The sequence below is a fragment of the Kaistella chaponensis genome, assembly GCF_900156725.1.
GTDB lineage: Bacteria > Bacteroidota > Bacteroidia > Flavobacteriales > Weeksellaceae > Kaistella > Kaistella chaponensis.
Genome location: NZ_FTOI01000005.1, coordinates 1 through 57,671, shown reverse-complemented (window position 1 = coordinate 57,671; position 57,671 = coordinate 1). Strand labels below are relative to the sequence as shown.

The 57,671-nt window shown below is 36.1% G+C and carries 56 protein-coding genes (1 of these 56 running past the window's edge); 32 read left to right on the top strand and 24 right to left on the bottom strand.

Annotated features, from left to right (window positions below; translation table 11 throughout):
• A protein-coding gene (uvrB, locus tag BW932_RS06620) for an excinuclease ABC subunit UvrB (RefSeq protein ID WP_076386657.1) crosses the window boundary here: on the top strand, positions 1 to 721 show its 3' end. The gene continues 1,271 nt to the left of window position 1, outside the view; 721 of the gene's 1,992 nt are visible here — the last part of the coding sequence; its start codon lies beyond the left edge, outside the window; it ends in the stop codon at positions 719 to 721.
• 10 nt (positions 722 to 731) lie between these two features.
• On the opposite strand, the gene BW932_RS06615 is transcribed toward uvrB, so the two are convergent.
• The 4 genes from BW932_RS06615 to BW932_RS06600 all read right to left on the bottom strand — a co-directional run bounded on the left by BW932_RS06615 (position 732) and on the right by BW932_RS06600 (position 3,734).
• Positions 732 to 995, bottom strand: a complete 264-nt coding sequence (locus BW932_RS06615; RefSeq protein WP_076386655.1) for a DUF3820 family protein — start codon at positions 993 to 995, stop codon at positions 732 to 734.
• A gap of 15 nt (positions 996 to 1,010) precedes the next feature.
• Positions 1,011 to 2,093, bottom strand: coding sequence for an AI-2E family transporter (locus BW932_RS06610; RefSeq protein ID WP_076386856.1), 1,083 nt, complete (start codon positions 2,091 to 2,093; stop codon positions 1,011 to 1,013).
• Positions 2,094 to 2,178: 85 nt separating this feature from the next.
• Positions 2,179 to 2,943 carry a hypothetical protein gene (locus BW932_RS06605; RefSeq protein WP_076386653.1) on the bottom strand — a complete coding sequence of 255 codons (765 nt, stop codon included), beginning with the start codon at positions 2,941 to 2,943 and terminating at the stop codon, positions 2,179 to 2,181.
• Between the two features lie 68 nt (positions 2,944 to 3,011).
• The gene (locus BW932_RS06600) at positions 3,012 to 3,734 is read right to left on the bottom strand and encodes a hypothetical protein (RefSeq protein WP_076386651.1); all 723 of its coding nucleotides are present in this window, start codon (positions 3,732 to 3,734) and stop codon (positions 3,012 to 3,014) included.
• A 77-nt stretch (positions 3,735 to 3,811) separates the two neighbouring features.
• Here BW932_RS06600 and BW932_RS06595 point away from each other — a divergent pair, with 77 nt between their 5' ends.
• The 3 genes from BW932_RS06595 (at position 3,812) to BW932_RS06585 (ending at position 8,024) form a co-directional block, all read left to right on the top strand.
• The gene (locus tag BW932_RS06595) at positions 3,812 to 4,789 is read left to right on the top strand and encodes an aminodeoxychorismate synthase component I (RefSeq protein WP_076386649.1); all 978 of its coding nucleotides are present in this window, start codon (positions 3,812 to 3,814) and stop codon (positions 4,787 to 4,789) included.
• Positions 4,773 to 5,399: an aminotransferase class IV gene (locus BW932_RS06590; RefSeq protein ID WP_076386647.1), complete on the top strand. Its 627-nt coding sequence runs from the start codon at positions 4,773 to 4,775 to the stop codon at positions 5,397 to 5,399. Before BW932_RS06595 ends, BW932_RS06590 begins: the two co-directional genes overlap by 17 nt.
• Before the next feature lie 78 nt (positions 5,400 to 5,477).
• Positions 5,478 to 8,024 carry a DUF5686 family protein gene (locus BW932_RS06585; RefSeq protein WP_221404509.1) on the top strand — a complete coding sequence of 849 codons (2,547 nt, stop codon included), beginning with the start codon at positions 5,478 to 5,480 and terminating at the stop codon, positions 8,022 to 8,024.
• Here BW932_RS06585 and menD read toward each other — a convergent pair whose 3' ends face one another.
• Positions 8,025 to 9,689 (bottom strand): 2-succinyl-5-enolpyruvyl-6-hydroxy-3-cyclohexene-1-carboxylic-acid synthase, encoded by a 1,665-nt coding sequence (gene menD / locus BW932_RS06580; RefSeq protein ID WP_076386645.1) that lies wholly within the window; start codon positions 9,687 to 9,689, stop codon positions 8,025 to 8,027.
• 271 nt (positions 9,690 to 9,960) lie between these two features.
• Here menD and BW932_RS06575 point away from each other — a divergent pair, with 271 nt between their 5' ends.
• The gene (locus tag BW932_RS06575) at positions 9,961 to 10,911 is read left to right on the top strand and encodes an isopenicillin N synthase family dioxygenase (RefSeq protein ID WP_076386643.1); all 951 of its coding nucleotides are present in this window, start codon (positions 9,961 to 9,963) and stop codon (positions 10,909 to 10,911) included.
• 210 nt (positions 10,912 to 11,121) lie between these two features.
• Positions 11,122 to 13,248, top strand: a complete 2,127-nt coding sequence (locus tag BW932_RS06570; protein WP_245820678.1) for an elongation factor G — start codon at positions 11,122 to 11,124, stop codon at positions 13,246 to 13,248.
• Positions 13,249 to 13,417: 169 nt separating this feature from the next.
• Here the strand turns inward: BW932_RS06570 and BW932_RS06565 are convergent, their stop codons facing one another.
• From BW932_RS06565 to miaE, 5 genes are all read right to left on the bottom strand, one after another.
• A complete protein-coding gene (locus BW932_RS06565) occupies positions 13,418 to 13,720 on the bottom strand; it encodes a type II toxin-antitoxin system RelE/ParE family toxin (RefSeq protein ID WP_076386641.1) in 303 nt (100 codons plus the stop codon).
• Positions 13,708 to 13,935 (bottom strand): hypothetical protein, encoded by a 228-nt coding sequence (locus tag BW932_RS06560; RefSeq protein ID WP_143745517.1) that lies wholly within the window; start codon positions 13,933 to 13,935, stop codon positions 13,708 to 13,710. The genes BW932_RS06565 and BW932_RS06560 overlap by 13 nt, the downstream gene beginning before the upstream one ends.
• Positions 13,936 to 14,021: 86 nt before the next feature.
• Positions 14,022 to 15,398, bottom strand: coding sequence for a tryptophanase (locus tag BW932_RS06555; RefSeq protein ID WP_076386637.1), 1,377 nt, complete (start codon positions 15,396 to 15,398; stop codon positions 14,022 to 14,024).
• Positions 15,399 to 15,506: 108 nt separating this feature from the next.
• The gene (locus BW932_RS06550; protein ID WP_076386635.1) at positions 15,507 to 16,127 is read right to left on the bottom strand and encodes a DUF502 domain-containing protein; all 621 of its coding nucleotides are present in this window, start codon (positions 16,125 to 16,127) and stop codon (positions 15,507 to 15,509) included.
• 74 nt (positions 16,128 to 16,201) lie between these two features.
• Positions 16,202 to 16,780 carry a tRNA-(ms[2]io[6]A)-hydroxylase gene (miaE, locus tag BW932_RS06545; protein WP_076386633.1) on the bottom strand — a complete coding sequence of 193 codons (579 nt, stop codon included), beginning with the start codon at positions 16,778 to 16,780 and terminating at the stop codon, positions 16,202 to 16,204.
• Positions 16,781 to 16,922: 142 nt separating this feature from the next.
• Here miaE and BW932_RS06540 point away from each other — a divergent pair, with 142 nt between their 5' ends.
• Positions 16,923 to 17,165 (top strand): hypothetical protein, encoded by a 243-nt coding sequence (locus tag BW932_RS06540; RefSeq protein ID WP_076386631.1) that lies wholly within the window; start codon positions 16,923 to 16,925, stop codon positions 17,163 to 17,165.
• 36 nt (positions 17,166 to 17,201) lie between these two features.
• Here the strand turns inward: BW932_RS06540 and BW932_RS06535 are convergent, their stop codons facing one another.
• Entirely contained in the window at positions 17,202 to 18,296 is a 1,095-nt protein-coding gene (locus tag BW932_RS06535) for an acyltransferase family protein (protein ID WP_076386629.1), read from the bottom strand.
• Positions 18,297 to 18,421: 125 nt separating this feature from the next.
• Here BW932_RS06535 and rplU point away from each other — a divergent pair, with 125 nt between their 5' ends.
• The 3 genes from rplU to BW932_RS06520 all read left to right on the top strand — a co-directional run bounded on the left by rplU (position 18,422) and on the right by BW932_RS06520 (position 21,174).
• On the top strand, positions 18,422 to 19,078 hold the full coding sequence (gene rplU / locus BW932_RS06530) for a 50S ribosomal protein L21 (protein ID WP_076386627.1): 657 nt from the start codon (positions 18,422 to 18,424) through the stop codon (positions 19,076 to 19,078).
• A gap of 29 nt (positions 19,079 to 19,107) precedes the next feature.
• The gene (gene rpmA, locus BW932_RS06525) at positions 19,108 to 19,365 is read left to right on the top strand and encodes a 50S ribosomal protein L27 (protein WP_076386625.1); all 258 of its coding nucleotides are present in this window, start codon (positions 19,108 to 19,110) and stop codon (positions 19,363 to 19,365) included.
• Positions 19,366 to 19,626: 261 nt separating this feature from the next.
• Positions 19,627 to 21,174 (top strand): M20/M25/M40 family metallo-hydrolase, encoded by a 1,548-nt coding sequence (locus tag BW932_RS06520; protein WP_076386623.1) that lies wholly within the window; start codon positions 19,627 to 19,629, stop codon positions 21,172 to 21,174.
• Between the two features lie 551 nt (positions 21,175 to 21,725).
• Here BW932_RS06520 and thiL read toward each other — a convergent pair.
• Both thiL and BW932_RS06510 read right to left on the bottom strand, forming a co-directional pair.
• Positions 21,726 to 22,781: a thiamine-phosphate kinase gene (thiL, locus tag BW932_RS06515; RefSeq protein ID WP_076386621.1), complete on the bottom strand. Its 1,056-nt coding sequence runs from the start codon at positions 22,779 to 22,781 to the stop codon at positions 21,726 to 21,728.
• A gap of 51 nt (positions 22,782 to 22,832) precedes the next feature.
• Positions 22,833 to 23,372: an acyl-CoA thioesterase gene (locus BW932_RS06510; RefSeq protein ID WP_076386619.1), complete on the bottom strand. Its 540-nt coding sequence runs from the start codon at positions 23,370 to 23,372 to the stop codon at positions 22,833 to 22,835.
• A 249-nt stretch (positions 23,373 to 23,621) separates the two neighbouring features.
• Between BW932_RS06510 and BW932_RS06505 the strand changes: the two genes are divergently transcribed.
• Entirely contained in the window at positions 23,622 to 24,830 is a 1,209-nt protein-coding gene (locus tag BW932_RS06505) for a BaiN/RdsA family NAD(P)/FAD-dependent oxidoreductase (RefSeq protein WP_076386617.1), read from the top strand.
• A 59-nt stretch (positions 24,831 to 24,889) separates the two neighbouring features.
• Complete coding sequence (locus tag BW932_RS06500; protein WP_076386615.1) at positions 24,890 to 25,213, top strand: bacteriophage spanin2 family protein; 324 nt, start codon at positions 24,890 to 24,892, stop codon at positions 25,211 to 25,213.
• 137 nt (positions 25,214 to 25,350) lie between these two features.
• Here the strand turns inward: BW932_RS06500 and BW932_RS06495 are convergent, their stop codons facing one another.
• The 5 genes from BW932_RS06495 to rsfS form a co-directional block, all read right to left on the bottom strand.
• On the bottom strand, positions 25,351 to 26,004 hold the full coding sequence (locus BW932_RS06495) for a phosphatidylserine decarboxylase family protein (RefSeq protein WP_076386613.1): 654 nt from the start codon (positions 26,002 to 26,004) through the stop codon (positions 25,351 to 25,353).
• A gap of 7 nt (positions 26,005 to 26,011) precedes the next feature.
• Entirely contained in the window at positions 26,012 to 26,887 is an 876-nt protein-coding gene (locus tag BW932_RS06490) for a phosphatidate cytidylyltransferase (protein WP_076386853.1), read from the bottom strand.
• A gap of 59 nt (positions 26,888 to 26,946) precedes the next feature.
• Complete coding sequence (locus BW932_RS06485; RefSeq protein ID WP_076386611.1) at positions 26,947 to 27,528, bottom strand: LUD domain-containing protein; 582 nt, start codon at positions 27,526 to 27,528, stop codon at positions 26,947 to 26,949.
• A 115-nt stretch (positions 27,529 to 27,643) separates the two neighbouring features.
• On the bottom strand, positions 27,644 to 29,641 hold the full coding sequence (gene ftsH, locus BW932_RS06480) for an ATP-dependent zinc metalloprotease FtsH (RefSeq protein WP_076386609.1): 1,998 nt from the start codon (positions 29,639 to 29,641) through the stop codon (positions 27,644 to 27,646).
• Positions 29,642 to 29,689: 48 nt separating this feature from the next.
• The gene (rsfS, locus tag BW932_RS06475) at positions 29,690 to 30,058 is read right to left on the bottom strand and encodes a ribosome silencing factor (protein ID WP_076386607.1); all 369 of its coding nucleotides are present in this window, start codon (positions 30,056 to 30,058) and stop codon (positions 29,690 to 29,692) included.
• An 86-nt stretch (positions 30,059 to 30,144) separates the two neighbouring features.
• Between rsfS and BW932_RS06470 the strand changes: the two genes are divergently transcribed.
• Entirely contained in the window at positions 30,145 to 30,861 is a 717-nt protein-coding gene (locus tag BW932_RS06470; RefSeq protein ID WP_076386605.1) for a biotin--[acetyl-CoA-carboxylase] ligase, read from the top strand.
• Here BW932_RS06470 and BW932_RS06465 read toward each other — a convergent pair.
• The 4 genes from BW932_RS06465 to BW932_RS06450 are packed head-to-tail and all read right to left on the bottom strand — an operon-like array spanning position 30,855 to position 34,182.
• A complete protein-coding gene (locus tag BW932_RS06465) occupies positions 30,855 to 31,949 on the bottom strand; it encodes an LptF/LptG family permease (RefSeq protein ID WP_076386603.1) in 1,095 nt (364 codons plus the stop codon). The two genes, BW932_RS06470 and BW932_RS06465, sit on opposite strands and share 7 nt — an antisense overlap.
• Before the next feature lie 16 nt (positions 31,950 to 31,965).
• Entirely contained in the window at positions 31,966 to 33,099 is a 1,134-nt protein-coding gene (gene tgt, locus BW932_RS06460) for a tRNA guanosine(34) transglycosylase Tgt (protein WP_076386601.1), read from the bottom strand.
• Between the two features lie 4 nt (positions 33,100 to 33,103).
• Positions 33,104 to 33,433, bottom strand: a complete 330-nt coding sequence (locus BW932_RS06455; protein WP_159436422.1) for a DUF4296 domain-containing protein — start codon at positions 33,431 to 33,433, stop codon at positions 33,104 to 33,106.
• Between the two features lie 32 nt (positions 33,434 to 33,465).
• Positions 33,466 to 34,182, bottom strand: a complete 717-nt coding sequence (locus BW932_RS06450) for a polyprenol monophosphomannose synthase (protein ID WP_076386597.1) — start codon at positions 34,180 to 34,182, stop codon at positions 33,466 to 33,468.
• A 139-nt stretch (positions 34,183 to 34,321) separates the two neighbouring features.
• Between BW932_RS06450 and BW932_RS14225 the strand changes: the two genes are divergently transcribed.
• The 4 genes from BW932_RS14225 (at position 34,322) to BW932_RS06435 (ending at position 38,233) form a co-directional block, all read left to right on the top strand.
• Positions 34,322 to 34,963, top strand: a complete 642-nt coding sequence (locus BW932_RS14225) for a DUF4271 domain-containing protein (protein ID WP_245820676.1) — start codon at positions 34,322 to 34,324, stop codon at positions 34,961 to 34,963.
• A gap of 9 nt (positions 34,964 to 34,972) precedes the next feature.
• On the top strand, positions 34,973 to 35,713 hold the full coding sequence (locus BW932_RS14220) for a uroporphyrinogen-III synthase (protein ID WP_143745524.1): 741 nt from the start codon (positions 34,973 to 34,975) through the stop codon (positions 35,711 to 35,713).
• A gap of 125 nt (positions 35,714 to 35,838) precedes the next feature.
• Entirely contained in the window at positions 35,839 to 37,893 is a 2,055-nt protein-coding gene (locus BW932_RS06440; RefSeq protein WP_076386595.1) for a S9 family peptidase, read from the top strand.
• Entirely contained in the window at positions 37,883 to 38,233 is a 351-nt protein-coding gene (locus tag BW932_RS06435; RefSeq protein ID WP_076386593.1) for a hypothetical protein, read from the top strand. The genes BW932_RS06440 and BW932_RS06435 overlap by 11 nt, the downstream gene beginning before the upstream one ends.
• 175 nt (positions 38,234 to 38,408) lie before the next feature.
• Here BW932_RS06435 and BW932_RS06430 read toward each other — a convergent pair whose 3' ends face one another.
• A complete protein-coding gene (locus tag BW932_RS06430; RefSeq protein ID WP_076386591.1) occupies positions 38,409 to 38,894 on the bottom strand; it encodes an SRPBCC family protein in 486 nt (161 codons plus the stop codon).
• A gap of 359 nt (positions 38,895 to 39,253) precedes the next feature.
• Between BW932_RS06430 and BW932_RS06425 the strand changes: the two genes are divergently transcribed.
• Positions 39,254 to 40,819: a sensor histidine kinase gene (locus tag BW932_RS06425; protein WP_076386589.1), complete on the top strand. Its 1,566-nt coding sequence runs from the start codon at positions 39,254 to 39,256 to the stop codon at positions 40,817 to 40,819.
• A 69-nt stretch (positions 40,820 to 40,888) separates the two neighbouring features.
• The gene (locus BW932_RS06420; protein WP_076386587.1) at positions 40,889 to 41,575 is read left to right on the top strand and encodes a response regulator transcription factor; all 687 of its coding nucleotides are present in this window, start codon (positions 40,889 to 40,891) and stop codon (positions 41,573 to 41,575) included.
• Between the two features lie 109 nt (positions 41,576 to 41,684).
• Here the strand turns inward: BW932_RS06420 and BW932_RS06415 are convergent, their stop codons facing one another.
• The gene (locus BW932_RS06415; RefSeq protein WP_076386585.1) at positions 41,685 to 42,233 is read right to left on the bottom strand and encodes a sporulation protein; all 549 of its coding nucleotides are present in this window, start codon (positions 42,231 to 42,233) and stop codon (positions 41,685 to 41,687) included.
• A gap of 183 nt (positions 42,234 to 42,416) precedes the next feature.
• On the opposite strand from BW932_RS06415, the gene BW932_RS06410 reads away from it, so the two are divergent.
• The 13 genes from BW932_RS06410 to ypfJ all read left to right on the top strand — a co-directional run bounded on the left by BW932_RS06410 (position 42,417) and on the right by ypfJ (position 57,542).
• Positions 42,417 to 43,778 (top strand): c-type cytochrome, encoded by a 1,362-nt coding sequence (locus BW932_RS06410; protein ID WP_076386583.1) that lies wholly within the window; start codon positions 42,417 to 42,419, stop codon positions 43,776 to 43,778.
• A 22-nt stretch (positions 43,779 to 43,800) separates the two neighbouring features.
• A complete protein-coding gene (locus BW932_RS06405) occupies positions 43,801 to 46,896 on the top strand; it encodes a TAT-variant-translocated molybdopterin oxidoreductase (RefSeq protein ID WP_076386852.1) in 3,096 nt (1,031 codons plus the stop codon).
• An 18-nt stretch (positions 46,897 to 46,914) separates the two neighbouring features.
• A complete protein-coding gene (gene nrfD / locus BW932_RS06400; RefSeq protein ID WP_076386581.1) occupies positions 46,915 to 48,315 on the top strand; it encodes an NrfD/PsrC family molybdoenzyme membrane anchor subunit in 1,401 nt (466 codons plus the stop codon).
• Positions 48,302 to 48,823 (top strand): DUF3341 domain-containing protein, encoded by a 522-nt coding sequence (locus BW932_RS06395; protein WP_076386579.1) that lies wholly within the window; start codon positions 48,302 to 48,304, stop codon positions 48,821 to 48,823. Before nrfD ends, BW932_RS06395 begins: the two co-directional genes overlap by 14 nt.
• Complete coding sequence (locus BW932_RS06390) at positions 48,816 to 49,547, top strand: c-type cytochrome (RefSeq protein WP_084566461.1); 732 nt, start codon at positions 48,816 to 48,818, stop codon at positions 49,545 to 49,547. Before BW932_RS06395 ends, BW932_RS06390 begins: the two co-directional genes overlap by 8 nt.
• Before the next feature lie 13 nt (positions 49,548 to 49,560).
• On the top strand, positions 49,561 to 50,892 hold the full coding sequence (locus BW932_RS06385; protein ID WP_076386577.1) for a quinol:cytochrome C oxidoreductase: 1,332 nt from the start codon (positions 49,561 to 49,563) through the stop codon (positions 50,890 to 50,892).
• 78 nt (positions 50,893 to 50,970) lie between these two features.
• Positions 50,971 to 52,125 (top strand): NTF2-like N-terminal transpeptidase, encoded by a 1,155-nt coding sequence (locus BW932_RS06380; protein WP_076386850.1) that lies wholly within the window; start codon positions 50,971 to 50,973, stop codon positions 52,123 to 52,125.
• Between the two features lies 1 nt (position 52,126).
• Complete coding sequence (locus tag BW932_RS06375) at positions 52,127 to 52,663, top strand: adenine phosphoribosyltransferase (protein ID WP_076386575.1); 537 nt, start codon at positions 52,127 to 52,129, stop codon at positions 52,661 to 52,663.
• Between the two features lie 128 nt (positions 52,664 to 52,791).
• Positions 52,792 to 53,505, top strand: coding sequence for a YfgM family protein (locus tag BW932_RS06370; protein WP_076386573.1), 714 nt, complete (start codon positions 52,792 to 52,794; stop codon positions 53,503 to 53,505).
• 11 nt (positions 53,506 to 53,516) lie between these two features.
• Positions 53,517 to 54,026: a 6,7-dimethyl-8-ribityllumazine synthase gene (gene ribH, locus BW932_RS06365; RefSeq protein ID WP_076386571.1), complete on the top strand. Its 510-nt coding sequence runs from the start codon at positions 53,517 to 53,519 to the stop codon at positions 54,024 to 54,026.
• Between the two features lie 170 nt (positions 54,027 to 54,196).
• The gene (locus BW932_RS06360) at positions 54,197 to 55,027 is read left to right on the top strand and encodes a phosphatase PAP2 family protein (protein ID WP_076386569.1); all 831 of its coding nucleotides are present in this window, start codon (positions 54,197 to 54,199) and stop codon (positions 55,025 to 55,027) included.
• Positions 55,014 to 56,537 (top strand): phosphoethanolamine--lipid A transferase EptA, encoded by a 1,524-nt coding sequence (gene eptA, locus BW932_RS06355; protein WP_076386567.1) that lies wholly within the window; start codon positions 55,014 to 55,016, stop codon positions 56,535 to 56,537. Before BW932_RS06360 ends, eptA begins: the two co-directional genes overlap by 14 nt.
• A 153-nt stretch (positions 56,538 to 56,690) precedes the next feature.
• The gene (gene ypfJ / locus BW932_RS06350) at positions 56,691 to 57,542 is read left to right on the top strand and encodes a KPN_02809 family neutral zinc metallopeptidase (protein ID WP_076386565.1); all 852 of its coding nucleotides are present in this window, start codon (positions 56,691 to 56,693) and stop codon (positions 57,540 to 57,542) included.
• The last annotated feature ends 129 nt before the right edge of the window (positions 57,543 to 57,671 follow it).

The window sequence follows — 57,671 nt, the reverse complement described above, 5'->3', positions numbered from 1 at the left end:
TCCTTCCATCAACCAAATCGATGATCTCATTGAAGAAATTCACAAACGAACAGAAGTTGATGAGCGCGTTTTGGTGACGACTTTAACCAAAAAAATGGCAGAAGAACTCACGAAATATTTCACAAAATTTGGAATCAGAACCCGATATATTCACTCCGATGTAGAAACTTTGGACCGAATTCAGATCATGCAAGATTTACGACTTGGTATTTTTGATGTTCTTGTTGGTGTTAATTTATTGCGAGAAGGATTGGATTTACCGGAGGTTTCTTTAGTGGCTATTTTGGATGCAGATAAAGAGGGAATGTTGAGATCAAGAAGATCGATGACACAAACGGTGGGTCGTGCTGCGAGAAATCTCAACGGAAAAGCGATTATGTATGCCGATAAAATGACCAAATCAATGAAGGCAACGATTGATGAAACCATTTATCGCCGACAAAAACAAATGGAATATAATGAGAAGCATGGCCAAGTTCCAATGGCTTTGAATAAAAAAATATCAGAAGTTTTGGTGGGACGTGCAAAAGATTTCCCGGATGAAAAATATACCCAAAAAGAAATTCTAAAACAGGTTGCGGAACAAAGAAGTACTTATGCAACTGAAGATATCACGAAACTCATTGCTGAAAAACAAAAAGCGATGGAAGCTGCCGCGAAAAATCTTGATTTCATCAAAGCTGCTAAATTGCGCGATGAACTTGCAGTTTTAAAAGCGTAGAGGAATTATTCTAAAACCTAAAAATTTTCTTTTTAGGTTTTTCATTTGAAATTGGTCCCCGAAGTGGGGTTAAAAGATCCATCAAACCATTCATTTTGATTTCATAAATGGTAGAAAGTTGCATTCCTAATTTTCCAGGTGGCATTCCTTCTCGCTGAAACCATTCTAAATAATTAATGGGAAGATCTGCCAAAACAGTTCCTTTATATTTCCCGAAAGGCATCTCGACTTTGCAGATTTCCTGCAGTATATCTGGGTTTAAACCTTCTATCATTATTTCTGTTTTCTCTTAAATGGATAAATCTATTTTCTTTTCGATTTCTTTGGGTTCGGGAAGAATCAACTCGTTTTCATCATCTGCAAACTCATCTCTGTACACCTGAATCAACATGATGGTGATCGAAATAAGTATCGGTCCAAAAATCAATCCCATAAATCCAAATATATTTAATCCGAGAATAATTCCGAAAACGGTATTTAGGGGATGAATGTTTTCTAATTTTTTCAACAGCGTAAAACGCAATAAATTATCGGTGAGTCCCACTACAACTACACAATAGACCGCTAATCCTAAACCTGTTCCTGTATTTCCTGATGCAATCATAAAAATACAAACCGGAAGATAAACAATTGCAGCTCCTACAATTGGAATCATCGAAGCAATGACCGTTAAAGCAAACAGTAATATTGCACTTGGTGCATCAAAAATAAGATAACCAATCAGCGCAATAATTCCTTGTCCAATCGCTACTACAGGAATTCCAATTGCATTGGCAATAACCATTTTCTGAATTTTTTCTCCCAATAAATTTACATTCGATTTTTTCAAAGGTGCCGAACTTTTAACAAGTCTTTCAAAAAGTCGAGGTTTTTCCAACATAAAATAAAGGATAAAATACATGGAAGCGATGATGGTAAGTGTATTAAAAGTAGAACTCAAAGCATTGGTGGAGAATTTTCCAGCGGTAGTTTTTAATTGAGTGATGTTTTCTTTGCTTAGAATATCAATTTTTACTTTTTGGTACACGAAATCGTGGATTTTATCAATGAAAATATTGAATTTTCCCATGTACGCATTTGCGTTTCCCAGTTTTTCAACCAGTAAATCTGCGATAAAATAAATAGGCAAAATCAAGACAATCAAAGTTCCAACAATGATAACAAGAGAAGAAACCCAAGGTTTCCAGTTTTTTATTTCCTGCAGATATAGATTGTATTTTCTGGTAATGATATACAACGTAATTGCGCCCAAAATGGAAGGAATAAATAGAGCCAAATTAAAACAAATTAAGCCTCCAAGAATGATAATTACCAACAGCAAAAAAATCTGTTTGATGGTGACCTCACTGATCTGATCTTTAATAGTAGACATATTTTTGATTTTAAAAAAAACAACAGAAATTTCTGTTGTTTTCAAATGTACATATATTTAAATAAGGAGCTCTTTGCCGCGAAATTTATTTATTTAATTCATAAGGTGTTCCACAAAAAGCAGAATACAATGAATATTTTACAGACATGTTAAAGCCCATTGTCAATAAAATTCCGACGCAACAAAGAATAATTCCTGACACCGAAATTAGCCAAGACAAAAGAATCGCACCTAAAAAAATGCCAAAGTTGGAATTGGTAATAGAAAATGATTTTTTTAAGGCATCAATCGCTGTTTTATTTTCAAAAAAGATGATCGGCAAACCAATGAAAGAAGCGATATAAATATAAATTCCGGGTAAAACACACAGATATAATCCGATGGTTGCAAGCAAAGTTACCATTGCGCCATATAGAATCAAATTCATGGTGTTTTGTCTAAATCCGATAAATAAATCTGAAATATCAATCTGTTTTCTGAAATTGTATTTGTGCGCGATATACATTAATCCCGCATTCAAAGGATACAAAAGCGCTCCGAAAACGACGCCCAATAATCCTGTTAAAACGCGACTGCCAATCCCCATATTAGATTGCATTTCCGAAATGGTTTCCATATCAATCGATTCGCCATTTTTTACACTTTCGATAATTTCTTTATAAGCATCTACATTTTCAGAAGATCCTGGCAAAAAAATGGAAAGAATACCATAAGCAATTGCGCCAATCAAAGCATAAAGTAACGTGTAGCCAAATATTCCTTTGTAATTTTCCCACGCATGAGAAATAATCGATCCGACCTCGGTTATTGGAGCTTGACCTTGTCGATCAAATTCACTGAAATTTTCCATAGTTTTAATTTTTAATGTTTCCCAAATTTAAAATTTAAATACGAAAATCATTACAATTAAAATGATATTTAGCCGATTTCTTTATAAATATGTTGGTAAAGTGCATAAACCATTGCATTCCAAAACGGAAAAGTGAGCAGGAAACCGATCCCAAAAAGCAGCAATCCACTTAAGCCGAAAATCAAAGCAACAACACAACCTATTGCGATCATTCCGAAATTTTTCTTCAACGCTTTTATCGTTAAACCGATTCCTTCAAAGGTCTTCACATCCATGAAAAACATAAGTGGAATAGAAAATAGTGTAATCAAAAGCCAGAATATACCGAGTAATAAAAAGGCATTTGCATACGTGAAAATGATGATCCAGAACAGATAGAAACCAAAAAATTTGAAAAAATCAAATCCCAAATAACCCGCAAAAAGATCATTCGTAGAAATAGGTTCCTTCAAATCTATTTTTCTAAAGATTTTGTAAAGCCCCACATTTAGAGGGTTAATCAGAGCTAAAAGGAAAAAGAAAGCCAAACTGAAATTTCTTGCTTGAGGCAATCTCGCAATTTCCTCCATTTTTTTATTGAAGGCAGGAAGATCGGTTCTTACCAAATCGCTGTATTTCGAAAACTCGTCCCAAAGTCCAAAATATTTGAAGAGATAAAAATATCCGATAAAAAATAATGAAAAATAGAGCAAACTGTAGAACAGTTGATAAATTAAAGTTTTATTCCAGTACCAAAACGCGGTTTTCAGAATTTGTTCAATGCCAGATTTTCGTGGATCGTTGTTTTCCATGGCGCAAAAATAATCTTTTAAGTTTAAAAGCTCTTCTTTTTTGATTTTAGTTCCCTCTTTTCCTTATTTTTGTGCTCATGTTTCCTACTTATCACCCAAATTTTGATCTTATGGATGAACTTTCGCTGAAGAAAGTTCCGTTCTTTTTTATGGTCGATTTTTTACTCGAAAAAGTAGAGGTTTTTCTAGAAAATGAGATTGAGGAAGAAAGCTTATTGATTGATTTTCAGAATTTTAAAAATATCAAAACCACGGAAGCGGAAAATGCTGAAATTGAGCTAAAAATACTTTCAGAAAGTGCCGAAATTTATCGCAAAGGGTTTGATTTTGTACAGGAAAACTTACGGCAAGGAAATTCGTATCTTACCAACTACACGGTGAAAACCGAAATCGCCATTAATTTAACTTTGAAAGAAATTTTCTACCATTCCAAAGCGAAATATAAAGTTTGGTACAATGATGAATTTGTTTTCTTCTCGCCGGAAACTTTTGTGGAAATTATCGATGATCAAATTTATACGCATCCAATGAAAGGCACGATCGAGGCTTCTATAGAAAATGCGGTAGAGATTTTGAAAAATGATGTGAAAGAAAAAGCCGAACATTTCACGGTCGTCGATTTGCTCAGAAATGATTTGAGTATGGTTGCAGATGAAGTGCAAGTTGACGAATTTCAAAGAATTGACTTTATAAAAACGCAGCAAAAGGATTTGTATGCGATGAGTTCAAAAATTTCAGGTAAATTGAAACCTGAATTTCAAAATAAAATTGGCACGGTTATGAAAACTTTGCTTCCTGCAGGATCTATTCTCGGTGCGCCAAAACCTAAAACGCTGGAGATAATTGTAGAAGCTGAAAATTACGACAGAGGTTTTTACACCGGAGTTTGTGGTTGGTTTGATGGTGAAAACCTCGATTCCTGCGTCATGATACGATTTATCGAAAAAGAAAACGGAAAATTATTTTTTAAAAGTGGTGGTGGAATCACGCATTTGAGTAAATTTGCCGACGAATACCAAGAAATGAAAAACAAAATTTATGTCCCAATTCATTGAAAGCATTAAAATAGAAGACCAGAAAATATTTCTTGCGGATCTTCATCAAAGCAGGGTCAATAAGACTTTTGAACATTTTGGTAAAGAAGGCTCGGTGAACATTGAGGAGATTTACAAAAACCTGCAACATGACGAAGATGGTCTGTATAAATTGAGAATTACGTACGATTTAGACAGAAAATTTCGCACGCAGATGATTCCTTACGCAATCTCGGAGATCGATAACTTTCTTTTGGTAGAAAATAATAGTTACGACTATTCCTTTAAATTTGAAGACAGAAAAGAGCTGGAGAAAATGAAAACTTTGTCCAAAGCGGACGAAATTATTATTGTGAAAAATAATCACATCACCTGTACCTCTTTTTCCAATCTTTTATTCAAAAAAGGAAAAGACTGGTTTACGCCAACTACTTATTTGTTAAATGGTGTTCAGCGCCAACATTTGTTGAAAAACAAGAAAATTAAAGAAGCAGAGATCACGCCACAAAATTTGAAAGAATACTCTCATTTTCAGATCATTAATTCGATGAATGACTTTGATGATATGTTTATTTACCCGATATCTAAAATTAAAAATTTACCCGAAGATTCAGATTATTTGCATATTTAATAGAGATTAATTCTCGTTAATTTCCTGCCTTCATTTTACCCTTGAAATGCCGATTTTGTAATTACTGAAAAGCCTGAAATGAAAAAAAATAGACTCTCTTTTTCTGTTATTCGACCTTTGAAAATTCTATTTTTTCTGTTAGTTGGAACGCTCCTATTTTCTCAAAATAAAATTTCGGGAACCATTGTCGATGCCAAAACCCAGAAACCAATTAATGGGGTAGAGATTTTCATCAATAACCGTGAAAGTGCAGAACTGACCGCTAAGAATTCAAAGTTTTTAGTTTCTGCAGATTCAGAAATCGCAACCGTTACTTTTATCAAAAAAAACTACAAAACGGTAGTTCTTACCTTCTCCAATGGTCAATATGAAAATTTGGTGATCAAAATGCAGTCCGAAAGAGTCGAACACATTCAGGAAGTGATGATTTCAGGACGGTCTAAGAAAAAATATAAAAATAAAAAAGAAAATCCTGCCTATGCAATTATGCAGGAAGTTTGGAAAAGAAAAAGAACCAACGGACTTGCGAACTATGATGATTATCAGTTCAAAGAATATGAGAAAATTGAGATCGGTCTGAATAACATCGACAGTACTTTCAAACAAAAAAAAATCTTCAATAAGCTAGAGTTCATCTTTGATTATGCAGATTCTGCAAATTTCGACAAGAAACTCAGCCTTCCTGTTTTCTTTAATGAAACTATTTTCCAAACCTACGGCAGAAATAAACCAGATAAGCAGGAAAATAAAATTATTGTAGCCAATAAATTTTCGGGCTTTAATAATAATGAGCGAATGGCTGCCTCCGCAAAAAACCAGTTCAGAGACATCAATCTCTACGATAATACTTTGAATTTTTTTAATATCGGCTTTCCAAGTCCGGTCGGTACAGATGGTTTCAGCAGTTATGATTACGAACTTACCGATTCGCTTTCTGTGAACGGCACAGATTGCTTCAAAATCAAATATTTTCCGCGGAGAAAAGAATTAATCGCTTTCCAAGGGGATTTATTCATATCAAGAGATACGTATAATATTGTGAGAGCCACGCTGAAATCTCCCAATAAACTCAACGTAAATTTTGTCAATGGAATTTATATGGAAATCGAATACGACTCTCCGAACGAGACCGTTTTCCTTCCGAAAAAAACCTACACCGAACTTGAGATGTCTGTTTTTTCGAAGAAAAAAGATTCGAAAAGTATTCTCTTTAAAAGAACAGATCAATACAGCGATTACCTCTTTAACCAAAATTTCTCCGACCAATTATTAAAAGACCGACGACAATCATTAAGCGATGAAGATCTTGTCAAATCCAATGAATTCTGGGAACAAAACAGAGTTGAGCCATTGCAGGAATCGGAGAAGAATGTTTATACCATGGTTGAAGAACTTCATAAGGTTCCGAAATTTGAAAGAATTGTGAAAATCGTCGAAATTGTACAATCCGGATATTTCAATGCTTGGAATGCCATTGATTTTGGGAGCATTTATGCACTGTATGGCTATAATGAAGTAGAAGGTGACCGTGTTCGCGTAGGAGCCAGAACGTATTTCTCGCCAAATGATATGTGGCGAATTGCAGGCTATACTGCGTACGGTTTTAGAGACCGAAAATTCAAATACGGTGTTGAAGGGAAATACATGTTCAATCGGGAAAATCGTGCTACAATCGGTTTCGGGAGCAAATTTGATGTCATGCAACTCGGGGCAAGTTTAATGTACGATGAGGGAATTATGACGCCATCCTACGGATCTTCAGGAATTTTGACATCGGGAAGCAATGCATCTCTGAGTTTTGTAAAGCAAAACAATCTTTTCTTTTCCATGGAGCCGATCAGAAATTTTACCGTGCGTTTGGATGCTTCTTTACAAAATATAATATCAGCAAATCCGGAAAAATTTAATCTCGATTTTTATAAAGATAATACCTTGAAGTCGGGCCTTACTGATTTTCACACGACCTTTAGTTTGGTCTTACAACCGGGCGCAAAATATGTGCAGTATGGTGTTGATCGAACCACGCTGCGAACGCTTGCTCCTACTTTTATCCTCAAATACACGCATGGTTTCGCAAACGTTTTGGAGGGAGATTTTGATTATAACAAATTGCAGTTTCTCTATGCCCAGAAAATTTTGTTAGGAAATTTGGGCAAAACGAATGTCAATTTCGAGGCGGGAAAAAATTTCGATGCAGTTCCACTTGCCATTCAGACCATCATTCCGGGAAACCAGTCTTACTTCTTGGCTTTTAATACTTTTTCATTGTTGAAGTATTACGAATTCGTTGCAGATACGTACACCACGATGAATGTTGAACATCATTTTAATGGAAAACTGATTTCTTACGTTCCTTTGATTAAGAAACTTAAACTTCGCGAACTTATCTTTTTCCGCGGTGCTTACGGAACTTTAAGCGATGCGGCAAAAAATATAAATTTTGATAACAAACGCTACTCCGCTCCTGATCAACAGGTTTATTACGAATATGGTTTCGGCCTAGAAAATATTGGTTTGGGTAATTTTAAAATTTTACGCGTCGATTTCAACTGGCGCGGAAATTATCTCGATCGACCGGAAGTCAGAAAATTCGCGGTTAAATTTGGTATTCAGGTTGTTTTCTAATTACTTTATAAATTCGAAATACCCTTTTAAAACTTCCGCATTTTCGATGGCTGCAGTGTCAATTTCTAGAATTTTTGCTTTTGGCTCTGGTTTGAAGAAATTATCGAGAACCCGCGAAAGCGTATCTTCATCCTCCACTTTGGTATAGGAAAAGCCAAAATGTTTTGCAAGATGTTCCGCGTTTTTATGATGTTTGGTCAGGATAAATTCCTCTAAAGCATTGGTAGAACTTGGTCCCGGAATAATTTTGAAAATGTCTCCACCGCCGTTATTAAATACGATAATTCGCGTGTAAGGTGGTATATAATTATTCCACAAACCGTTAATGTCATAGAAAAAACTCAAATCACCGGTAACCAAAACCGTTTGCTTTGCACTCTTCATGGCGAAACCCATTGCTGTAGAAGTTGAACCATCAATTCCGCTCGTTCCACGGTTGCAATAGGCGGTATGTTTCTGAAAATCAAAAAGCTGTGCATATCGAATTGCAGAGGAATTGCTAAAATGCAAATTAATGTTTTCGGGTAATTTGTAAGAAAGTACTTCGAAAAATTTAAAATCGGAAAAATTTGTTCTCAGGCAATATTCGCTATGTTTAAGATCTCTTTTGTCGCGCAAAACATCCCATAAATTATAATACGGACTTGGCTCCAACGACACAAATTTCAATAATTTTGAAAAGAATTTTTCCGGCGAATTTTTTATTTTTTCGGTGAGCGCAAAGTAGGTATCGGGATGCCAAAATTCATCCACATGCCAATGTTTTTTCGGTTTTGCTTTGCGCAGAAATTGTTTTACTTTTTTTGAAACCACGTTTTGCCCAATGGTAATCAGCAAATCTGGTGCATAAGTCTTGAAATCCTCTTCGGTGAAATTAAAAATATACCGATCGATATGGGCGAAAAATTTATCATGCCTCAAATTGGAAGTCACTTCCTTTAAAACCACTACACTATGATTTTTAACGAGTTGAGACAACTGCATTTCCAGTTCCTCGCTATAATCACGCGTTCCGACTAAAACCAATATTCTTTTCGATGTATTCCATTCTGCAGCAAGGTTGGGCGCAAATTCATCAGATTTTTGCTGAATGGTTTTTTCCACTGCCGGAAAATGCGGAATCTCCGATACCAATTCATACAAAGGTTCTTCTAAAGGAATGTTGATGTGAACCGGACCTTGCTTTTCAAAACAAAGTTCGAGGGCTTTTTTAATTAAAGAGAAATTTTCTTCCTCCGCATTTTCTTCGCCATCTTCCAATAACTGAAAATCTCCGTAAGAATGTTGCTGATACAAATCTTTTTGACGGATCGTTTGACCATCAAAAATATCCACAAAATCAACAGGTCGATCTGCAGTTAAGATTAAAAGCGGCGTATTCGAGTAGAATGCTTCGGTAACTGCGGGATAATAATTGGCAGCAGCAGAACCACTTGTGCAGGTGATTGCTACAGGTTTTTTTGAGCTTTTTGCCATTCCCATTGCAACAAAAGCAGCGCTTCTTTCATCTACAATGCTGTAACAGTTCAATTCCTCCATTTCAGAAAAGTGAACTGCCAATGGCGCATTCCGGGAACCTGGAGAAATTATGATATCGAAAATTCCGTATTCTTTTAAAAGATAGGCTAAAATCTGTATGCTTCGTTTGGAAGAGAATTGTTTCATGTAATAAATTGAGGTACAAATTTACTGATAATTAAAATTTTAACGAATAAATATTTAATGCTGATTCAATAGACCTTATAAAATTTAATGTAAATCAGAATCGCTTTCAAGATAAATACCAAGCTAACGAAATTGCTTTTCTAGCGAGGACGTTCCATTTTGGAATTGATTCCTTTTTGGTTTGGTAATAGAGGTTTTCAGAAACATTCACAAAAAATAGGGGGTTAAGCAAAAAATCTTAATTTAGCAACTCAATTTTAAATCTAACAAAATGAAACAGATCCCAAGTGTGGATTTGCGTGATTTCCTTTCGGGTGACCCGGAACGCAAACAAAAATTTGTAAATGAAATCGGAAAAGCATACGAAGAAATCGGCTTCGTAGCGCTAAAAGGACATTTTCTGGATGAAAAACTGGTCGAGGAATTGTATGAAGAAGTAAAGCAATTCTTTGAACTTCCTGTCGCAACAAAACAGAAATACGAAATCCCCGGAATTGGTGGACAGCGTGGCTACGTCGGTTTTGGTAAAGAAACCGCCAAAGGTTTCAAAAAAGGCGACCTTAAAGAATTCTGGCATTTTGGTCAGTATTTGGAAGAGGGCTCCAAGTATTCGGAAGTTTATCCGGATAATGTAGAAGTGGCGGAAAATCCAAAATTCAACACCGTTGGAAAAGAAGCCTTTAAAATGCTGGAGAAAACTGGGATTTATGTTTTGCGTGCTTTGTCGCTTCATCTGGGTTTAGATGAATTTTATTTCGACCAATTCGTGGGCGAAGGAAATTCTATTTTGAGACCCATTCATTATCCGCCAATTACCTCTGAACCAGACAATGCAGTTCGTGCTGCAGCGCATGGCGACATCAATTTGATTACGCTTTTGATGGGCGCTCAAGGAAAAGGACTTCAGGTCATGAATCATGATGGAGAATGGATCGATGCCATTGCTCAACCCGATGAATTGATGATCAATGTGGGAGATATGCTGTCGAGACTTACCAATAATAAACTGAAATCTACGATTCACCAAGTAGTTAATCCGCCCAGAGAAATGTGGGGAACTTCGCGGTATTCCATTCCGTTTTTTATGCATCCTGTAGGCGAAATGCCATTGAATGCTTTGGAAAATTGTGTAGATGAAAATCATCCGAAATTGTATGAAGATACCACCGCTGGAGATTTTCTTTATGAAAGACTGGTCGAACTCGGTTTGATCAAAATATAAATGAATCTTTTGATGAGTAAAAGAACGGGCATTTTTGTCCGTTTTTTTTGTTTAAAATGCAAAATTTACTTAGAAGTCTGCGATAAATCATTTCTTTTTGCGATCAGATTGTAAGAAACCAATCTAAATCTTTCGTAACTTTAACTACCTAAAAATCAAATGCAGGTCATTTCCTTTTTAGCATTTCCATAAAAATATTAAAAACTAAATATGATGAGTGCTAATACTAAAGATTTACGAAATGTAGTGTTATTGGGTCATTCCGACAGTGGTAAAACTACATTGATTGAAACCATGTTGTACGAAGGAGGGGCGATTAAACGCCGTGGAAGCGTTCAAGGACAAAACACGGTGAGTGATAATACCGATTTGGAACATGAAAAAGGAAAAACGATTTTCTCCCATCAAATGTTCGTTAACTGGCGAGGAAATAAACTAAACATCATTGATACTCCCGGATTTGATGATTTCGTGGGCGAAGTTATTTCTTCATTGAAAGTTGCTGATACCGCATTGATCGTTTTAAATGCAGCAAATGGAGTAGAAGTGGGTACAGAAATCGTTTGGGAATATGTTGAAAAATATGAAACTCCGGCAATTTTTGTGATTAATCAAATGGATCATGCAAAAGCTGATTTTGAAAAAACATTAGAACAAGCCAAGGAAAGATTTGGGTCAAAAGTAGTTCCAATTCAATATCCTTTTAATTCTGGTGCAAATTTCAATGCCATCATTGATGCTTTGCGAATGGTGATGTATGAATTTCCTGCAAATGGTGGGAAACCTGAGAAAAAACCCATTCCAGATAGCGAAATCGACCGAGTCAACGAAATGCACAATGCTTTGGTAGAAATCGCTGCGGAGAATGAAGATGGTTTAATGGAAAAATATTTTGAAGAAGGGTATCTTTCTGAGGAAGAATTGGCAAAAGGAATTACGATTGCCTTAGCGAAACAGCAGTTTTTTCCTGTTTTTGTAACAAGCGGTTTAAAAGATATGGGAAGCGGAAGATTGATGGGATTCATCGATGATATCGCGCCTTCACCAGCAGAAAGACCTGCAAGAAAACTAGAAAATGGCGGTGAAATTTCCTATGATCCGGATGATAAAACAACAATTTTTATTTATAAAACAAGTTCTGAACCGCAAGTTGGAATGGTTTCTTATTTTAAAGTTCTCAGCGGAAAACTAAAACCTGGAGACGAACTCATTAATGCAAATAATGGCGAAACCGAAAGAATTTCCCAATTGTTTATCGCAGAAGGAAAAGAAAGAATTCCTGTGACAGAATTGGTTGCCGGAGATTTGGGCGTTACCGTAAAATTAAAATATGGTCATTCCAATAATACTTTAAATACGAAAGGTTTAGACCGAAAAGTTCGTCCTATGAAGTTCCCGGAAAGCCGTATTAGAAAAGCAATTTCTACCGATTCTGCTTCAGATATGGAAAAATTAGTAACTGCTTTGCACAAAATTGAAGAAGAAGATCCTACTTTAAAAGTGGAGCAATCTGCAGAATTGAGACAGACAATTCTTCACGGTCAAGGTCAACTTCACTTAGATTTGGTGAAACAAAGATTGCAAAAAGAATTTGGCGTAAAAATGAATTTTGACAATCCGCGAATTTCTTACCGGGAAACCATCACGGGAAAAGCTGATGCTGGTTATCGACATAAAAAACAATCAGGAGGTTCCGGACAATTTGGAGAAATTCACATGCGCGTAGAAAATTTCTATGAAGGAATGGAAGATCCAACCGGCGTGAATATCCGCCAAAAAGAAATCGAAGATTTACCATGGGGCGGAAAACTCGCTTTTTATTGGTGCATCGTGGGTGGAGCGATTGATAACCGCTACATCGGAGCCATTAAAAAAGGAATTATGCAACAGATGAAAGAAGGGCCATTAACTGGATCTCACTGTCAAAACATTCGCGTCACGGTTTATGACGGAAAAATGCACAGCGTAGATTCCAATGATATTTCTTTCCAATTGGCAGCTTCTGGAGCTTTTAAAGAAGCTTTTCATGACGCGAAACCTCAACTTTTAGAGCCGATTTATTCTGTAGAAATTCTTTGTCCGGATGAAGATACTGGTGATGTGATGGGAGATTTGCAAACGCGACGAGCAATTATTTCGGGAATGGATTCTGAGGGTCATTACCAGAAAATCCTTGCAGATGTTCCACTTGCGGAAATGCACGATTACGGTTCTACGCTTCGTTCCATTACCGGTGGAAGAGCAAAATTTACCATGAAGTTTTCTGGATATCAATTGGTTCCGGGAAATGTTCAACAGGAATTGGTGAAAAATTATTCTCAGTTGGAAGTAGTTTAGGATAAGAGAAAAGAATAAAGAACAAAGAGCCAAGAACAAAGAGAAAAGAATTATTTGAATTGGTGAACAATAACATTTAAAGTAAAAACCTCGACGAAAGCCGAGGTTTTTTATGTTTTCAAATTGCTTTGAATAGGAATAATCCGCCTATTGATGAGCGGCTTACTGTTTAAATCCCAAAATTATGTTTGCTGTGATCTTCCTTTCCAGCCTTAAAAGCAACAATATTTATTGTTTTTTCTACAATCTTATAGTATATATAAAACTTTTTCGAAACAATGACTTTTAAAACGTTCAGTTCGGAATTTGTAATTTTTCCTATATATGAATTAGTCGTGAGGAGAGCTTCGGTTTTTACTACTTCTTCAATTATTTTTAAAGAATATTCTGCGGATTTGTTATGATCGATCCAATATTCCAGATTAGAAAAATATTCTTTTTCCGCTTCCGGCATCCATATTATCGAGAACATATTTCTCTCGCTTTCTTGTGAACTTCAGAACTGTTTTTACCCAATCCTTGCTCCAATTCTTCCAAACCTTTCTTTATACTTTGCAGATGCTCTGCAGGAATTTCTTCTTGGTCTTCATTTTCAATTTTCACAATTTCTATATCCAAAGAATTAAGCAACTTCTTTAAGGTAACTAAGCTGAAATTTTTTGGGTTTTTGATGGTAATTGTTGTCATAACGATTAAATTGTATTTCAAAATTACATAAAAAAACATTGCTAAGGTTTAAAACTTTAGCAATGCACGTTTTATGTATTTTAATTCTAAGCTTCCTTCAACTGCACCGTAAAATGCCTTAAAATCTCAGATTCCCAAACAATATTATACCCTTTTTGAATTTCTTCTTTTCGTTCATACACATTTTTAATGGCGACTGCAATATAATCCATGTGATTGTTCGTGTACGTTCGGCGCGGAATTGCCAATCGAACCAACTCTAATTTTGGATAACGGTTTTCCCGGGTTTCAGGATCGCGATCAGCCAATAAAGTCCCGATTTCTACAGTTCTAATTCCGGCTTCTTTATAAATTTCGTTCGCCAAAGTTTGCGCCGGATATTGATCTCTCGGAATATTGGGCAAGAATTTCAAAGAATCGATGAAAACTGCGTGTCCACCAATCGGTTTCTGCACGGGAATTCCAAACTCGATTAATCGGTTTCCTAAATATTCTACCTGAGAAATACGGCTTTCCAAATAAGCAAATTCGGTGGCTTCATTCAAACCAACCGCCAAAGCTGCCATATCTCGTCCCGCCATTCCGCCATAAGTAATGAAACCTTCATAAATAATAGTGAAATTAGAAGCGGCTCGGAAAATATTCTCATCATTCAAAGCAATGAATCCACCGATATTCACCAAACCGTCTTTTTTGGAACTCATCGTCATTCCAACTCCGTAAGAAAAAACTTCTTTTGCAATTTCTTTGATAGTTCGGTTTTCCTGACCTTTTTCCCTCATTTTGATGAAGTAAGCATTCTCAGCAAATCGGGCAGAATCAAAATAAATGGGGATTCCGTATCGGTCGGAAAGTTCTTTTACAGCTTTTACGTTCTCTAAAGAAACTGGTTGTCCGCCGGAAGAATTACATGTAATCGTAATTAAACAAAACGGGATTTTTTCTTTCGGATGGCTTTTATAAACTTCTTCGAGTTTTTCTAAATTGATGTTTCCTTTAAACAAATGCGGATTATCTACATCAAAAGCTTCATCAATTGTACAATCGACTGCATGTGCTTTTCTGATTTCGATATGACCTTTTGTGGTGTCGAAATGGGAGTTCCCTGGAATAATATCGCCGTCTTTCACCAAAACTGAAAACAAAACATTTTCCGCCGCTCGTCCTTGATGCGTTGGTAAAAGATATTGATAACCTGAGATTTTTTTCACGGTTTCATGCAACGCTTCAAAACTTCGGGATCCAGCGTAACTTTCGTCACCCGTCATCAAAGCACCCCATTGTTGATCGCTCATTGCGCCAGTTCCGGAGTCGGTTAATAAATCGATAAAAACCTGCGAAGATTTTAAATTAAATAGATTGTAATGGGCGTTTTTCAGCCAGGATTCTCTTTCTTCTTGGGTAGATTGGCGGATTTCTTCCACCATTTTAATTCTAAAAGGTTCAGCGTATGGTAATTTCATTGATGTTGAGATAAAGTTTGAGGATGAGGTTAAGGTGGAAACTGAGTAATTTCCCTATAAATAGATACAATAGTGTTCAGGATGAGATCCTAAACCTAAACCTTAATCTTATTCCGGTGCCTTAAAAACATTGTCATCTGAATGAAAACCTGCGACACCACCACTTACGGCAAATTTCATAGCTTGTGCGGCACTTACGTTTTCTAAAATCGTAATATTAGTAGCCAAAACAAAAACCACCCAACCTGAAACAGCATAGGAATGTGGCAAATAAACAGAAACGTAATTGGGAAAACCTACGGAGGAAAGGTCACTTTGCGTCAAAAATCCAATCCTCCAAATGGCTGGATTTTCTGTGGTTTTGATGAGAACGGGTTTATTGAATTTCTTTTTATCACCCACAAAAGAAGTCATGACATCTTTTAATGAAGTATAAATGAATTTAATTCCCGGAGTATGCTCCAAAAGGTAATCGAAACTGTCGACAACCACTCTTCCAATAATGAATTTGTTTCCCAAATAACCAATTAATGTTGTAGAAATAATGACAATTAAAAAGGTAATTCCTGGGTAGGTTCGCTCTGAAATCGTGGGAATAATATTATCAATACTCGAAACGATGTACCAAATAATCCAAATGGTGAGCGCAAAAGGACCAATAATCAACAAGCCCTGGAAAAAAGATTTTGCCAATGTATTGAGTATTCGGTCATGTTGCTTTCTATTCATCTCGTGAAATTCCGGGGAAGGATTAATTGTATTCGGTAAAAATAGTAAAATTCAGAAGGAAATTGCAGAAAAAATTAGCCGTGTATGGATTCTTTTTTTCCGTAGGATTTTATGATTTCTGCTTCGTAATCCAGCCATTCTTCCCAGCGTTGGTTTACTTTTTCTGGATCGCCCAGTTGTCGCGCAAATTTGATGAATGTGGCGTAATGTCCAGCTTCGGAAATCATGAGTTCTTTGTAAAAAACTTTCAATTCCTCGTCTTTGATATTTTCTGTTAAAACTTTGAATCGTTCGCAACTTCTGGCTTCAATCATGGCCGCAAAAAGCATTCTGTCGATGATGTAATTTTCTCGAGTTCCCTGTACGATGAATTTGAAAAGTTGACCTACATAATCGTCTTTCCGTTCTCTCCCAAAAGTGTAACCTCTTTTTTTAATGATTTCGTGAACCATTTGAAAATGCTCGAGTTCTTCTTGCGCAATTTTTAATAATTCCGTGATGATTTCAGGATATTCCGGAACCATCGTGATAATCGTGATTGCATTGGTCGTCGCTTTTTGTTCACACCAAGCGTGATCGGTCAGGATTTCTTCTAAATTTCCCTCGGCAATATTTGCCCATCTTGGATCGGTCAAAAGTTTTAGTTTAAACATAATTTCTGTTTTTCTGGCGTAAATTTAAGGAATTTAAAAGGGAAAATAAGCGGCAATATTGCAGTTGAAAAATAAGGCTTACGAAAAAGTAATTTTTATGGCATAAAACTTGAATAAAAATTAAAACATTAAAAATTATATTATGAATACCGCATTACTATCAAGAAAAATCGAGCGTTTCGGAGTTTTACTATTAACTTTCTTTTTCAGTGCATTAGCGTTTGCGCAAGAAAAAACAACTCCAACAGTAGATGTTACTACCACGACTACGAAAACTACAACCATTGAAGAATGGTACAGCAATCCTATTTATTGGGTAATTGGAGGTTTAATTTTCATCATTATCATTGCAATTATCGCAAGAGGTAACGGAAAAAGAGATTAAAACTCAGCGGTTATTGCTGAAATTTAAAAAACTGCTTCAATGGATTGAAGCAGTTTTTTTTCGTAAAAACTCGAGTGTTTTCCAGCCTAAAGCATCTATTTTCATTAAAAATTTTGCAATCGCAACGGCAAGAAAAATGTTGATGAGGTAAATGATGATCATTAAAATCCACCACTGAAACCGATCTTTTTGCCCAACAACTAAAAAATAAACGAGGGAAGAACTCATTCCTTGGGCGAAATAAAAGAAGATAGCGTTTTGACCGATATAAGTGAGAAAGTTAGGTTTACTGATTTTCAATCGATTATATAAAGTAAAAAGTATCAGTAGTGAAAAAGATGACCAAAAAATGTACAATAATTTTGGCGGAAATTTCGCCTTATTCATCTTTAAAAACAGGTCTTTCCCTAAATCCCAATAAAGGAAAATGAGAAGAATTCCTAAGGTACCAAATAAAATTGGAATCCATTTTGTCGGGATTTTTTTGCCTTTCAATTGATTTGCCACAAGAAATAATCCTAAGTAAAAAGCCACATAACCAACTTGTCCACTTGGATAAAACTGAGGGAAAATATTAAAAATTAAAGTTAATCCGAAACATAAACCAATAAACAAATTGATATGTTTTGGAAAAAATTTTAAAATTAAAACCCCGAAAACGGTCAAGATATAATAGACTTTTAAGTACCAAAAACTTCCCATCACTACTGGAAAAGTATCGGCATTGGTATAAGAATGAAGATACCAATTTCCCAAATTTTGCCACTGCGGAACATCTGAAATATTAATAGGAACATATTTGCTTCCAAATGTAGAGTAGAAGTTTTTCATCCAATCTAAACCGAAAATATTCAACCCAAAAACCTTAAAGAAATAGTCAAGGAAAAAAAGAAAAGTCACAAAAATCATGAAGGTGATCTGCAGTTTCAACAACCTGTAAAGGGTTTTTTCAATATTATTACCAGAAGTGAGTCCACTCAAAGCAAAAAACAAAGGAACATCAACCAATAAAGACAGAACCCGTAGTTCTGTGGGAATATAAAATTGTCCCGACCAAAAAACGGTGTGAATAAAAATAATGGCAAGTGTGGCGAAACCTTTCGCAAAATCAATGTATAAATCTCTTTTCATAAATTAGGATAAGTAGCTCAAAATTAGATAAATTCTCTTACAGAAAAAATCTAAAATTTATAATTTATAATCTAAAATTATTTTATATCTTTGCACCTCGAATTAACTAACAAAAATTTATAACAATGTTTGCAATTGTAGAAATAGCAGGGCTTCAATACAAAGTTGAGCAAGACCAAAAATTGTTTGTAAACCGTTTGAAAGGAGATATCGGAGGAAAAGTTTCTTTTGATAAAGTCCTTTTAACTGTAAACGGTTCTACAACAATCGGCGCCCCAGCTGTAAGCGGTATCACTGTTGATGCTGAAATCATCAATCACCTGAAAGCTGATAAAGTAATCATCTTCAAAAAGAAAAGAAGAAAAGGATACGAAAAGAAAAACGGTCACAGACAATCTTTAACTCAAATTCAAATCACCGGAATCACTGGTTTCGATGCAAAGAAAGAAGAGAAAAAAGCAGCACCGAAAGCTAAAAAAGAAGCAGTAGTTGCTGAGGAAGCACCAGCTGCTAAAAAAAGCGCTAAAAAAGGAGACGATCTTACTATTATTGAAGGAATCGGACCAAAAGTAGCTGCAATTTTTGTTGAAGCAGGAATTAAATCCTTTGCAGATTTAGCTAAAAAAAGCAAAGAAGAATTAGAAGCAATTCTAGATCCAAACGGCGCAGCTTATGTTGCAATGGATGCTACAACTTGGGCACAACAAGCTCAATTGGCTGCAGACGGAAAAATGGATGAGTTACAAGCTCTGAAAGATGAACTAAACGGCGGAAAATCTTAATCAATATAACCCAAAAACCTTAAAACAAAATGGCACATAAGAAAGGAGTTGGTAGTTCCAAAAATGGTAGAGAATCACATTCCAAAAGATTGGGAGTTAAGATTTTCGGTGGACAAGAAGCTATCGCAGGTAATATCATTGTAAGACAAAGAGGTACCACTCATCATCCTGGCGAAAACGTAGGAATGGGTAAAGACCACACTTTGCACGCTTTGGTAGCTGGAAAAGTAGTTTTTAGAAAAAAAGCAAACGACAGATCTTACGTATCTATCGAACCAAACGCATAATTAAAACGCGTTTTATATATTTAATCCCAGTCTTTTGATTGGGATTTTTTTTTGGGCGGACAATTCGTGCTATCCGCTCATACTCCTCACTCGGTCGCTCCACTGCGTTGCGCTCCCTCGTTGTGGGGTAACCGCTACTATCACGGCCGCAGTTTTCGCATCGAATAAAAGTCGGGTGGTGAGTTGCTTTTTCAGGTTAACATAATTGATTATCTTTAGCGAAAATCTAATATAAACATGAGAAGAAATACCCTTTTATAAATTTCTGCCTTGCTTCTTGTTACCCATCTTTCATTTGTAAATGCACAAGCAAAGCAAACAGAAAACCTTCATCCAATCGTTCAAAATTTTGTCAACGAAGCCCAAAATAATTCTCAATTAGAATTGATGGCGCATGATTTTTTAGACGGAATTGGTCCCAGATTAATCGGAACACCAGAAATGTTGGCCGCCAATAACTGGACTGCAGAAAAAATGAAATCTTGGGGAATTGACGCAGAATTGCAACAATTTGGAACCTGGAAAGGTTGGCAACGCGGAATTACCCATGTTGATATGGTTTATCCGAGAGTGAAAAGTTTGGTCGCCACACAATTAGCATGGAGTCCTTCCACCAAAAAAGCAGTTGAAGCAGAAGTAGCGATCCTGCCAAAAGTTTCTTCAAAAGCAGCCTTCGATCAATGGCTTCCTTCCGCAAAAGGAAAAGTGATTTTGATGGCGCAATACCAAAAAGTAGGGAGATCAGATGAACAGATCAAAGAATTTGCAACACCTGAATTGCTTGAAAAATTAAAATCAGAGAAAGAGCAGGCTTCGAAAGATTTCAAAGAATACATCAAAAATATTGGCTACGATAATACTACTTTGCCCGAAGCTTTAGAAAAAGCCGGAGCGGCCGGAATTGCCATCTCCAACTGGACCGGAATTATGGGAGCCAACAGAATTTTCGGGGCAAAAACCAAGAAAATTCCCATGTTCGACCTTGAACTGGAAGATTACGGAATGTTATACAGAATGGCAGAAAGCGGAATGAAACCGCGCATTCAATTAGAAATTCAATCAAAAACTTTACCTGATTCACCTTCCTTTAATACGATTGGTATCATTAAAGGAAAAGAAAAACCCAACGAATATGTCATTCTTTCTGCGCATTTAGATTCCTGGGACGGAGCTCAAGGAGCAACTGACAACGGAACCGGAGTTTTAACCATGCTCGAAACCATCAGAATTCTAAAAAAATATTATCCCAACAACAAGCGAACTATTATTGTGGGACTTTGGGCAAGTGAAGAACAGGGATTAAACGGTTCCAGAGCTTTTGTGGCGGATCATCCAGAAATTATGAAAGGCGTTCAAGCGGTTTTCAATCAAGACAACGGAACGGGGAGAATTATCGATATTAGCGGGCAAGGTTTCGTAGATTCCTATAAATATATTGGAAAATGGTTGAATGCAGCGCCAAAAAACATAAAAGATCAAGTAAAATCAACTTTTCCAGGATCTCCTGGAGGAGGCGGATCTGATCATGCTTCATTCGTTGCAGCAGGACTTCCGGGATTTTCTTTGAGTGCATTAAACTGGGGATATTTCGGTTATACATGGCATACAACGAAAGATACTTTCGATAAAATTGTGTTCGATGAGGTAAAAAACAACGTCATTCTTACCGCAACTTTAGCCTATATGGCTTCGGAAGATCCGGAATTTACAAGCCGTGAAAAGCGGGAAATGCCGTTTAACGAAAAAGGAGAACTCACAAAATGGCCGGAAGTAAAGCAACCAATCAGAACCAGCAAAGATTATAAATAAGCAGCATTTGAAAACAAGCGCTGAAGCCTGAAACCAAGTCATTTTTATTGGGAAATGACTGATATTTTTAAAGAACCTGAAATATAATTGGTTACAAAAAGGGAATCAAATCAGATCATTTCGCAGTATTTCACTGTTTCTTCCTGAAAGGAAAAAACCGGAACCCATCTTTTGAAGAGCTATAGGTTCCGGTTCTCCACCAGAAATTTGCGGTCTCGAACAAGAAATTTGCGGTCCTAAACTGGAAATTTCCGGTCTAGAATCAAGAATTTGCGGTTCGGAACCGGAAGGATGCGGTCCTGAACCGGAAATTCTCGGTCTCGAACCAGGAATTTGCGGTTCGGAACCAGGAGGATGCGGTCTTGGACCGGAAATTCTCGGTCCTAAACCGGAAATTTGCGGTCTAGAACCAAGAATTTGCGGTTCGGAACCCTAAATTACCACTAAAGAACCGGAAAAATTATCTCCAAGAGGAATTATGGGTCAATTCTACAACAGTTACAGCACCTTTCTAAAAATAAAAATGCTCGGTTGTCGCGGCGTTGTATAGACTATTGTCGATTCAGAAAAGCATCCCAACCTTGCGCATTCAAAGGAATCAACTCATTGCTTCCTCTTGCGATGAGGAAATTTCCCTGCTCCAAATCTACAGCGTGACCAACGATTGTAAAATCGGGGTGGTTTTTAATTTTATCAAAATCTTTCGGAGCAATCGTGAATAATAATTCGTAATCTTCGCCGCCACTCAACGCACACATTACGGGATTTAGATTCAGTTCTTCCGCGGTTGAAATCGTCAAAGAATCCATCGGAACTTTTTCTTCATATAAATGAAAACCAACTTTGCTTTGATCACTCAAATGTAAAATTTCAGAAGACAAACCATCAGAAACATCAATCATAGAAGTAGGTTTAATGTCTAGTTCTTTCAAGGTTTTTTTGATGTCGGTTCTCGCTTCAGGCTTTAATTGTCTTTCTAGAATATAATCGTAACCTTCCATTTCGGGCTGCATATTTGGATTGGCGAGGTACACAGAATGCTCTCTTTCCAGAATTTGTAAACCCATATACGCACCGCCTAAATCTCCGGTGACTACCAAAAGATCATTTGCTTTTGCACCACTTCTTTTAACAATGTTTTCAGGATTTTCTAAACCGATTGCTGTAATGCTCATTACCAAACCAGAGGTCGAACTCGTGGTGTCACCACCAACCAAATCAACTTTGTATCGTTTGCAAGCCAAAGCAATTCCGGCATAAATTTCCTCCAAAGCTTCCACGGGAAAACGATTAGAAATCGCAAGTCCCACCAAAATTTGCGTTGGAGTAGCGTTCATCGCCGCAATATCACTAATATTGGTGACCACCGCTTTGTATCCCAAATGTTTCAAGGGAACATATCCTAAATTAAAATGAACTCCTTCTGCCAAAATATCGGTTGTTAAAACCACCATTTGACCTTCAGGATTAATCACTGCGGCGTCATCACCGATAGAAATTTCTGTTGAAGAATTCTCAAAACTAAAGTTTTCGGTTAAATGTTTGATCAAGCCAAATTCGCCATACGCGGAGATTGGAGTCATTTGTGGGTTTTTATCTTCTAGCATAATAGGTTGTAAATAGTGTGGTTAAAGTTGAATGGTATTTTGAATCTCAACTTATTCTTCCGTTTTTTCAGGACTGTCTTTTTTCCAAGTGAACGTATTTCTTTTGTGAAAAGCTTCCACATTTTCAGGTTTGAAGGGCAAATCTTTCAAATCCTGTCGGGTTAATGTTTTCACGTGTTTTCCTTTAAATTCATTCATCACCTCCAAAATATCATCCGGTGGAGTCGTCGATTTCCGCAACATTATATCAATCCAAACTCCAGTTGCTTCTGCAGTTGCACAATGTGTTCCATCGGGTAAATAAAATTTATGTACAAATTGGTAGATACTTGCATCCTCCGACATTCCGGCGATTTCCAATGAAACAAAAACTGTTTGATCCGCATATATTTCTTTAAAAAAAGAATACCTTTCATGCAAAATTACAGGTCCAATTCCCCAATAACTCAATTCCTTAAGACCCATTTTGTGGGTGTTCATGAATGCCATTCGGGTTTGCGCGCAATACATCACATAAGACGAATTTGCCAAGTGTTTGTTCGCATCAATATCGCTCCATCGAACTTCGAATTTATAATGATAATCTGACATATTTTGATTTATTTTTTTTTGGTCTCTTCCTTTACACGAGGCAATTCCCGCTTCCGCAGAAGCTTGATTTTAGATTTACAAAATTAAGCATTAATCATGGGTTAGAAAAATTGTATTTTTGCAATTCGTAAACAACAAAAGTTATCAAAGGTTTTACGGTATTATTATTTTTAAATGCAAAAAAGGGGAAGGATTACCTTGGTGAACATTGCAAAAAAACTTAGCGCTTTTGCGTGAAATCAAATCAATTTGAAAAAGAAAAAAATAGTCATTGTCGGTGGTGGAGCAGCAGGATTTTTCTGTGCAGCAAACCTCGATGAGAATAAATATTATGTCACGATTTTGGAGCAGAATAGTGATGTTTTGCAGAAAGTAAAAATTTCTGGGGGCGGAAGATGCAACGTTTCGCACGCTTGTTTTGATCCTCGTGAACTGGTTCAGTTTTATCCACGCGGAAACAAAGAGTTGTTGAGTGTTTTCCACCAGTTTCAATCTGGTGATACGATGGGTTGGTTTGAAGAGCGCGGCGTTCCCTTAAAAATTGAAAATGACAACCGAATTTTCCCCGAAAGCAATTCTTCCCAGACGATTATTGACACGATGGTGAATGAAGTTCGAAGAAAGAATTTCGAAGTCAAAACGCAAACGGTGGTTTCAGAAATTGCGAAGGTTGAAGAAACTTATGTTGTTAAAACCTCCACTGGAGAATATGCTGCTGATTTTGTGGTTTTTGCCACCGGAAGTTCCCCGAAATCTCTAAAACTGATTAAAAATTTAGGTCACCAAATTGTTGAAGCTGTTCCCTCGCTTTTTACTTTCAATATTAAAAATGATACGCTGAAAGACTTAATGGGAACCAGTTTTATGCATGCAGAAGTTTCTATTCCCAAGTTAAAAATGGAGGAATCTGGACCGATGTTGATTACACATTGGGGACTTTCGGGACCAGCAATTTTAAAGATTTCTGCCTGGAAAGCTCGGGAATTAGCAGCTTTAAAATATCAGTTTGATATTCATGTCAATTTCTTGGGAATTGATTTGGAAGATGCAGAAACTATTTTCAAAAATTTCCGGGAAGAAAATCCCAAGAAAACCATTGGAAAATCTAAAATATTTGATGTTACAACCCGATTTTGGCATCGAATTCTGTGGCTTTCGAAAGTTGATTTAGAAAAAAATATTTCGAGCATTTCCTCCAAAGAATTGCAGATTATTCTGGGAAATCTCTATAATAATGTGATGAAAGTTTCTGGGAAATCTACGTATAAAGACGAGTTTGTAACTGCAGGTGGTGTAGAATTGAAAGAAATAAATTTCAAAAATATGTCTTCTAAGATTTTAGAAAATTTTTATTTGGCGGGAGAAGTCTTAAATATTGATGCGGTTACCGGTGGTTTCAACTTTCAGGCATGTTGGAGTGAAGGTTGGATTATTGCGCAAGATCTCAATGGAAAATAGCCCAAATCTCATCTGTATCAATAAATATTTTATTACATTTGGAAAATATATTTTTAAAAATGAAAAAATTCTTTTCGGTAATCGTTGTACTTTTATTGCTTAGCGCAAGCTCTTGCCAAACAAGGGTAGTAAGCGTACAAAAACCTTTGCAGGCCAACTCTTTGGATCTTTATCAAAAATATACCATTCTTACTAATGACGCGAAGGTGTATAAAGTAGAGGTGTTGAAACAGACGGATACTGCCATTTATACGAAAAATAAAAAAGGGGAAGAGGTAGTAATTGATAAAAGTAATATCCGCGAAGTTAAAAAGCTAGATTTATTATCATCGATTGCGATTGGTGTTGCAGCAATTGCTGCGGTGATTTTCGTGCCAATTTAAGCTTTGCGTTTTAAAAAAATTCAGAAGGAATTGACTAATTGTTGATTCCTTTTTTTTTGAGTTGAAGCGTAATGTATTGGAATAGAAAAAGCCAAGACTGAGCTTGGCTTTGTAATTTTTTAGAAGAAAGGTTTCGGTTAATCTTTCATTTTTGCAATGACATCAATTCCTCCTTTTGTTTTGTCCCCGATCTTGCAGATGATTTCGGTGTCTAGAGGAAGAAAAACATCCATTCTGGAGCCGAATTTTATAAACCCAAATTCATGGCCGGCTTTTGCAGAATCGCCTTCATTACAGTAAAAAACAATTCTTCGCGCAACGTATCCTGCGATTTGCCTGAAAACAACATTATGATTGGTTAAACTTTTTATGGCAACCGTAGTTCTTTCGTTTTCTGTGGAAGATTTTTCGTGCCATGCAACGAGGTATTTTCCGGGATGGTATTTCTTGTACATGACTTCGCCAGAAACAGGATAGCGACAGATATGAACATTCAGAGGAGACATAAAAATAGAAACCTGAATAACTTTGGTTTGAAGCAATTCATCTTCAAAAACTTCTTTAATCATCACGACTTTACCATCAACAGGAGCGATCACATTTTCGGTGTGATCCTGAATATCTCTTTTTGGAACGCGGAAAAACCAGAATACCAATCCATAAATAATAAGTAACGGAATAACGATGATAAGCGATAAGTTTTTCAAAAAATAAATGGAAAGAACCGCAACTAAAGCGAAAGCTAGACTTGCAACGATGATGGTTCCTTTTGATTCTTTATGTAATTTCATGAGTTTTCTAAATAAATTTTTCTAGAATAAAATATAAATATACGACAGGAGCACAGATGATTAAACTATCGAGACGATCTAAAATTCCACCGTGACCGGGAATGATGTTTCCGGAATCTTTTACGCCGAAGTTTCTCTTCAACTGACTTTCTACCAGATCACCCAACGGTCCAAAGACAGCGACGAGAACTCCTACAACCATCCAGTTCCCACGGAGTTCGGGAAAGTATTTTTCAACAAAAAAACCAAGGATTAAAGTTAAGACAACACCACCTGCAAAACCTTCCCAGGTTTTTTTAGGAGAAATTTTGGGTGCCATTTTATGTTTACCGAAGAATTTTCCCGTAAAATAGGCGAAAGTATCACTGCTCCAAATTAAAATAAAAAGGAAGAACACTTCTAAAGTAAAGGTATTGTCAACGGAAGAAAATTTGGGTAAACCCAGCGCAAATCCAAAAGGAAGCGCGGTGTAAATAACGGTGAAAATTAATTTACCGTTATCATAATAAAGTTCTTTTGAAAATTTAAATAAAGTAATCACTGCAATGACAATGAGTGAAAGCGCCAAAATTTCAGAAAGATTAAAATCAAAATAGAAACCGTGTTGGAAAAATCTTTTTGAAAAACGGTAGAAAACGAAAACGATCAAAGGAAAAACCGCCCACTTCTCCCAGCTTTTTGGGTCGAATTTCATCATCTTCATACATTCCCAAGCTCCTACGAAAAGGAAGAAAGTGATTAAGCCATAAAAAAGATTTTGTTGGGAAACAAGGTTAGGCGAAATCTTGTCAAGCAGTTGCGAACCAATTGAAGTGGTGCAGAAAATCACAAGAAAACCATATAACACTCCTCCGAAAATCCGCTGTACTAAATTTTTATCCAAGATGGTTTGATTATAAGTTAAGAAGTTTTTTCTTCTCACTTTACTGTTTGAAGAAGAAATTAATCTTCGAGCAAAAGTAAGAAAAGTTTTGTATTATCCTTATTTGGGGTATCCAATTTGGAGTTGCTTCCACTGATGGAGGTGAGGTTGCGGATATTTCCGTTCCGTTTGATCTTGCTCATTGCATCATTCAAATTGGTTACAATTTGAGAAACGTTGGCCATTAAAATAATTTTTTGAGGAAGTCTGGACGAGTGGTAATGCAAAATATTGTTATAGGAAAGCATTATTCTACCGTCATAAGCGATTAAATATTCGCAGGTGATGAAAGCACAGTCGTTGAAAAGTTCGAGTTCTTTGGTGTAAGGAACTTTTACGACATCTAAAAAATTCTTTAAATCTTCATCCCAACAGAATACAGATTTGATATCTTCAATTTTCAGAATGTGATTGAGTGTTTGCAGCGCTTCTGCTTCGTCTGCACAATAATTAAAAAATCCGCCGGAATGCGTAAAGAGTTGGGCAAACTTGTAATCAAGGTCAGCATTTTTCAGCTGATCTCCAAGCTTAATCAAATCCTGAGTGTTTTCTTCTTCAGGTTGATTTAATATTTTTCCGACAATTTTCTTGAAAAGACTCAATTTATATTGATTATGCGATCGTTACTGCAAAAATATAAAATATTTGTGTAAACAATCAATTAAATACAAAAATCCTGATTATTTAGTAAAATTAAAATAATCAGGATTGTTTTTCTTACAGCTGAGAACCAGAATCAGGAGCTACAATTACCGCTTCTTCTTCGGGAGTTTCGCCTTTGTGGGTATTTGAGACAGGATGTTCTGTTAATTCAGGATCCCACGCTCGTTGCCCAAAAACTTCTTCTAAATCTTCACGGAAAATAACTTCTTTTTCTAAAAGTTTTGCTGCGAGTGCATCTAATTTGTCTTTATTATCCGCTAAAATCTGCAATGCTCTTGCATATTGAGTTTCAATGATTTTAGAAATTTCCTCATCAATCATTTTTGCAGTTTGCTCAGAGTATGGTTTTCCGAAACTATATTCTGATTGTCCTGTACTGTCGTAGTAAGAAATATTACCGATTTTGTCGTTTAATCCATAGATGGTTACCATGGCTTGAGCTTGCTTCGTAACACGTTCTAAATCTGAAAGTGCACCAGTCGAAATATTTCCGAAAATAGTTTGTTCAGCCGCTCTTCCGCCTAAAGTTGCACATAATTCGTCGGACATCTGTTCAGTCGTCGTCAACTGTCTTTCTTCAGGAAGATACCAAGCTGCACCTAAAGATCGTCCTCTTGGTACAATTGTTACCTTTAATAAAGGAGCTGCATGTTCTACTAACCAAGATATTGTGGCGTGACCAGCTTCATGATAGGCAACTCTTCTTTTTTCTGAGGGTTTGATGGCTTTGTTTTTCTTTTCTAAACCGCCGATGATTCGATCGACAGCGTCTAAGAAATCTTGCGTGGAAACAGCTTCGTGAGAGTTTCTTGCAGCGATTAATGCAGCTTCGTTACAAAGGTTTGCAATATCGGCTCCACTAAATCCTGGAGTTTGTTTCGCTAAGAATTCCCGGTCGATATTTGGTTCCATTTTTATTTTAGCCAAATGCACATCAAAGATTTCTCTTCGTTCATGCAATTCAGGTAAGTCTACATAAATTGATCGGTCAAATCGCCCCGCTCTCATTAATGCTTTATCTAAAATATCGGCTCTGTTGGTTGCTGCCATGATGATTACATTGGTATCGGTTCCAAAACCATCCATTTCTGTAAGCAACTGATTCAGGGTGTTTTCTCTTTCGTCGTTTCCACCTGTCATGTTACCTTTTCCTCTGGCTCTACCAATCGCATCGATTTCGTCAATGAAAATAATCGCCGGAGATTTTGCTTTGGCTTGTGCAAACAAATCACGTACACGAGAAGCTCCAACTCCTACGAACATCTCCACGAAATCTGAACCAGAAAGGGAGAAGAACGGTACTTTTGCTTCACCTGCAACGGCTTTTGCTAAAAGAGTTTTCCCTGTTCCTGGAGGACCAACCAACAATACTCCTTTCGGAATTTTACCACCAAGTTTGGTGTATTTTTCGGAGTTTTTCAAGAAATCTACAACTTCCTGTACTTCTTCTTTTGCACCTTCTAAACCGGCAACATCTTTAAATGAAACCTGTACTTTTTCTTTTTCGTCAAACAGTTTTGCTTTGGATTTACCGATGGAAAATATTTGTCCACCAGCTCCGCCGCCACCGCCACCCATCATTTTGCGGAAAACCACAAAATAAAATAAAGCCATAATTGCAATCCAGAAAATTGCGGTAAAGAGTAATTCTGTCATAGGATTTTTGCCTATTCCATAATCTTTCTTCGTTACAATGGTTGGATTTTCCTGTTTGATCTTTTCAAATCTTTCTAGGAACAATTGTAAATCACCGAAGCTTAAATTGTAATCCGCTTTTGGGGCGAAATCGAATGCCTCGAACGGGCTTTTTTCTTTTGCTTTTTGTTTGCTGGCAATTTCTGCTTTTGCCTCTTTAGTTAAAAATACATCAGCTTTTTCGGTGTCTTTGTAGACTAAAACGTCTTGTATTTTTTCTTGTTGCATTAAAGTATAGAAAGCATCTTCATCAATGGTGTTTGACTCCGAACTACTGTTCATGTTCGTAAAGAAAAAGAGAAGAATGGCTCCAATCACGATGGGGAAAAACCAGTTAAATCCTTTATTATTATTCATATTTTTTCTATAAAAATTTTGACGAAAATATAATTTCGCCAAATATCATTAATTTAAATTCTCTATTTTGGTGATCTTTGCATCTCCCCAAAGTTCCTCAATATCGTAGTATTCACGGGTTTCTCTTTGGAAAACATGCACTACAACCGAGACATAATCGAGCAGAACCCACAAAGCATTTTCATTTCCTTCGACATGCCATGGACGATCTTGCAGGTCATTTCTTACCTTTTTTTCGATATTTCCAGCGATGGCAGAAACTTGCGTGTTAGAATTTCCGCTACAGATGATAAAGGTTTGTGCCACGGAGTTTTCAATCTTTGATAAATCAAAAATTAGGATGTCTTCTCCTTTCGTATCTTGCATTGCCTCTACTATTTTATCAATAAGTAGTTGCTTTTCTGTAATTTTATTCATTAAAAATTTTGTATAATCTGCAAATTTATTGTTTTTTTATTTAATTAGTCTCAAATTTACCCTTTCTAACTCTTAAAGTTTTCTTAATGGCTTCACTTTTATATTTGGATGAGTGTGAATCAACAAATGATGAAATACTCCATTTACTACCTTCTTACCATAATGCTTTAAACGCTGTTTATACTTTTAAACAAACGAAAGGGAAAGGACAGTATGGAAATTCTTGGCAATCATCAGAAAACATGAATGTTGCATTTACCATGGCGGTTCCTTCTCTTCTAATCAAATTACAAGATCATTTATTCAATTTTCATACCGCTTCAATTCTAGCGGATTTTCTTGCCATAATGACAAAAACGGCAGTGGATATAAAGTGGCCAAATGATTTAATCATTAAAAATAAAAAAATTGCAGGATTGCTTACTGAGAAAAAAAAGATCGGTGGGAGTTTTTATTTCATTATCGGTATTGGACTCAATGTCTTGCAGGAAAACTTTGAGAATCTACCAAAAGCGGGTTCCTTACTTACTCAGACGGGTTTTAAATTCAATCTGAATGAATTTACAGAAGCTTTAAATAAATATCTAAGCGATCATCTAACGATAGAAATTTGTGAATTGGAGCTTTTAAGCAAAATAAATGCGCTCTTATTCAGGAAAGATCAAATTTCTGTTTTTGACATCGATCAGGTAAGACAAAATGGCATTATAAGAGAGGTGGACAAAGAGGGTTTCCTTTGGGTAGAATTAGAAAATAAAGGGCTACAAAAGTTTTATCACAAAGAAATTGAATTGCTTTATTGATTGGCTCTCTTAAAATATAAATAGAGTGCAACCGGTCCGAAAATCAGATTTGGCAACCACATTGCAAACAATGGTGACATTGTTTTATTGGCAGAAACCACTTTTAAAGCTTCGAAAGAAAATACAAATACAAAAGCCAAAGCAATTCCGATGGCTAAATTGACACCTAAACCGCCGCGTTTTTTCTGTGAAGATAGTGATAAACCCAAAAAAGTAAGGATGATTACAGACACCGGCATCGAAGTTCTTTGGTGTAATTCATTAAGATAATTGTTGAGATTTCCGTTTCCTTTCTCTTTTTCGCGGTTGATGAATTTGATCAGATCGGGTGTGGTTTTATTTTGACCGAGCAATACATCGGGAAACAATTCTTCTGGTGGATGAATGAAGCTTTTATCCATCGTCGATCCGTTTTCTAATTTTTCGGTTTCATCTTTATTGATGGTTTTTGCGAAAAAATTATTGAGAACAAAAAGTTTTTTGGTGGTGTCCCAATTAAAATCGGTCGCGTTCAGTTGATAGATTAATTTTCTGTTTTTGTCGAATTTTTGATAGATAAATCCAGTGCCGCGTTTTTCTTTCTTGTTATAACTTTTTACGAAGATGTATTCCGTTTTTGATAATTGTGTGGAAACTTCCGAACTTCCAGTGAATTCTTCCCGCGCCATTGTGGTATAAGTGTACGGTTCCAGTTCATTTTTCTTAACATTTGCAAGAGGCAAAACGTAATGATTGAGCAAGAGTGCAAAAATGGCAATCAGCCCAGAAGTCATCAAATAAGGTCTTGCAAAACGGTGAAAACTCGCGCCAGAACTTATAATCGCTACAATCTCGGTGTCATTTGCAATTCTGGAGGTAAAGAAAATCACAGAAATAAATACCAAAATCGACATGAAAGTGATGATCAAATTCACGATCCAGTAAGGATAGAAATTGATAAGGAATTCCGTTACGGTAAATCCGTTTGATTCAATTCTCGGTGCTTTTGCCTGAACATCGATTACCAAAACGATAATAGTTAATAATCCCAACATAAACCCGAAAGTTCCGAGGTATTTTTTGATGATATATAAATCTATTATTTTCATGCAATCTTAAAAGGAGTTAGAGTCTTTGTTTCAAAACCGGAATAATTGAATCTTTCCATTCGTAAAAATCTCCTGCAACGATGTGTTCGCGCGCAACTTTAACCAGATCCAAATAAAATGCAAGGTTATGAATGGAGGCAATCTGTTTTGCCAAATACTCTTTCGCTACAAATAAATGGCGCACATACGCTTTGGAGTATTCTGCATCTACATAACTGGTTCCAAATTCATCTAAAGGAGAAAAATCACTTTCCCACTTTTTGTTTTTCATGTTCATAACGCCTTTCCAAGTGAAAAGCATGGCGTTTCTGGCGTTTCTTGTCGGCATTACACAATCCATCATATCAATTCCGAGACCAATGGTTTCGATGATATTCCAAGGCGTACCAACTCCCATTAAGTATCGTGGTTTGTCAATGGGAAGAATATCGGTTACCTCGTCGGTGATTCGGTACATTTCTTCTTCGGGTTCTCCAACAGAAAGTCCGCCGATTGCATTTCCTACGGCATTTTGTTCAGATATAAATTCTGCGGATTTTTTTCTTAAATCAGAATAGCAAGAACCCTGAACAATCGGGAAAAACGCTTGTTTGTGCCCATATAATTCTGGGTTTTCGGCATTCCATTTAATGCATCTTTTTAACCATCGATGGGTTAGATCCATGGATTTCTTTACTTGTTTGTATTCTGCAGGATATGCAACGCATTCATCAAATGCCATAAAAATATCGGCACCGATTTGTCTTTGGATTTCCATGGAAATTTCGGGGGAAATAAATTGCGTACTTCCATCGATGTGAGATTTAAATTTCACGCCTGCTTCATTGAGTTTTCTCGATTTTGATAAAGAAAAAACCTGATAACCACCGGAATCGGTAAGAATCGGCAAGTCCCAATTCATAAATTTGTGTAATCCACCTGCAGATTGCATAATATCCATTTTTGGACGCAGATTAAGGTGATAGGTGTTTCCTAAAATAATTTGCGCTTTGATATCATCTTTTAATTCTCTTTGATGAACAGTTTTTACAGAAGCTACGGTTCCTACCGGCATGAAAATCGGTGTTTGAATGGTTCCGTGATCAGTAGTGATGGTTCCGGCTCTGGCTTTACCGGTTGACGTTTTGTTGATTTCAAAAAATGTAGACATCATATTATTTGACAAGAGGAGGTGTATTTTTATTTTCTTTTAATTTTTTATCGATATAGTCTTTCGCCGTTGGATCTTTTTCTACAATAATTTCCTGAGCATTGTTCAGAATTTTTTCTAAATCTCCGGTAGCGGCGTAATATTTATAGCTTTCTATAAAGTCTGCGGATTTTATATTTCTTTGTTTCAAGGTCGTTCTTGTTGCGTTTTCCAAATTGCTTCCCGGAACATAGGTGGGGAGTTGGTCGTTCATGGCGAATTCTGCGACAATCTCCGACATTTTATCTTTTGGGATTAAATTTTTGGGTTCATCGATCAACTGCGAGCAGCTCATTAATAAAGAAAAAATAAGGAAAAGATAATGTTTCATAATCTGCCAATAATAGATTTCCACTTTAAATTTAAAACTCCAAAAACGGCTTCGTGAATAATTCCGCCATTCATTTTGCTGGTGCCTAATTCGCGGTTGGTAAAAATAATTGGAACTTCTACAATTTTGAAGCCTTTTTTAAAAGCCCGGAATTTCATTTCAATTTGAAAACCGTACCCTTTTAATTTAATGTCATTTAAATCGATGGTTTCTAAAACTTTTCTGCTGAAACAAACAAATCCCGCCGTAGTGTCATGAATAGGAATCCCTAAAATGGTCCGTACATAAATGGAAGCGAAATAAGAAAGCAAAACTCTTCCCATGGGCCAATTCACCACATTTACCCCTTTGGAATATCTGGAACCGATGCTCATGTCGGCATTTTTGCAGGCTTCAAATAAATGATTGAGATCTTTTGGGTTGTGCGAAAAATCTGCATCCATTTCGAAAATGTAATCGTAATTGTTTTGCAAAGCCCATGCAAATCCATGCAAATATGCTTTTCCTAAACCATCTTTGGTTTTTCTTACACTTAAATGCAGAAAATTCGGATGAATCTTTTGAAGTTTCTTAATGATATCTCCTGTTCCATCTGGCGATGAATCATCAACAACGAGAATATGGTAATCCTCTTCCAGCGCAAAAACCGCGGAAATAATATTTTCTATGTTCTCTTTTTCGTTGTAGGTCGGTATAATGACCAGTTTTTTCATCGATGTAATTAATTCGCAAAGATAAACTTTTCCTGCTTTATTTTATTCAATTTTATTGTGGGGCAGAATTTGATTTTAATGTAGGTAGAAATTGAAATATATTTCTATTTATATGCTTACTTTTGCAAAAAATTTAGATTTGATACGAATTGCACAGCAAAATGATTGGGTGGTCTTCATTATAATTGGCTGTTTATTTCTTTACGTTTTCATGTTGTTTTCCTTGCAGCGAGACTCCTCTGTTAGAGGATTTCTAACGCAAAAATTTTCCGATTCCAGCAATAATTTCTTGAGTTGGACGATCATTAGTGCAGTGTTCTGTTTGGTTTTCGCCACTTTTGTTTCTCACTACATTCCTGTCGTGCCCAAAATTGCTCGTGACTTCACTTTTTTCGGCTATGAACTCAACAAGTTTGGTTTTACCATAACCGTTGTAGCAGCATTTTATTTCATAAAAAATTTGCTGAGTTACTTGTTTTTTGCAGGAACAGGTACGCTGAGAAAATGGGATCTTTTTTGTTTCACTGTCTCCAAATTTTATTTCTGTATTTCAATCATTATGATTGTTTTATGTGTAATGAGCTATTATTTTCCCGATGCAGAATTGCAGAGACTGCCGTTCTATTTCGTGGGACTTTTGTTGATGTTTGTGTTCAAGCAGTTTTATTATTTGTTCCATCAAAATGATATATTGCCTCAAAAATGGTATTATAAATTTTTGTATATTTGCACCCTTCAAATTGTACCCTTTTTGGTACTCTGGAAAGTATTATTCTTTTAAAATTTAATGATGAAAATTAAATCTATATTGGTTTCACAACCAGCGCCTAATGAGTCTTCTCCCTATTTGGAAATAGCAAAAAAGGAGAAAATAAAAATTGATTTCCGCCCATTCATTCATGTTGAAGGTGTTGACGCAAAAGAACTTAGAACGCAGAAAATTGATCTTTCGCAGTTTACCGGAATTATTTTTACCAGCAAGAACGCGGTAGATCATTATTTTCGTCTTGCTGAGGAAATGCGTTTTTCGGTGCCCGATTCAATGAGATACATTTGTCAGTCTGAAGCCATAGCAAACTATCTTCAGAAACATATTATCTACAGAAAACGAAAAATCTCTTTCGGTGAAAAAACGTTCAGTGATTTATTGCCACTTTTCAAAAAATTCCCCACAGAGAAATACCTTCTTCCTGCAGCTGATGTTTTGAGTTCAGATGTGCAGAAAGTGTTGGAAACTGCATCGATCGACTGGACCAGAGCCACCATGTATAAAACAGTATGCAGTGATCTGACCGATGTTTCGATCGACGATTACGACATGTTAGTATTCTTTAGTCCACAAGGTGTTCGCTCTTTAGGAGTTAATTTCCCGGATTTCAAACAAGAAAATACCAGAATCGCGGTTTTTGGTGCAACTACAGAGCAAGCTGCAAAAGATGCGAATTTAAGAGTTGATGTAATGGCACCAAGTAAAGAATCACCCTCGATGACGATGGCTATTGAAAAATTTATTCGTAATAACGAAAAATAATTCAAGAGATAATACTATTTAAAGCCGTCTTTTTCCTAGATTAAGATGGCTTTGCTTTTTGTAATACTAAACTTTTAGAACTTTGTACCTCAAAAGATTCATAAAACTCATTTAATTATTCCAACATGAACGCTCCTCAAGCAAAAAAAATAGAAAAGATTCTTGAATCTCATGGCGACAAAAGAGTTGATGATTATTTCTGGATGAAAGAACGAGAAAATCCCGAAGTCACTGCCTATTTGGAGGAAGAAAATGACTACTGTGATTTGATGATGAAGGATACTTCAACGTTTCAGCAGCAGCTTTTCGAAGAAATGAAAGCCAGATATAAGGAAGACGACGAAAGTCTGCCCTATTTTTTCAATGAATATTGGTATATCGTTCGGTTTGAAATTGGCAAAGAATATCCTATTTTTAGTAGAAAATTTCAAAATTTAGACCAAGAAGAACGCATCTTGATCGATGTTAATGTTTTAGCAGAAAACCAAAAATTTTTCGAGATCGGAAGTGTTGCGGTTTCGCCCGATAATAAACTTATGAGTTTTTCCTCCGACAACGTGGGAAGAAGAATTTATACCATCCAGTTCAAAAACTTAGAAACCGGCGAAGTTTATCCAGAGCAAATTCCCAATACGACAGGAAAAGCAGTTTGGGGAAATGATAACGAACACGTTTTCTATATCCGAAAAGATGAAAGTTTGCGCGCTTTTCAGGTTTATCGTCATCAATTGGGAACCGATTCTTCGTTAGATGTTCTTGTTTTTCATGAAGATGATGAGACTTTTGATGTTAATGTTTTTAAAACCAAGTCTTTAGAATATATTTTCATTGGAAGCTCGAGTACCATTTCTGATGAGCACCGATTTATTCCGGCAGATAATGTATTTGCAGAATGGAAAATCATTCAACCCAGAATTGATGATTTGGAATATGCTGTAGAACATTACCAAGATGAGTTTTACATCATTACGAATGCGGACGACGCGACTAATTTTAAAATTGTAACGACGAAAGTTGCCCATCCAGAAATGGAAAATTGGGTGGATTTAATTCCCCATCGCGAAGAAACTTTGTTGGAAGGTTTTGAAATCTTCAACAATTATTTTGTGATCGAAGAACGCACAAAAGGTTTGCTTCATATCAAAGTGATCGAAAATGAAACGGGTAATGCACATTATTTAGAGTTTTCAGATCCTACATATACCGCTTATATTGGGATGAATTTAGAATTTAACACCCAGAAATTGCGTTTTGGATACACTTCTTTAACCAAACCAAATGCTACTTTGGAGTATGATATGAAGGAAAAAACAACCAAAGTTTTAAAAGAACAAGAGGTTTTGGGTGGCAAATTTTTCGCCGAAAATTATATTTCTGAAAGAATTTGGGCACCTTCAAGAGATGGGAAAAATTCAATTCCGATTTCGTTGGTTTATCATAAAAATACAAAAAAATCAGCCGAAACTCCTTTGCTAATTTATGGTTACGGAAGTTACGGACATACTGTTGATGCGAGTTTTTCTAATGTAAGACTTTCGATTTTGGATCGAGGTTTTGTTTATGCAATTGCGCATATTCGAGGCGGAGAATATTTGGGAAGAGAATGGTATGAAGACGGAAAAATGCTTCAGAAAAAAAATACGTTCTATGATTTCATCGATGCTGGAAAATATTTGGTCGCTGAAAATTATACTTCCGAAAAACATCTTTATGCGATGGGAGGAAGTGCAGGTGGACTTTTAATGGGAGCAATCATCAATATGGAACCCGAACTTTTCAACGGAATTGTGGCGCAAGTTCCTTTCGTAGACGTCGTTACAACAATGCTCGACGAGACAATCCCTTTAACAACGGGAGAATTTGACGAGTGGGGAAATCCGAAAAAGAAAAAATATTACGATTACATGAAATCGTATTCGCCTTATGATAATGTAGAAGCGAAAAATTACCCGAATATTCTAATCACAACTGGTTTACACGATTCTCAAGTGCAATATTGGGAACCTGCAAAATGGACGGCGAAACTTCGGGAACTAAAAACCGATAGCAATTTGTTGCTTTTCAAAACAGATATGAGTGCAGGTCACGGTGGTGCAAGCGGAAGATTTGAATCTTTAAAAGAAGACGCTTTGGAATATGCTTTTTTAATGAAATTGGAAAATAAAATTGATGGAAAATAAAACCGATAATCAGCTTTGGGAAGAAGTTGAAGCGTTTTTTGTAAAAAATTTCGATACCGAAAAACATCCACAAATTGATACGCTTTTGTTTTTGATCGGCGTTCAGGAACTCGGAAGCGGACAACAGAAATACTCGAAAGACGATAAGTTGAATATTTTGCATATCGCAGTTTGCCGACTTTTAGAACCTTTCGGATACTATAAATTTTCGAATTACGACGATGATGGTTATCCGCATTTTGAGGAAGTCGAAAAATTGCCAGAATTGAAACCCAATGAGCAGCAAATTTTAATGAAAAAAGCCATTATTCAATATTTCATTGATGAGGAATTGTTATAAAATTTCAATGTAGAGAAAAACAATCCTGTTTTTTTACCGCAAAAGCGACAAAAGATATGTTTGAAAAAATGCAAAAGCTGGCAAAATGTAAACACTTTTTTTGCCAGCTTTTGTTTGAATGTTTTGCTTCTTTTGTCGTTAAAGAGTCAAATTTCTCTCCCGGTTTTTGTAAGTTTTATTTTTTTAAAATTTCCTCTAATTGATTTAATGTTGCTTTAAATCCTTCTTCAAAACCCATTTCTAAGATTGCATTCATCTCTTTTTCTGAGGCAAAATGCAGATTTACGGTTAATTTTACGCCTTCTTCAACACCAGTGAAACCGATGAGCCAATTGGTTGTAGGAAATTCTAAATTTTTTATTCCTTTTTCATCGCAAAAATAATCGCTCCATGCGATGCTTCGATTTGGATTAATTTCCTCGTAATCAATACGTGCGAAATGTTTCTCGTTTTCCGGACTCACCATTGCATAATTCCATGTTCCACCATTTTCAAAATTCATTTTTTGGGTTTCGCATTTCCAGGGTTTTGGCGCCCACCAAGAATCTAGAAGTTCTGAATTTGTAAAATAATTCCACACTTCTTCCCCTTTTGCATCGAATATTTTCATTACAAAAATGGTTGCATGATGCAAATCTGTATTAAAAACGATATTGTTCATTTTATTTAATTTTTATCAAATTTAGTACATAAAAAAAATAAACCTTCTTTTTTACCGTAAAAGCAATAAAAGAAATGATCGGTAAAAAGTATTCCAAAGGTTGGAAAATGTAAAACGTTTATCTTGCCCACTTTTGAAAATCTTAAATTGTAGATAAAGCTTTTGTTTCTTTTGCGGTTAAGTGATGTCGTGTACTATACAAATTTAGAAATTATTATTACTTAATTTTAAACAATTGATATTCATAATTATTTGTTAAATCTTTGGATTTTAAGAAAGTAATAATATTTTTTTTACTTTTATGTTATTGTAATATTCTTAAAAAGAGTAATTTTAACACTTCAAATTAAATTTTCATAATGAATAACAAGTTCATTCCTTTTATATCTGTTTTAATGACGATCTCGATGATTGTCTTCGTGACTTTGCAATTATATTGGATCAAAGAATTGTACTCAGCGTTGAATCAGGATTTTTCAAACAAAGTATATTCTTCTTTGGAATCTACGTCGATGAAAGCACAACAGCTTGAAGTTGACAAATACCTGAACCAATATTATAAGAATTTTGCAAAAAACGTAGTTGACAGCAGTAACCAACCCACGCAAACGTACATTCAACAAAACTCGGAAGCAGGGAATAAAAATACGATCACTTTTCAGAAAAGTATCGTCGAGAATAAAAACATTCCTATTTCGCAAAAAGGAGACAGTCTTACGCTGACCAAATTATATACGGATGAAGGGATTTTGAAGATTAAAAAACCACAGATTAGCTCGGAACCATTAACAGCGCAGTTAAGCAAAGACATCAATAACAACACCTATGCTTTGCGTGAATTTGCTAAATTAAGTGCTTCGAGTTTGCCCGTCGAAAAGCGAGTGGACGGGAAAACGTTGGATTCTATCTTAAATAAAGAATTAAGGTTGAATGGTTTGAATACGAAATTTGGTTTTGCGGTGTTGGATAAAAAAAATGAAGTCACCAAAGTTGTCAACGGTATTTTTAAGTCAGAAAAAGATAAAAGCGAGTACACTTATCCGCTTTTTACAGATAGCAAAGACCGAACACTTTATACTTTGGCGCTTGTTTTTCCCGATAAAAAGTATTCCCTCGCAAAAACTAATTTACCGATGTTGCTTGGAACGATTTTGTCCTTGCTCACGATTTTGGGGATCTATATTATTTCCATCAATTATATGATGAAGCAGAAAAAAATCGCAGAGGTCAAAACCGATTTTATTAATAATATGTCGCATGAATTTAAAACGCCTCTTGCCACGATTTCGGTTGCAACAGATTCATTGGCAAACGATAAAATCGCGACCAATCCAGAGAAAGTGAAGTATTATTCTGCCTTGATCAAGCAAGAAAACCTGCGCATGAAACATCAGGTGGAAAATATTTTGAATATGTCGAAACTGGAGCGTAATGAGGTGAAATTATTTTTAAAGGAAACCGATGTTAGAGCTTTGATCAAAAAGATTACAGAATCTTTCGGCCTAATTGTAGCACAGCGAAAAGGAACGTTGACTCAGGAATTCAATACAGAAAAATACCATTTTAAAATTGATGAATTTCATTTTTCGAATGCGCTCGTTAATCTTTTGGATAATGCCAATAAATATTCAACAGAAGCACCGGAAATTACTGTAAAAACAAGGAATGAAGGCAATTGGTACGTCATTGAAATTGCTGATAAAGGAATGGGAATGGAAACCGATAATAAAGTGCGGATTTTCGAAAAGTTCTTTAGAGAAGAAACAGGTAATATTCACAATGTAAAAGGGCAGGGTTTAGGATTGTCTTATGTGAAAAAAATTATCGAATTGCATAAAGGTCTCATTATTGTTGATTCCCAAAAAAATGTAGGAAGTACATTTACCATAAAATTACCGATGACTCCTAATCATCATAAAGCCTAAAAGAAGTATAACATTAAAAAAGGAAGAAGAAATCTTTAGCCTAAATAAATAAATTTAATCAATTGTATTATGAGTAACAGAATCTTATTAGTAGAAGACGACCAAAGTTTTGGGGCGGTTTTGAAAGATTATTTAACAATAAATAACTTTGAAGTGAACCTGGCTACAGATGGAGAGCAAGGTTTGAAAGAATTTACAGAAAACGAATTCGATATCTGTATTTTCGATGTAATGATGCCAAAAAAAGATGGTTTCAGTTTGGCAGAAGATGTAAAAAGAATCGACAAAAATATACCGATCATTTTTCTCACCGCTAGAAATATGCGCGAAGATATTCTGAAAGGTTATCAGTTAGGAGCCGACGATTATATTACAAAACCTTTTGATACAGAGCTTTTGCTTTATAAAATCAAAGCAATACTACAAAGAAGTGCAGTTTTGGAAGATGAAGAACAGGAACAATTCAAAATCAGCAATATCTTTTTCGATTCCATGTTGCGTCAATTAAGAGTTAATGATAATGAATACAAGCTTTCTCCAAAAGAGAATGAATTGTTGAAATTGCTTTGTATGCACCGAAACGACTTTATGCCAAGAGATTTAGCATTAAGAAAAATCTGGAAGAAGGAAAATTATTTTACTGCAAGAAGTATGGATGTGTATATCGCAAAATTGCGGAAATTACTGAGAGAAGATGATGGTTTAGAAATCATCAATGTTCACGGGGAAGGTTTCCGTTTGCTCGTGAAGAATTAAGAACAGAACTATTTAGATGGCGAAAAGACGCAGTTCTTTAAACCTTCGAAAAAAATAAAGCCGCTCTCTATTTGAAAGTGGCTTTATTTTTTTGTGATTAAAGGGTGTATTATTTTGCTTCGGCACAGAAAACGCGGTATGGAATTAGCCGGGCATCTTTAAATGATCTTTGTACATTGCCGAAATCGGATTTTGCAGTCTGTTTAGAAAGATAACTTCCTGCCATAACTTTATAATTAGGTCGTAGTGAAGCGTCGATTTCTACTTTCATGTTTGGGAATCTTCGGCGGAAATACATTCCCACTTCTCGCGCCTCCTCATTGCTTTTCACTACAGCTAACTGAATTTTGTACCCCATAATTCTTGGGTTTCTTCTGCAAATTTCTGCTCTTGAAAGTTCTCTTTTCGGCACAATTATTTTCGGAATATTCGAGTATGGAGAAGAGTCTGTCCCTTCGCTCCAAGATTTTGTCGGATTATGAGTGATATTGGGATTGCATTTATCCTCTACATTTCCCAGTAAATCATTAATCTTTTTATCCATTGTAATCGATAATGGAGTACCAGAAATGGTATCGATTTTTACAACTTGTTGGGCTTCAATGGTATTAATGGTAAGGAATAAAAAGACAGTGTATATTTTATGGATATATTTCATTTAGCTTTATTTTACGCAAATTTATAACAATTTAAAATTATACCAACATTTGTAATTTAGAACTATTATAAATTAACTTAAATGATAAATTGCAACACCGTTCTCTTCTTAATTTTCTGTTAAATGTGCTATTTTTGCCAAGTTAAAAGTAAACACAACACAATTTACTAACCCAAGATTTATATGATTAGTTGGAGAAAGCATTACAAAAGAGGTCTCATCGCAATATATGTGTTGCTATCGACCAGTGCTTCTATTTACGCGCAAGGAGACGCGAAAAATGGTGAGAAGCTTTTTAAAGCAAACTGTACCGCGTGTCACGCTTTAGATAAGCAATTGGTCGGTCCTGCTTTAGGGGGCGTTGTAGACAGGCTTAAAAAGGAGCAAAACTTAGATACAGATTGGATTCGTAAGTGGGTCAAAGACAATAAAGCACTGCGAGCTTCTGGTGACAAGTACGCCAATGAAGTTTTTGCAAAATTCAACAAAACCGAAATGCTTGCATTTCCTAATCTATCAGATAAGGATATCGATGATATTTTGGAGTATACTACAAATCCACCTGCTCCTGAACCTGCAGCAGACGCTGCAACTGCATCAGATACAAACTCTGTAGCTGCACTGGAAATGGCTCAAAAACAATCCACGAATTCAAAAGTTATTTTGATTTCACTGATTGCGATTGGTGGTTTGCTTTTGTGGTTGCTTTTAAAATTAAGACAGCTTGTAAAACTTCAACAAACAGAGGAATTAGCGGGACTTAATGCGACTAGAGCCGTTTCATTCGGTGATATGTATAGAAAATACAGTTACATTGGAAAAGGGGTCTTGGTAGTTTTAGGAATTTTTGCGGCATACGGAATTTGGAACTGGTTGATGTGGGTTGGTGTTTATAAAGGATACAAACCTGAGCAGCCGATTTATTTCTCTCACAAAATTCACGCAGGGGAAAACAAAATTGATTGTCAACTTTGTCACTCTTCCGCAAAATATGGAAAGGTTTCTGAAGTTCCTTCAATGAATGTTTGTATGAACTGTCACAAAATGATTTCCGAATACAAAGGAAAATACATCGAGCCAGGAAAAGACAAAGCATTCTATGATGGTGAGATTCAAAAAATATATTCTGCTGTTGGTTGGGATCCTGCTTCACAGCAATATACAGGCAAAACACAACCCGTGGAATGGACTAGGATCCATAATATGCCGGATTTCGTATACTTCAATCACGCGCAACACGTTGTAGCAGGAGAAAATGCAATTATAACTTCATTCAATAAGAAAAACCCTGAAGCTAAAATCGATGTGGTTTGTAAAGCATGTCACGGTCAAATTGATACCATGAATGTGGTACAGATGGCAAACGATTTCACAATGGGATGGTGTATCGAATGTCACAGAACTACAGAAGTGGATATGACCAATGGTTATAATAAAGAGTATTTCAAAAATCTACACGATAAATTGAAAAAACAATACGGTTCTGGTACCAAAGTTACAGTGGCTGCGATTGGAGGTCTTGAGTGTGGTAAATGTCATTATTAATAATAAAAAATTAGAAGTATCAATGGCTTCAAATAAAATACAATTCAGAAATATTCACGAACTGAAGGATCCAAGCTTAAACGGTAAGTTGGCCCTAAAAGAATTTCAGAACGAAATTCCGGTGGATGAATTATTAAGAGGCGATCAATCGAATGAGTCTGGAACTTCAAGAAGAAATTTCCTGAAACTTTTGGGATTTTCAACGGCAGCTGTAACTTTAGCAGCTTGTGAAGCTCCAGTAATTAAAACCATTCCTTATGTAGTTAAACCTCACGAAATAATTCCAGGAATTCCTAATTATTACGCGTCTACTTATTTTGATGGTTATGATTTCGCTAGTGTTTTGGTAAAAACCAGAGAAGGAAGACCGATTAAAATTGAGCCGAATCCTATGGCGAATGCGTTGGGTAAAACTAATGCGCGTGCACAAGCGGCGGTTCTTTCTCTTTATGATAATGACAAAGTAAAACAACCGAAACTCAACGGAAAAGATGATACTTTTGATAGTGTTGATGATTTCGTTTTAAAAGGTATATCGCAAGCGCAGGCTGCAGGGAAAAAGATTGTTGTATTGTCACATTCTTTTCCTTCACCAACTTTCAAGAAATTGTTTGCAGATTTCAAAACCAAATACCCTTCTGCAGAGTTAGTAACGTATGATGCGGTTCCGCATTCGGCAGCTTTAGATGCCGCTCAAGAAGTTTTCGGACAAAGAGCATTACCTGTTTATGACTTGTCGAAAACGCAGTTGGTCGTTTCTTTTCAGGCAGATTTCTTAGGAGATTATAATGGTGCTTCGCTAGAAACCAGCTATGGTGCAGCAAGAAAGCCTGGTCCAAATATGTTAAGACACATTCAGATCGAATCGAATTTGTCATTAACTGGAGCCAATGCTGATACAAGGGTTCAATTGAAACCAAGTGCAGTAAATAAAGTTTTAATTGAAGTTTATAATGGTCTTAATGGTGGAAGCGTAAGCAAAGAAGCGGGCGAGATCGTAAAAGAACTTCAGGCGAAAGGAAGCAATGCTGTTGTTTTCGCTGACGGTTCAAAAGGAGCTTTTGTTTTAGCTCATTTAATTAATCAAAAATTAGCATCAAGTGCTTTAACTGGAAAAGCAAATTTCCTTAAAGAATTTGATGGCGCAAAATATAAAGAATTCTTAGGTTGGATGTCTTCAGGACAAGTTGGTGTACTCATCGCTAACAATGTAAATCCAATTTATTCCAGCAATAAAGGAGAAGATTTTAGAAAAGCGCTAGAAAAAGTAGCTTGTGTCGTTGCAATTACCGACAAGAAAAATGAAATGTATAAGGCAGCAAAAGCTGTAATTCCTGTTGCAAATTGGTTAGAATCATGGGGTGATTTTGCGCCGCAAACTGGAGTTTATACTTTAATGCAACCAACCATTCAGAAAATATACAAGTCTAGACAAATCGAAGATTCACTTTTGGTTTGGATGAATGGAAAAGGAAATCCTGCTAATAATTATTACGATTATTTAAAAGCGAATGCAGCTACACTAATTGGTGGAACTACATTTAATAAAGCTCTTTATAATGGGGTGATTGCAGGTGGTAATCCTTCCGGTATTTCTTACGCTGCTGGAAATGCACAGCAAGCAATCACTGAACTGAGCAGTTTTAAATCAGCTGATTTAGAATTAGTTCTTTATACCAAAACTGCAATTGGAGACGGTACTCAAGCAAACAATCCTTGGTTGCAAGAACTTCCAGATCCTATTACAAGATTATCGTGGGATAATTATTTGACCGTTTCTCCAGGAGATGCTGAAAAATTAGGTCTTAACAATGATTTGAATGCGAGAATGCAGTTGGGTGGATCTATTGTTAACGTAACAGTTAATGGCGTTACAATAAAAGATGTTCCTGTATTTGTGCAGCCTGGTCAAGCAGATGGCTCGTTCGGACTTGCACTTGGATATGGTAAAAAAGATTCTGGAAAAGTTGCCGAAACAGGTGTTAATGCTTATCCTTTATTTGATGGCTCTAACTCAATTTTATCAAATGTAAAAATTGAGAAAACTGGTGGCGATCATGAATTTGCAGGAATGCAGCTTCAAAATACTTTGATGGGTCGTTATGAAATTGCTAGAGAAGTTCCTTTGGATACTTTCTTGAATGTAAAATTCGACGACGAAAAATTAGGTTGGAACAAACCTTTAGAATATCATACTATCGGTGGTGCAATGCCTGCAGGTAAAATAGATCTTTGGGATGCTTTTGATGATACCGATGGTCCTCACTTTAATTTATCAGTAGATTTGAATTCTTGTACAGGATGTGGCGCTTGTGTCATCGCTTGTCAAGCTGAAAATAATGTTCCTGTAGTTGGGAAAGCGGAAGTAAGAATGTCTCGAGATATGTTTTGGTTAAGAATTGACCGTTACTACTCAACTGATATCCCTGCGAATGTTGATTTGAATAAAGATGGTAAACTTTCTCAGGAAGAAGCAATCTCGGCAGATCTTGATGTTCCTGGAATGTATGGTCATTTCTTAGACAAGAAAAGCGGTATTTTAAATCATCCTGCGAATAATCCGGATGTGATTTTCCAACCGGTAATGTGTCAACATTGCAACCATGCTCCATGTGAAACAGTTTGTCCAGTTGCGGCAACTTCTCACGGGAAGCAAGGTCAAAATCAGATGGCTTATAACAGATGTATCGGTACAAGATATTGCGCCAATAACTGTCCTTATAAAGTAAGAAGATTCAACTGGTTTACTTACAATTTGAATGATAAATTCGACTTTAATCAAAATAATGATTTAGGAAGAATGGTTCTAAATCCTGATGTTGTTGTAAGAACAAGAGGGGTTATGGAAAAATGTTCGATGTGTATTCAGATGACACAGAACACCATTTTAGAAGCTAAGAAAGAGGGAAGAACAATCAAAGATGGTGAGTTCACCACTGCTTGTGTGAATGCTTGTCCAACCACCGCTTTAAAATTCGGTGATATGAATGACAAAAATTCAGAAATTCGGGCGCTTTTCAGCACCAATAGAAGATATACTTTGTTGGAAGAAATTGGTACAAAACCAAATGTATTCTACCATACCAAAGTAAGAAACAGAAAAGAAAATAACGTTTAAATAATAAATAGGTAAAAAATGTCAGGACATTACGAAGCTCCGATAAGGGAACCTTTAATTATTGGTCATAAGACTTATCACGATATCTCCGAAGATATTGCAAGACCTATCGAGGAACGCGCAGGTAAACTGTGGTGGGTTTCCTTTTGGATCGCCTTAACCTTATTCCTTTACGGGTTTGGGTGTATCGCTTATACAATTGGGACCGGAATCGGTGCATGGGGACTTAATAGAACCAATAACTGGGGATGGGATATTACCAACTTCGTTTGGTGGGTAGGAATCGGTCACGCCGGAACCTTAATCTCCGCAGTATTGTTATTATTTAGACAAAGATGGAGAATGTCTGTTAACCGTTCTGCGGAAGCAATGACAATCTTTGCTGTAGTTCAGGCGGCTATTTTCCCAGTAATTCACATGGGTAGAGTTTGGGTAGGATACTGGGTTTTCCCTTTACCGAACCAATTTGGTTCATTATGGACCAATTTTAACTCGCCTTTACTTTGGGATGTATTTGCAATTTCAACGTATTTCTCCGTATCAACCGTTTTCTGGTTTATGGGATTAATTCCTGACTTTGCAATGATTAGAGACCGGGCAAAAACGCCTTGGACAAAAAGAATTTATACCTTCCTCGCATTTGGGTGGGGTGGTAAAGCAAAACACTGGCAACGTTTCGAAGAACTATCTTTGGTATTAGCTGGTTTAGCAACTCCATTGGTATTCTCAGTACACACCACGGTATCTTTTGACTTTGCAACCTCTGTAATTAAAGGATGGCACTCAACTATTTATCCACCGTATTTCGTTGCAGGAGCAGTTTTCTCTGGATTTGCAATGGTACAAACACTATTGTTAGTTGCGAGAAAAGTGTGTCACCTTGAGGATTACATTACCATGTATCACATCGAAATCATGAATATCGTTATCATCATTACTGGTGGAATGGTAACTGTAGCGTATGGTACAGAGTATTTCATCGGTTGGTATTCAGGTTCAAGATATGAAGATTTTACATACCTTTCTCCGGGTGCAGCAACCGGTCCTTATTGGTGGGCATTCTGGGCATTGATTACTTGTAACTTAATTGTTCCTGCATTATTCTGGTTCAAAAGAGTACGAACTAATATTATGGCAACCTTTATTATCGCCCTAATTATTAACATCGGGATGTGGTTCGAAAGATTTGATATTATCGTTATCAATATTTCCAGAGATTATTTACCAAGTTCATGGACAATGTTTAAGCCAACCATCATTGATGTTGGAGTGTTTCTAGGAACAATAGGATTTTTTGGAGTATTATTTTTATTATACGCAAGAACGTTCCCTGTAATTGCACAGGCTGAGCTGAAAACTATTCTGAAAATATCAGGTGAAACTTATAAAACTAAAGAAGAAGAAGATGAGCACCACTAAAATAGTATTTGGTATTTATGCCGACGATGATGATTTGTTAAACGGTGTACACGCTTTCAACGAAAAAGGAATTGCGATTAACGAGGTGTATACTCCTTTTCCGGTTCACGGTCTTGACAAAGCTTTGGGTTTAAGAAAAACAAGAATTTCAGATGCTGCTTTTATGTACGCAGTCTACGGTTTATGTATAGGAGTTACTGTCACTTGGTACACCATGAACCATGATTGGGCACAGAATATCGGAGGAAAACCTTCATTTGATTGGGGACACAACATGCCTGCATTCGTAGTTCCAATGTTTGAACTTATGGTTTTCTGTGCAGCGCACATGATGTCTCTTACCTTTTTGATTAGAAATAAAATGTATCCAGGTTGTCCACCTCAAAATCCGGATCCACGAACTACAGACGATAAATTTATGATGGAGTTTGTAACCGATAATGTTGATGCAGTAAAACAAATCTTGATCGATACCGGTGTTGAAGAAATAACTGTAAAAGATGCTTAAAATGAAAGAGAATATAATTAAAATTACAGCAATCATAGGATTTGTAGCATTTTCATTAAGTTCTTGCAGCAAAGAAAATCCGCCTTTGGTTTATTTTCCAGATATGTATTTTCCTGTAGCTTATGATCCTTTGATGAAAGCAGATATTGCTTATTCTGATCATGAAAATGAAATTCCAGCATTTGTAAAAAATAATGGTGCAACAGGTTTAGGCCCAGTAAACGGAACGGTTTCTCATGATGTAGATGGAGTTGCAGATGTTGCAATGAATGCTGCGATGACTCCTGATCAATACAATGGAGGTTATGACGAATCAAAATTGATCGTTGCTTCCCCTTTAAATCCTGCAAATCAGAAAAAAGATATTGAAAGAGGAAAAGGTTTATATGAAAAAACTTGTTCAGCTTGCCACGGAACCGCGGGTGACGGACAAGGTCCAATTGTTGTGAGTGGCGCTTATTCAGGTGTTCCTAATTATGCAGATAGACAAATTACTGTGGGCTCTGTACATTATGTATTAACAAATGGTAGAAACTCAATGGGTTCTTACGCAGGTCAGTTAACTCCTGGTGATCGATGGAGAGTTGCTTTGTATATTATGAGTGCTTTCAAGGGAGGAGTAAATCCTGCACCAGCTGCAACTACAGCAATGCCAATGGCAGCAACAACAGTTGATGCAAAACCAGCAGACGCAGCAAATGTAACGACGAGTCCTAAAAAATAAAAAGAAATAAAACATGTATAGTTTTTCACCTAAATTAAGATTATATTCAATCATATTTATCGTTCTGGGATTGGTGCTTTTTGGCGCAGGGTATTTTATGAATCACGGAATGGATGATGCCAGAATTGAACATATGATGGAGGCAGCTCATGCAAGCGGAAATCATGCACCTACCAACTCAAGTCAAATGGTAGGACCACAAGATCACGCAGCACACTTAGAGCATGCAAAGCATCAGATTCACAATCAGCCTTTGGCAGCAATTCATACTGTTTCAGTATTTTTATTCGCTCTTAGCTGTTGTGCATTATTCTTTTATTGTATTCAAAACGCTGCACATGCAGGTTGGTCTATTATAATCTTAAGAGTAATGGAAGCAATCGCTTCTTTTATTCCGTACGCAGGAGCGCTTGTTGTAATCCTAATGATTTTAAATGTAACCCATACCGGTCATATTTTCCATTGGATGGATCCTGAATTGACAACTCCTGGTGATAAGAATTTTGATCCTATTCTTTTTGAAAAGAAAAAGTTTTTAAATATTCCTTTCTATGTTTTCCGAACTTTATTCTATGTAATCGGAGCTTCCTTCTTCGTTTGGAAATTGAAATCGCTTTCTAAAAAAGTAGATGAAACAAAAAGTAGAAAAGTGTATGCAAGTTATTACAGTTGGAGTATTGGCTATATTGCTTTCTTCGGTTTCTGTTCTGCAGCTTGGGCATGGGATTGGTTGATGTCGATTGACCCGCATTGGTATTCTACCATGTATATTTGGTATGCAATGGTAAGTGCATGGGCTTCAGCTTTGGCCGTAATTATCCTAATCAGTGTATATTTAAAGAAAACTGGTGTTCTTCCACAATTTAATGATAACCATTTGCATGATTTAGGGGTATTCTTATTCGCATTAAGTATGCTTTGGACGTATACCTTTTTCGCGCAGTTCATGTTGTATTGGTATGCAAACGTACCAGAAGAGGTTAATTATTTCTTCGGTAGATTCCAATATTACAAAAGTGTGTTCTTTATTATTTTGATTTTGAACTTTTTGCTACCACTTTCAGTAATGGTAAGTTCAAGCATCAAGAGAAATTATAAAGTGGTTTCTATAATGGCAGTAATTGTTATTTGTGGGCAATGGTTGGTTTATTTCAACATGGTAATGCCTGGAACAATTGGACCATTTTGGAAAACGCCAGAAGTATTTTTACTAAATGCAGGTTCTATTTTATTTGGAGCAGGATCGTTTGTTCTCGTCGTGTTAACTACACTTTCCAAATTGCAACTAATTCCAGTAGGAAATCCTTTCCTTAAGGAATCTAAAATTTATGAGTATCCGTTCTAAACGAATCAAAATAGTATTCAAAATCATTATCCCGGCTTTATGTCGGGATTTTTTTTAAATTTGTACAAACCACCTTTTATGAAACGAATATTTTTGTTATTACTCTTTGCATTTTTTCTAATCGCTTGCAAAAAAGATAGCGTTGATGCAACTACAACGCAAACGCTGCAATCTAGTATTAATGATATGACTTCTAGTTTGAATACCCTACAGCAGGTGAAATTCAATGAAGCACTGTATATTCTTAAAACATTTGGTGTTGAAGCTGATACAGATGTCGACGAGTTGAAAGCTTTAGGGAAATTAATCAACGGTAAAAAAGTTCCAGAAGTGTTTAATCTTGCGGATCAGGTTGCCCAAAAAAATGGCATCGATTGGTCAAGTACAGGTCCACCTTCTTTAGGGGAAATGAATATTTTTGGAGATGTTTTAGCGAAAGAAGCTGATCCTAACGATATTTCGGCGAGCTCATTAAATGTTAGTACCATTCCAATGGCATTTGACAGTATTTTGGGTCCGAAATCTTTACAGATTGTCCCACGATTAGTTGATAATTTAGGAAAACCTGTTGCATTTACTGGTGCAGGTTTGGAAGCTATTTTAGAGGTTTTTAGTAACGGTACAAAAATCCTTACTTCAAAAAATTTAATGAGGGATAATAATTTCAAAGGCTTTAATTTGAAATTTTCTTCTTTACCTTCCCAAAAGGTTATCGACAATAAAATTGATATTACGGTTTCAGTGAAAACCACCAAAAAGACCTATAAAATGTCAAAAATTGGTGTTGCTGTAAATCCGAATGCGCTTTCTGTACCCGCAGTAAATCCTACTGATGGTACCGAAAAAGTACCAAATACAACTCCAAATGCAACCGGAGATTCTACTGATCCGCAAACAGCTACACCTGTTCCTCCTGCAGCCGATCCAAAGTCTAGCGTTTCAAAATTCCTGAGCAGCCTGAATTCACAAAATCTAAAAGGAGCCTACGAAACCTCAGATAATCCGAATTGGGGTTCATTTGATAATTTTTCCAATCCGACTTCCGGGTTTGGTGGTGTAAAAAGCATTAATGTGAAAAACATTGCAGCAGGAAGCACAAGTTCGAATTCCTCTAGTGTGAATGCAACGTACGATGTGACTGATAAAAACGGAAAAACCACTTCGCTTCAAGTAACTTTTGGCTTGAAAAATGTAAATGGTGAATGGAAAATTTCTAGCTACAAAATAAATTAAAATGACAAATTCCGAATTAGTTCAGCGACTAGAAGAAACCATAGAAAATATCCCCGATTTCCCGAAACCAGGAATTCAGTTCAAAGATATTACTCCCATTTTTCTTGATCCAAAATTGTATGAGGAAGTCATCGCAGATCTCGCCAATTTCAGTCGTGGGAAAGTTGATGCCGTTTGCGGAATTGAAAGTCGAGGCTACCTTTTTGGGATTGCAATTGCAGTTGCACTAGAAGTTCCCTTTATTTTAATTCGGAAAAAAGGAAAATTACCACCTCCTTTTGTCAGTGAGAAATATGATTTAGAGTATGGTTCCGCAGAAATAGAAATGCGCATAGGACAACTTAAACCGGGGCAAAGAGTTTTGGTACACGATGATTTATTAGCAACAGGCGGAACAACTGAAGCCGCTGCAAAATTAGTAGAAAAACAAGGTGCAAAAGTAGCGCAGTTTAGTTTTTTAATTGGTTTAAAAGACCTTCTTGGAGAACAAAAATTAGCACAATTCAAAGTACCTGTTCATTCAATTTTAGAGTATTAAATTTCTGATTTTCCGCAGACAATTCTCCCAGAGATGATTTCTAATTTGTTTAAAAAATGTTTTTTCAGACATAATTTTGTAAATCGTTCAAAAACAGTTAAATTTGCACTTCAATTTTTACAATAATTATGGCAAAACAGCATACATCGCACACGAACAATAAAGAAATGGAAGGAAAGGAAACTGTTGAAGTTTTCAAAGACTTAGACCGAGGTGCATTAGATACTGAAAGATTCGTAGAAAAGCACGCGAAAACCCTGATGACTATTTTTGGCGCTATGGTTTTGGCCGTTTTGGGATATTTTGCTTACCAACAATTTTACGTAGGACCACGCAATGAGGAAGCCATCATCAGTTATCTCTCTGCTCAGAAAAATTTAGCAGACGGTAAAGATGAATTGGCATTGGGTGGGAAAACTGCTGCAAATCCAGGGTTCTTGGGAACTTACAATGATTATTCAGGAACTAAAGTTGGAAAGCTTTCTGTGTACAATGCAGGTCTTCTTAAGTTTAAAGAAGGAAAATATCAAGAAGCTTACGATTTATTGGATAAATTTTCTTCTGATAATAAAGTTTTAATTGCCTTGAAATACGGCGCAATGGCAGATTGCCAATCAAATCTTAACAAAAATGAGGATGCATTATCACTTTTAGATAAAGCAACCACTGCTTCAGATGATCCTTACACTTCTTATTATTTCACCAGAAAAGCAGGTTTGGTTTCATTGGCATTAAAGAAAAATGCAGAGGCTAAAAAATATTTCACAACCATCGATGAAAAATATCAGGATTACGATAATGGGATGTCTGATTCTTATATCGAAATGGTAAAATATTACTAAAAAAATAAACGATGGCAACTGTAAATCTTTCCGATTACAAACCATTACAAATTAATGATGCCGGTTCTTTTAGAATTGGCATTGTTGTTTCAGAATGGAATGATTTTGTAACGCACAATCTTCGCGATGGTGCCCTAGAAGTCCTCAAAAAAGAGGGCGTCAAAGAAGAAAACATTAAAATCTTTAAAGTTCCAGGGGCTTTTGAGTTGAATTACGCTTCGATGCAGCTGTGTAAAGAAGGGATTTTTGACGCCGTTATTGCCATTGGTTGCGTAATTCGTGGTGAAACTCCACATTTTGATTATGTTTGCTCTGCAGTTGCGCAAGGAATTAAAGACTGTAATATTATGACTGATGTACCTACTATTTTCTGCCTTTTAACAGATGATACAGCGGAACAGTCTATCGCAAGAAGCGGCGGAAATTTGGGCAACAAAGGAATTGAAGCTGCAGTTACAGCTTTGCAAATGATTGATTTTAAAAGAAATTTAAATTCTAAATTGAAGCAAATCGGGTTTTAGGTTGTAGGGGAATACAAATGATTCTAAATTTTGAAAATCCTGATATTGAATAAAAGTCCCGACCTATTTATTTTCTTTCGTGAAAATTTTGGGAATAAATCATTTTATCCAGTCAAAAAGATGCGCATCAGTAATAAATTTTTCAATAGAGATCTGTAAAAAAAAGAAGCATGATGAACACCAATGTTATTAATAATTACGCAAAGCTCAAGTGCTCCATTTTTATTTTACCTTTGGTTCTGCTCCTAGCAATTGTTCTGTTTCTTTACCGCGAAGATTCTTTAAATGCCTATCAATACACACAAATTCAAAAAGATTGCTTCTTTTTTCTCAATCACCATTTAGGTCAATTTCCCAACTTAGAGTATAATCTTACTCAAATTGGTGATGCTTCTATTTTTCTGTCTTTTCTAATTATTTTCGTGGTGTATGCACCTCAAATTTGGGAGGCTTTAATATCGGCTTCCTTAGTTTCTCTATTGTTTTCTAAAATTTTAAAGAATTTTTTTGATGTTCCAAGACCAGCAGTGGTTTACGATAATGATCTTTTTACCATTGTCGGGAAAACAGCTGTTGGATACTCCAGTTTGCCTTCTGGTCATTCGATCACCATCTTTACTTCGCTTACCATATTGCTCTATGCTTTTATGCCCAAAGATTTTAAGCTCAAATTTTTATGGTTTTTTTTCATCGTCGTCTTGGGATTATTTATTGCTTTCTCAAGAGTAGGAGTTGGAGCGCATCATCCACTGGATGTTATTATTGGCAGCATTATCGGATATATTTCTGCAATTATCGGTATTTTTATTAGCAGAAAATATAAAATTTGGCATTGGGTGGGTTACAAAAAATATTATCCAATTTTTATCGTGTTGATTTTGGGAAGTGGCATTTCCATAATCAGTAAGATAGTCAATGATCAATTAGTGATCTATTACTTGGCATTCATTAGTTTATGCGTTTCACTTTATAAAATTGTGTACATCTATGTTAAAAAATAATTTTAAAATTACTCATTTTGTTGTCATTATGAGTTCGCTTCTTTTCATATTATTTCATTATCCTTTTTTTAAATTTGTCTTTAATAATGTAGATTACAAAAGCTTTACCGGCGTTTCTATCATTGTTAGTTTAGTGATCGCAATGTTGGTCGCTAATGCTTTTGCCCTATTCCTGATTTTCTTTTTGTCGCGTTTAGTGGGAAAAATTTTATTGGTACTATTCTTTATTATCAACGCGGTTGCAGTGTACTTTATAAATACATACAGCGTTATCATCGATGAAAGTATGATCGGAAACGTTCTCAATACGAACTATTCCGAATCCAGCAGTTTTTTTTCTATTAAATTGGTTTTGTATGTTGTTTTATTGGGAATTTTACCCAGTATTTTTATCGTTAAAGCCAAAATTATCACTGTAACTGTTAAGAAGTTTTTGGTCTCCATTTCGCTCACTTTATTGTTTCTTTTAACCTTAGCTTTTGCCAATGCTAGCAATTGGTTATGGATCGATAAAAATTCAAAAACATTGGGCGGACTTGCAATGCCGTGGTCGTATGCTGTCAATATTCCTCTGTTTTATATTCATCAATTCAAGAAAAACGAGAAAGAAATATTGTTACCAGATGCCACTATAAAAGATAACCAAAAATCTGTGGTAATCTTGGTGATCGGCGAATCCGCAAGAAGTGAAAATTTTTCTTTATACGGTTACCCAAAAAATACCAATCCGTTACTTTCTAAAATTCCGAACGTTTCTCATTTTAATGCGACTTCCGATGCGACCTACACAACTGCAGGGGTAAAAAGCATTGTGGAACACGAAAATACTGACGAGTTGTATGAAATTCTACCCAATTATTTGTACAGAAATAATGTTGATGTCATTTGGCGTACTACAAACTGGGGAGAACCTCCTGTTCATATCAAAAATTATGAAAACAGAGAAGCTTTAATGCCCAACTGCAAAGGCGATGATTGTGATTATGACGGTATTCTTCTGTCTGGATTGAAAGAACAGATTTTAGCCAGCAAAAAAAACAAAATTTTAATTGTATTGCACACCAGTACAAGTCATGGTCCTACTTATAGTAAGAAATATCCTGCAAAGTTTGAAATTTTCAAACCTGTCTGCAACAGCGTTGAACTGGGAAATTGTTCTCATGCAGAACTTGTCAATGCGTACGACAATACGATTGTTTACACCGATTATCTCTTAGCAAATGTGATAGAGGATTTGAAGCAGCTGCAAGAGTATAAAAGTGCGATGATTTTTGTTTCTGATCATGGCGAGTCTTTAGGCGAAAATAACCTTTATATGCATGGTTTACCGCGAAGTATTGCACCGAAACAACAATACGAGATCCCATTTATCGTTTGGACTTCTGATAACAGTGCGCGACAAATGAAACCCAATAAAATACTTACTCAAAATTATGTCTTTCACAGTGTTTTAAATTTTTTAAACATTCAAAGTCCTATTTATAAGGAGCAAATGAACATATTTAAGTAATCTTAGTTTGGAATGTTTTGTAGAATCTGAAGAAAATCTGATCACAAAACATGAATAGAAGTGTGCCAAATGTTGGATTACTAAAAAGAAAATATGCGCTATCGATAAATTTTTTGTAATTTTAAATTTGATTAATACTTTAAAAAATTCTTTATGAAATGGACCAACGATAGAAGTGGTAATGTTGATGATCGACGCGGCTCCGGTGGAGGAGGCGGAATGTTGGTCGGTGGCGGTTTAGGAACGCTGATTATTGCTGCAATTGTGTTTTTTTTAGGAGGTGATCCTTCTGCAATACTTTCTTCTGGGATGCAAAATTCTGGTCAACAAACAGAACAGCGCGATTTAAGTGCCAATGAATTAAAAGTAAAAGATTTTGTTTCCATGGTTACCGCCGAAACCGAGCAGACTTGGACCAAAATTTTTCAGGAAAACAGAATGCAATATCGTGCTCCAAAAGTGGTGATGTTTGAAAGCGTAACCCAATCTGGTTGTGGAACTGCGCAAGCTGCGATGGGACCTTTTTATTGTCCTGCAGATCAAACTGTTTATATGGATATGAGTTTTTTCCAAGAACTTGAACAAAAATTTGGCGCAAAAGTGACCGAATTTTCTATCGCTTATGTGATGGCACATGAAATCGGGCATCACGTACAAACTTTGTTAGGAACTACTCAAAAAGTAGATCAATTAAGAGGAAGATATTCAGAAGCCGAAATGAACAGGGTTTCTGTAGCTACCGAACTTCAGGCAGATTTTTATGCAGGAGTTTGGGCGCGACAAACCGATAACAGAGAACAAATTTTAGAACCAGGAGACATCGAATCTGCAATTTCTGCGGCAGAAGCTGTTGGTGATGACAATATTCAAAAACGTTCGCAAGGTTATGTAAACCAAGAAGGTTTCACCCACGGAAGTTCGGCACAAAGAAAAGAATGGTTTATGAAAGGGTACAACACCGGAGATATTCGACAAGGGGATACTTTCAATGCCTTGTTGAAATAAACCATCATCACTTTAAAAATTAGAATTCCCGAAATAGACTGCACCCAAAAGTTTAGACAAAATTAAACAATATTATTAAAGGAAAGAGTTCGGTACTGTACCGGGCTCTTTCCTTTTAAATTAAGCCTT

Excerpts from the sequence above, each read along its gene's own strand:
- BW932_RS06575 (WP_076386643.1), top strand. The coding sequence starts at position 9,961 with ATGAAACAGATCCCAAGTGTGGATTTGCGTGATTTCCTTTCGGGTGAC.
- BW932_RS06600 (WP_076386651.1), bottom strand. The coding sequence starts at position 3,734 with ATGGAAAACAACGATCCACGAAAATCTGGCATTGAACAAATTCTGAAA.
- BW932_RS06585 (WP_221404509.1), top strand. The coding sequence starts at position 5,478 with ATGAAAAAAAATAGACTCTCTTTTTCTGTTATTCGACCTTTGAAAATT.
- BW932_RS06570 (WP_245820678.1), top strand. The coding sequence starts at position 11,122 with ATGATGAGTGCTAATACTAAAGATTTACGAAATGTAGTGTTATTGGGT.
- BW932_RS06495 (WP_076386613.1), bottom strand. The coding sequence starts at position 26,004 with ATGAAATTACATAAAGAATCAAAAGGAACCATCATCGTTGCAAGTCTA.
- BW932_RS06465 (WP_076386603.1), bottom strand. The coding sequence starts at position 31,949 with ATGAAAATAATAGATTTATATATCATCAAAAAATACCTCGGAACTTTC.
- BW932_RS06605 (WP_076386653.1), bottom strand. The coding sequence starts at position 2,943 with ATGGAAAATTTCAGTGAATTTGATCGACAAGGTCAAGCTCCAATAACC.
- BW932_RS06450 (WP_076386597.1), bottom strand. The coding sequence starts at position 34,182 with ATGAAAAAACTGGTCATTATACCGACCTACAACGAAAAAGAGAACATA.
- BW932_RS06425 (WP_076386589.1), top strand. The coding sequence starts at position 39,254 with ATGAATAACAAGTTCATTCCTTTTATATCTGTTTTAATGACGATCTCG.
- rplU (WP_076386627.1), top strand. The coding sequence starts at position 18,422 with ATGTTTGCAATTGTAGAAATAGCAGGGCTTCAATACAAAGTTGAGCAA.
- BW932_RS06360 (WP_076386569.1), top strand. The coding sequence starts at position 54,197 with ATGATGAACACCAATGTTATTAATAATTACGCAAAGCTCAAGTGCTCC.
- BW932_RS06370 (WP_076386573.1), top strand. The coding sequence starts at position 52,792 with ATGGCAAAACAGCATACATCGCACACGAACAATAAAGAAATGGAAGGA.
- BW932_RS06430 (WP_076386591.1), bottom strand. The coding sequence starts at position 38,894 with ATGAACAATATCGTTTTTAATACAGATTTGCATCATGCAACCATTTTT.
- ftsH (WP_076386609.1), bottom strand. The coding sequence starts at position 29,641 with ATGAATAATAATAAAGGATTTAACTGGTTTTTCCCCATCGTGATTGGA.
- menD (WP_076386645.1), bottom strand. The coding sequence starts at position 9,689 with ATGAAACAATTCTCTTCCAAACGAAGCATACAGATTTTAGCCTATCTT.
- BW932_RS06610 (WP_076386856.1), bottom strand. The coding sequence starts at position 2,093 with ATGTCTACTATTAAAGATCAGATCAGTGAGGTCACCATCAAACAGATT.
- BW932_RS06415 (WP_076386585.1), bottom strand. The coding sequence starts at position 42,233 with ATGAAATATATCCATAAAATATACACTGTCTTTTTATTCCTTACCATT.
- rpmA (WP_076386625.1), top strand. The coding sequence starts at position 19,108 with ATGGCACATAAGAAAGGAGTTGGTAGTTCCAAAAATGGTAGAGAATCA.
- BW932_RS06535 (WP_076386629.1), bottom strand. The coding sequence starts at position 18,296 with ATGAAAAGAGATTTATACATTGATTTTGCGAAAGGTTTCGCCACACTT.
- BW932_RS06590 (WP_076386647.1), top strand. The coding sequence starts at position 4,773 with ATGTCCCAATTCATTGAAAGCATTAAAATAGAAGACCAGAAAATATTT.
- BW932_RS06410 (WP_076386583.1), top strand. The coding sequence starts at position 42,417 with ATGATTAGTTGGAGAAAGCATTACAAAAGAGGTCTCATCGCAATATAT.
- BW932_RS06395 (WP_076386579.1), top strand. The coding sequence starts at position 48,302 with ATGAGCACCACTAAAATAGTATTTGGTATTTATGCCGACGATGATGAT.
- rsfS (WP_076386607.1), bottom strand. The coding sequence starts at position 30,058 with ATGAATAAAATTACAGAAAAGCAACTACTTATTGATAAAATAGTAGAG.
- BW932_RS06565 (WP_076386641.1), bottom strand. The coding sequence starts at position 13,720 with ATGTTCTCGATAATATGGATGCCGGAAGCGGAAAAAGAATATTTTTCT.
- BW932_RS06380 (WP_076386850.1), top strand. The coding sequence starts at position 50,971 with ATGAAACGAATATTTTTGTTATTACTCTTTGCATTTTTTCTAATCGCT.
- BW932_RS06385 (WP_076386577.1), top strand. The coding sequence starts at position 49,561 with ATGTATAGTTTTTCACCTAAATTAAGATTATATTCAATCATATTTATC.
- BW932_RS14220 (WP_143745524.1), top strand. The coding sequence starts at position 34,973 with ATGAAAATTAAATCTATATTGGTTTCACAACCAGCGCCTAATGAGTCT.
- thiL (WP_076386621.1), bottom strand. The coding sequence starts at position 22,781 with ATGCTAGAAGATAAAAACCCACAAATGACTCCAATCTCCGCGTATGGC.
- BW932_RS06555 (WP_076386637.1), bottom strand. The coding sequence starts at position 15,398 with ATGAAATTACCATACGCTGAACCTTTTAGAATTAAAATGGTGGAAGAA.
- BW932_RS06455 (WP_159436422.1), bottom strand. The coding sequence starts at position 33,433 with ATGAGCTGCTCGCAGTTGATCGATGAACCCAAAAATTTAATCCCAAAA.
- BW932_RS06405 (WP_076386852.1), top strand. The coding sequence starts at position 43,801 with ATGGCTTCAAATAAAATACAATTCAGAAATATTCACGAACTGAAGGAT.
- BW932_RS06375 (WP_076386575.1), top strand. The coding sequence starts at position 52,127 with ATGACAAATTCCGAATTAGTTCAGCGACTAGAAGAAACCATAGAAAAT.
- BW932_RS06420 (WP_076386587.1), top strand. The coding sequence starts at position 40,889 with ATGAGTAACAGAATCTTATTAGTAGAAGACGACCAAAGTTTTGGGGCG.
- BW932_RS06540 (WP_076386631.1), top strand. The coding sequence starts at position 16,923 with ATGAATACCGCATTACTATCAAGAAAAATCGAGCGTTTCGGAGTTTTA.
- BW932_RS06510 (WP_076386619.1), bottom strand. The coding sequence starts at position 23,372 with ATGTCAGATTATCATTATAAATTCGAAGTTCGATGGAGCGATATTGAT.
- tgt (WP_076386601.1), bottom strand. The coding sequence starts at position 33,099 with ATGTCTACATTTTTTGAAATCAACAAAACGTCAACCGGTAAAGCCAGA.
- BW932_RS06390 (WP_084566461.1), top strand. The coding sequence starts at position 48,816 with ATGCTTAAAATGAAAGAGAATATAATTAAAATTACAGCAATCATAGGA.
- BW932_RS06500 (WP_076386615.1), top strand. The coding sequence starts at position 24,890 with ATGAAAAAATTCTTTTCGGTAATCGTTGTACTTTTATTGCTTAGCGCA.
- BW932_RS06440 (WP_076386595.1), top strand. The coding sequence starts at position 35,839 with ATGAACGCTCCTCAAGCAAAAAAAATAGAAAAGATTCTTGAATCTCAT.
- nrfD (WP_076386581.1), top strand. The coding sequence starts at position 46,915 with ATGTCAGGACATTACGAAGCTCCGATAAGGGAACCTTTAATTATTGGT.
- BW932_RS06595 (WP_076386649.1), top strand. The coding sequence starts at position 3,812 with ATGTTTCCTACTTATCACCCAAATTTTGATCTTATGGATGAACTTTCG.
- BW932_RS06560 (WP_143745517.1), bottom strand. The coding sequence starts at position 13,935 with ATGACAACAATTACCATCAAAAACCCAAAAAATTTCAGCTTAGTTACC.
- eptA (WP_076386567.1), top strand. The coding sequence starts at position 55,014 with ATGTTAAAAAATAATTTTAAAATTACTCATTTTGTTGTCATTATGAGT.
- ypfJ (WP_076386565.1), top strand. The coding sequence starts at position 56,691 with ATGAAATGGACCAACGATAGAAGTGGTAATGTTGATGATCGACGCGGC.
- BW932_RS06550 (WP_076386635.1), bottom strand. The coding sequence starts at position 16,127 with ATGAATAGAAAGCAACATGACCGAATACTCAATACATTGGCAAAATCT.
- miaE (WP_076386633.1), bottom strand. The coding sequence starts at position 16,780 with ATGTTTAAACTAAAACTTTTGACCGATCCAAGATGGGCAAATATTGCC.
- ribH (WP_076386571.1), top strand. The coding sequence starts at position 53,517 with ATGGCAACTGTAAATCTTTCCGATTACAAACCATTACAAATTAATGAT.
- BW932_RS06435 (WP_076386593.1), top strand. The coding sequence starts at position 37,883 with ATGGAAAATAAAACCGATAATCAGCTTTGGGAAGAAGTTGAAGCGTTT.
- BW932_RS06470 (WP_076386605.1), top strand. The coding sequence starts at position 30,145 with ATGGCTTCACTTTTATATTTGGATGAGTGTGAATCAACAAATGATGAA.
- BW932_RS06615 (WP_076386655.1), bottom strand. The coding sequence starts at position 995 with ATGATAGAAGGTTTAAACCCAGATATACTGCAGGAAATCTGCAAAGTC.